Consider the following 56593-nt stretch of genomic DNA (forward strand, 5'->3'; position numbering starts at 1 on the left):
CGGTGAGGTCCTTCCAGGTGCCGGCGACGCCGGGCACCTCGGCCTGGCCGCCCAGCTTGCCCTCGGTACCCACCTCGCGGGCCACCGTGATGACCTGCTGAGCGAAGATCCGCAGGGTGTCGGTGAGCGAGTTGATCGTGTCGGCCAGCTCGGCCACCTCGCCCTTGGCCGACACCGTGATCTTCTGCGACAGGTCGCCGTGCGCGATCGCCGTGGTCACTTCCGAGATCGACCGCACCTGGCTGGTCAGGTTCGAGGCCATGGTGTTGACCGAGTCGGTGAGGTCCCGCCAGGTACCCGCGACGCCGCGGACGTCCGCCTGGCCGCCCAGCTTGCCCTCGGTGCCCACCTCACGGGCGACCCGCGTCACCTCGTCGGCGAACGACGACAACTGGTCGACCATGGTGTTCACGGTGCGGCCGATGCGCAGGAATTCACCCTTTAGGGGCTGTCCCTCCATCTCCAGGGCCATCTTCTGCGACAGGTCGCCCTCGGCCACCGCCACGATCACGCGGGCGATCTCGGTGGTCGGTCGACCCAGGTCGTCGATGAGCGCGTTGACCGCCCGTACCCCGTCGGCCCACTCGCCGTCGAACTGCTCCTCGTCGATCCGCTCGGTCAGCCGGCCCTCCCGGCCGACCACGCGCCGGATGCGCAGCAGCTCCCGGTTGCGGTGCTCCTGGATGTCGATGACCTGGTTAAGTCGGTCACACACCTCGCCCGCCAGGCCGTTTCTGCGCCGCAGGCGAGGCTTGAAGTCACCGGCGCTGACCCGGCCCAGCACCGCTGCCAGCTCCTCCAACAGGGCCGGATCTTCGGGCCGGTCCACAGCGGCAACCCGTGTCTCGTCCACGGTCGTCATAGCGGTCCTCCTGGGGGGTCGATGGAGCCGGCCGCTCTCCAATAGTCGTACGTTCGACGAAGTTGAGCGACCGCCCCGGTTGGATTGTTACCACCGTTCCATGGAGACTGCGAGGTGTGACTGCTCAGGTGGTACGGCGCCTCCGACTTCCCGCCGACCATAGCTCCCCCGGTGCCGCCCGTTCGGCCGTTCGGGCCGTCGTGATCGACGTCGGCCTCACCGGCATCCTGGACGAGGCGCTTCTGTTGACCACCGAGCTCGCCACCAACGCCGTCGTGCACGCCGGTACGCCGCTCGATCTGGAGATCGTCGCCGACCCGGACAGCATCACGGTCACAGTCACCGACTTCCGTAGCGGGCCGATCACGCACAACCGCAAGCAGAAGGCGCCGAACGGCTCCACCCGGCCGATCGAGCAGCTCGAGGAGCGCGGTCGCGGCCTGCTACTGGTCGACCAGCTGGCGACTTTCTGGGGCACTCTCCACTATCCGGATGGAAAGGGCATCTGGTTCCGGCTGAACCGCCCGTCGGCACCCGGCGCCGGGACACCAGCCGTCGCCGAGGCGGGCATGGTCGCGCGGGAACCCGAGCCCTCCGAATTCACGGCTGATCTCGTCGCCGCCGCGACCGCGACGCTGCTCGCGGAGCGGCCGCCCGCACCGGCGACCGGCGACGCGACCATGGTCAGCGCGCAGGCGCTCGAGTCGCTCATCGCCGACGTCCGGTCGGCCCGCGGGCTCACCATCGCCGACCTCGGCGCGCAGCTGCTCGGTCGGCTCTGCGCCGCCATCGGGGCCGAGGGCGGGGTCATCCTCGTGGACCAGGGCGACGGCCAGGGCGCGGTCGTGCTCGCGGGCCACGGCTCCGCGGTACCCAGCCTCGGCGGGGTACGGGTACCGCTGCGGCTGGCCCGGCCGTGGCAGGGCGAGCTGGTGCTGATCGAACCGACCACCGAGTACGTCTCCGCGCTGGTCGAACTGGTCGCGGACCGGCTCTCGCTCACGCTGGAGAACGAGCGGCTGCGCCGTACCGACGCCCAGCGGCGGACGTGGCTGACGTACCTGGCCGAGGTGAGCGAGCTGCTCGCCCAGTCCCTCGACGCCGAGCTGACGCTCGCGCTGATCCCCCGCCTCGTCGTACCGCGGCTGGGCCGGTGGTGCGCCGTCCACGTCGCGGAGAGTGCGGACGGCCTACGGCTGGCGGCGGCGACCCACGTCGACGAGACAGCCAGCCCCGAGCTGCACCAGATGCTCGCCGACGCCGTGCCGCTCCTGCGCGAGGTGCAGTCGGTCGGGGCCGCCGTACCACTGCCGGCCCCGTTCGACGGGTACGCGGTGTCGATGTCCGCCCGCGGCCAGCAGCTGGGGATCCTGTCGGTCGGCCACGATGGTGAGCACCGGTTGGGCTCGGAGGAGCTGGCGGTGATCGAGGACGTGGCCCGCCGGGCCGCGCTGGCCATCGAGAACGCCCGCATCCACGCCGAACGCCGGCGGGTCGCCGAGACGCTGCAGCGCTCGCTGCTCCCACCGAGGCTGCCCGTGGTCGAGGGGATCGACTTCGGGGCGGAGTACGTGCCGACCGGCGAGGGCGTCGACGTCGGCGGCGACTTCTACGACGTCGTCGGACTCGACGACGGCCGCTGGCTGGTCGTGGTCGGCGACGTCTCCGGCAAGGGCGTGCACGCGGCGACCGTCACCGGTCTGGTCCGCGAGGTCACCCGTACCCTGGTCTGCGACGGCAGGCCGATGGAGGAGACGCTCCGGCGGCTCAACGAGACCCTGGTCGAACGGGGCGGCGGCCGCTTCTGCACGCTCGCCCTGGCCGCCGTCACCCCGCGTACCAACGGCCAGCTCGACGTGTCGCTGTACCTGGCCGGGCACGACCGGCCGGTGCTGCTGCACACCGACGGCCGGACCTCGCTGGTCGGCGACTGCGGTACGGCGCTGGGCCTGCTCGACAAGGTGTCCTCACCGCAGACCCAGCTGTCGCTGTCCCCCGGCGAGACGCTCGTCTTCTACACCGACGGGGTGACCGAGCGGCGGCGCGGCAGCGAGCTGTACGGCGTGGAGCGGCTGCGGCTGGAGGCCTCCTCGCTCGCCGGCTTCCCGGCCGACGTGGTGGCCGCGAGGCTGCGCGCCGCCACGCTCAGCTTCTCGCAGGAGCCGCCGCGCGACGACATCGCGATCTTCGCCATCCGCAACGACCCGGCGGACTAGCGTCACGCCACGCGGCTGGCGCGGGACCGCAGCGCCTCCAGCAGCTCGGCTACCTCGGCCGGTGCGGCGCTCAGCTCGTAGGAGCTGAAGAGGTGCAGCGAGTCGCCGGTGTCGATCTCGAGTAGCTGGCTGCGCATGCCCAGGCGGCGCCGCTCGTCCACCCGGATCCGCTCGACGCTCTCCCACGGCAGGTGCCGCCGCCCGGCGAAGCCGCTGGCCACGGTCACCCCGGTCGGGTCGGCGGCCAGCCGTACCGGTACGAGCAGGTCACGCAGCGCGAACCCGCCGAGCGCGGCCGCCGCCACGAGCGCGATCACGAAGCCGGCCGGATCGGACCGGAACACCAGCGCCGCGATCAGGAAGAACGCCGCTGTGGCGGCTTTCAGCACGCCGAGCCCGGGGTTGACCCGCCAACTCAGCTCGTCCGCCGGCTCGGGATGCTCCGCGCCGCCCTCGTCGTCGGGCATCCACGGCGTACGTACGTCCACCGGCCAAGGATGTCACGGGTATGGGCCCGGCCACCGCCCCCGGAGCTATCATCGAAGAACGCTACCGAGGAGTAACAATGCGGGATGCGGTGATCGTCGGGGCGGTTCGCACCCCGGTAGGCCGGCGCAAGGGCGGCCTCTCACACATCCACCCGGTCGACCTCTCCGGGCACGTCCTGTCCGCGCTCGCGGAGCGCACCGGCTTCGATCCGGCTGACGTCGACGACGTGGTCTGGGGCTGCGTGTCCCAGGTCGGCGATCAGTCCTGGAACGTGGGCCGTAGCGCCGTACTCGCGGCCGGCTGGCCGGAGACGGTGCCGGGCACCACGGTCGACCGCCAGTGCGGTTCGAGCCAGCAAGCGGTGCACTTCGCCGCCGGCGCGGTGATCTCCGGTCAGGCCGACCTGGTGGTCGCCGGCGGGGTCGAGTCGATGACGCGGGTACCGATGGGCTCCTCGGTCGTGGGCGGTGTGCCGTTCGGCGAGCGGGTGCGCGCCCGCTACGCCGGGCAGGAGGGGTACGCCGACGGCGAGATCGCCCCGTTCAACCAGGGCGTCGGTGCCGAGATGATCGCCGCCCGCTGGGGCCTGTCACGCCAGCAGCTAGACGAGTTCGCGCTGTCCAGCCACGCCCGCGCGGCCAAGGCCTCCGACGCCGGCGACTTCGCCAAGGAGATCGCCCCGGTCGCCGGCGTCACCGCCGACGAGGGCATCCGCCGCGACACCACGCTTTCGGCGCTCGGCGCGCTGAAGACCCCGTTCAAGGCCGACGGCGTGGTCACCGCCGGCTCGGCGTCGCAGATCTCCGACGGCGCCGCCGCGCTCGCCGTCACCACCAGCGAGTGGGCGGCGGCAGCCGGCCTGGCCCCGCTCGCGCGCATCCACACCGCCGTCGTCGCCGGCGACGACCCGGTCATCATGCTCACCGGACCGATCCCGGCCACCGCGAAGGTCCTCGAGCGCGCCGGGCTCACCATCAACGACATCGGCGCGTACGAGGTGAACGAGGCGTTCGCGCCGGTACCACTGGCGTGGCTGGCCGAGACCGGTGCCGACCCGGCCCGGCTCAACCCGCGAGGCGGCGCGATCGCGCTCGGGCACCCGCTCGGCGGCTCCGGCGCCCGGCTCATGACGACGCTGGTGCACCACATGCGCGACAACGGCATCCGGTACGGCCTGCAGACCATGTGCGAGGGCGGCGGCATGGCCAACGCGACCATCCTCGAGCTTTGGTAAGCGCTCCATGATCACGGAGAGTTCGCGGCGTCCTGGCGCCGCCGCACACTCTCGGTGATCATGGGAGGAGGCGAGCGGGCGGCAGGTACACGTGATACTTGCCGACCGTCCGGGTCGGCGCGTCGGGTACGCCCCGGCGGCGGAGATGGGCCCGCAGTCGCCCGTCCGCGGGCGAATCCGCGACGAACACGAAGGCCGGCCGGTCGGCGGCCGCCACGACCGCCCGGTACGGCCGGTACCGGTCGAACCCCGGCCGGAGGTTGTCCCCGAGGACCGCGCAGGTGATCGTCTCCCCACTGTCGAAATTGATCCGGTTGCAGGTCCAGTAGCCGGCGTACAGGTGGCGGACGCCGGTCTCCCGCAGCGTGTCGACCAGTTGCCGCTGCTCACGGGCGTCGGCGCGAGCGTCCGGGACGGCCGACGCCACCACCATGACCGTCGCCACGACCATGGTCGCCAGCAGCGCGCCGAGGACCCCGGCACCGATCTTCCTCGGCACGCCGCCGCGGCGGACGAGTCTCCACAGTGGCCACAGCATCGCGGGTACCGACACCGGCAGGACGCACAGGTACCGGCCGCTCTCCATCGGCGTCATCCCGGCGGCCGGGCTGCGGGTGTACGCGACGATGCTGAGCAGCGCGCCGAGCGCCAGCGCCAGCCGTACGAGGTGCCGGGCGCGCGCCTCCTCGGTCGTACGCAGCGCGCGTACCGCCAGCACGGCGCTCACCACGAGCAGCGCCAGCAACGCCAGTGCCCAGACCCGTTGCCAGGGGCGGCACACGCCCGGATCGCACACGCCGCTGCTCAGCGGCACTCCCATCAGGACGCCGCCGACCAGGCGCTCGACCAGCGGTACCGGTGGGCCGTCGTTCTGGCTCAGGAAGATGGAGAGCGAGTCCTGCCCGGGCTGGGCGCGGAGGTTGTACGCGAGCAGCGGCGCGGCGCCGACGGCGAGACCGGCGAGCAGGTAGGCGCCCATCCGACCGGCGAGTTCCCGCCCCCGGCAAGCCACCAGGACACCGGCGGCCACCAGCACGTACGGCGCGATGACGAGGTGGTCCCAGAGGCTCAGGCCGGCGACGAGGCCCCAGACTGCGAACCCCACGGCACGGTACCGGCGCCACCCCACCGCCAGCGCGTACGCCAGCAGGATCAGCAGCGCCGCGGCCGGCTTGACCTCCGCGGTCCCGCCGTGCGCGATCAACTGGTCCTTGAGGACGCGGTCCGAGCCCAGCGCAAGTACCCCGATGACCAGCACCGCGAACCAGGCACTGTAGACACTGCTGACCAGCCGGTACATCGCGACCAGGAACCCGACATAGAGCAGGACCAGCGGTAACCGCAGCAGTAGGGTCGACGGGCCGCCGAGGGCCAGCAGCGGCGCCGCCAGGTACGCCTGGATCGTGCCCATGTAGTGCTGGCCGTAGAAGAAGATCGGGAAGTTCTCGCCCGCCGCCACGTGCAGCGCGGCCAGCCCGATGGTGGCCTCGTCGCTGTCCGCGCGCGGATAGTCGGCCGCGATCAGCACCAGGCGGAACAGCGTCCCGAACACGCCGAGCGCGGCGGCGACCAAGGCCGGGCGCAGCGCCCAGCGGTAGCCCCCGGGCCGTGGCGGTACGACGTCGGCGCTCTCGAGCGCGACAGACGCCGGCGCGTTCTGCAACAGCCCGCTACTCCTTTCGGATCCTTCCTTTCGGCCCTTCCTATCGGGCCTGACGGCGCCTGGTAGCAGGGTGGAGCCGACCGAGGCGAAGCATAGTGGCACCGGTGGGGCGCCGTACGCCCTCGGCCGCTCGCCGAAGCTTCCCGAGGCCCGGGCGATATCACCGCATCACGGTGGTCGGAAATGGTTTGTCCGCCCGCATCGCCGCCGTTGACGGTTCGTTTCCCGTGGTATGGAGCCGCACCTGTCAGTCCTCGAACGCTGTGTCGGTCCCGGGGACGCCACCGTGCTGGTCGCGCGGTGCTCCCTCGCCGGCGCGAGCGGCCGGTACATGATCATGTTGACCCGGCGGCGGCTGGCGGTGACGGCGAGGAACTGGCTGACCCGCCGGCTCCGCCTGCACCTCAACCTGGAACTGCGCCATCTCTCCGACGTCAGCTGGGCGCACGAGCCCCGCCTCGGTGGGGTCAGGCTGTCCGTCACGGCGATTGACGGCGTACGCGAGCACTTCCTGATCGACACCACCGACGCCGTCGGTGTCGAACACCTGCTCGCCTCGCTTTTCGCAGACCCTCTTGATCGTCACAACGTCGGGGAAGTTGTGACGATCAAGGCGTCAGGGGCGTAACTCGGCGACGCAGCACTTCACGCTGCCGCCGCCCTTCTTCAGCTCCGACAGTTCCACCGGCACCGGCGTGTACCCGGCCACCCGCAGCTTCGCCGCCAGCGCGCTCGCCTCGCTGTTCAACACGACGTTGCGCCCGTCGCTGACCAGGTTGAGCCCGAACGCGAGCGCGTCCGCCTCGTCGGCGATCACCGCCGAGGGGAAGAGTTGGCGCAGGACCCGCTGCGAGGCGTCGGAGAACGCGCCGGGGTAGTACACGATGTTGTTGTCGTCGAGGGCGGCCAGCGCCACGTCGAGGTGGTAGAAGCGCGGGTCCACCAGGCGCAGCGAGATCGCCGGGCGGCCGAGCACCTCCTGCGCCTCGGCGTGCGCGGCGGGATCGGTGCGGAAGCCGTACCCGGCCAGGATCAGTCCGCCGTAGGCACCGGGCACGTACGCGAAGTCACCCTCGCCCTCGTTGATCTCGACCGGCTCGACGAACCGCCAATCCCCGGTGAGGTAGAACGTCCGGTGCGCCGCGGCCTCCGCGATCCGCTCCGGGTACCGGAACCGGGCGCCGTACACCGTGCCGTCCACCGAGAAGGCGCCGTTGGCCGCGTAGACCATGTCCGGCAGGCCGACCTCCGCCGGCAGGACGTGAACGGCATGGCCCAGCCGCACCAGCGTCTCCCGCAGCAACTGCCACTGCTTGAGGGCGAGTTCCACGTCGACCGGGGCGGACGTGTCCATCCACGGGTTGATGGCGTACTCCACCGCGAAGTGTTCCGGCGGGCACATCAGATACGCCCGGCCGCGCGCCGTCCGCTCCTCAGGGTTCACGATCCCCAAGGGTAGGTACGCTGAAGCGGCGTTAATAGCCGTACTCATTGCGTACCGGGAGCTGTTCGTTGCAGATGGACGCCACCGACCAGCAGATCATTGCGTCATTGACCAACGATGCCCGCGCCTCGTACGCCGACATCGGCGCCAAGGTGTCGCTGTCCGCCCCGGCGGTGAAACGACGCGTCGATCGGCTCCGGGCGGCCGGCGTGATCAGGGGATTCACCGCGGTCATCGACCCGGCGGCGGTGGGCTGGACGACCGAGGCGTTCGTCGAGCTGTTCTGTACCGGCCGCACCACACCTGCCCAGCTCGCCGCCATGGCGCGCAAGGACCCCGCGGTGGTGGGCGCGTACACGGTCTCGGGCGAGGCCGACGCGCTGGTCCACCTGCGCGCCGCCGACATCGCCCACCTGGAACAGGCGCTCGAGCGGCTACGCGCCGAACCGTTCGTGACCTCGACCCGCAGCATGATCGTGCTGTCCCGGCTGATCGACGCGGTCTCGACGTCGTCCCCGCCGGCCGACTGATCGACCGGAGCTCCGGCTACAGGTACATGCCCGTACCGTGGTCCTCCCGACCCTTGATCGCCGGCTTGTCTCCCTCGCCGAAGAAGCGCTTGCCGCCGAACTCGCCGTGCAACCGGTCGTCCAGTTCGTCGGCGAGGCCGGTCATGACCTGTACGGCGAGCATCAGGTGGGTGGGCTGGAAGTCGCGGCCGAAGACCGGTACCGAAGCCCACACGGTGTCGTTGGTGCAGTACAGCCGGCCGATCGGCATCCGGTTGGTCAGCTCGGACAGCTTCACGTAGAGCTGCTCGGTCGGCTCGACCTCGGTGAGGACCGGGGAGAACACGTCGATCAACGGCGGGTTGTCGCGGATCCGCACGAACACCATCGCCGAGCCCGCGCGGATGCCGATGTCACCGTCCGGGTCCACCGACAGCGCGTCCGGCGTGGTCTTGAGCAGCGTCGCCACCACAGCGGCGACCTGGTCGGCGAGCGGCAGCGCGGCCACGTCGTCGGCGAGATGGGCCAGGGCCCGGTCGGCGGCTTCCTCGTCGGTGTCCGCGTCGGCAGCGCCCGCCGCCAGCAGCCGGGCCGCACCCAGCGCCGGGACCTGCACGGATTCGCCCGCGGCGTCGTTGGCCTCGTACGTGAGGAAGGCCGGGTGCGGCGCGCCGTACACGTCGCGCAGCGTCCGGGAAACGATGATCGCCAGGCGGTTGGCGTCGGAGGCGGGCAACCGCAGGCCGAAGAGGTCACCGGAGCCGTCGAGTACGCCCGGCGGTGACCAGCCCAGCGCCACCAGGGCGCCGATCGCGTTGCGGTCGAGCCGGTACCCGTCGGGCAACAGGGCGTTGCTCACCGCGGTCGCGGTCAGCTCGCCGGATTCGCCGACCGTGATCCGGACCTCGTACACCGCGTCGCCCGTGCCCGACGCGGTCGGGTCGAGGGTCACGTCGAGGACGGTGCCGGGAGCCAGCGTCGGGAGGACCGAGGCGACGGTACGCGCGAACTCCTGCCACGCCTCGCGGACCTTGCCCTTCAGGTCGGCTCCGGCCGCGGCGTCGTCCTCGTCGAGCAGGAGCGTTTCCCCGAGCGGCGCCGCCCCGTCCACGGGCTCAGCGGTCATGATCGTCTCCCTCCCACACGCCCACCCTATCGAGTGCGATGAGGGACACTGCCGCTCACTCGTCACCGGCCGGCGACCCACCCGTCGCTCACCCGTCACCGCCTGGCTGCTCGGCCGCACCACCTGACTGCTCGGCCTCCCAGCGGGCGGCGAGTTCGCTGATCGTGGCCGCGGCCGCGACGGGATCGGCGCCCTGCCCCACCGCGAGCCCGAGCAGGTACGCCGAGACCGGCGCCGCCGGCCGGAGCACGCCGTGGGCCACGTCGCGGGCGAGGTCGAGGACGAGCTTGTGCTCCTCGGGGTGGGCCGGCGTCAGCTCCAGCGCGTCGCGTACCCGCGCCGTCCACTCGTCCATCACGCTCATGCCGGCACTCCGCTCCGCTCCGTACCGCCATGGGACTCATCCGCGCTGAGCCCCTCGATTCGCTCGCTCATGCCCGTTCCTCCGCCCATCGGTAGTCGTCCTCGGTGTCGCAGTCGTACCACGGCGGCGGCCGGCCGACCTCGCGACGGTCGACGCCTGCCGGGCGCAGGGCGGACACCAGGGCGCGCATTCGCTGTCCGGCCGGCGGATGCAGCTCGGCCAGCCGGTCCCGAAGGGCACGGGTACGCCACACCCCGCACAGCCACTGCCGGCAGCCCTCGGCGTCGACGAGGACGGCCCCGTCGTGGTCGTCGGTTGTCGCGGCCTGCCGCAGGGCGTCGATGTCGGCGGGCGTGAGGAACGGCAGGTCGGCCGCGAGTACGGCGACAAGCTCGACGTCGCCGGGCAGTGCGGACAGGCCGGCGGCGAGCGCCGCGACCGGGCCGCCACCGGGCGGGGACTCCCGTACCCGCACGACGTCCGTGTCCAGCCCCGGCCTGGCCGGCCCGACGACGATTCGCGGCGACGCGTCGGCCACGGCGTCCAGGACGCGACGCACCATCGGCGCGCCACCGACCGGCAGCGCCGGCTTGTCGCGCCCGCCCATGCGGCGGCCGCCACCGCCAGCCAGCACGATCGCCGCGTAGTCCGCCGTCATCGGTCCAGTCTGCCGGTCCGGCCACGGCGGGTGCGCCCCGGTGTGCGCAGAATGGACGGATGGCACGTCGAAACGTCAGGCACACGGTCACCCGGATCGACACCGCCGGTACCACCCCGACGGTCCGCCGCTCCCCCGACCACGTCGCCGCGGAGGAACCGCTGGAGATCCGGGTCGGACCGGCCGGGCCGGCCAAGCGCAGCCCGCTCGCCGTCACGATGCGCACCCCCGGTGACGACCTCGATCTGGCGATCGGGTTCCTGCTGACCGAGGGGATCATCGGGAGCGCCGAGGATGTGCACACCGCCCAGTTGTGCGCCGGCGACGACACGCCGAACACGTACAACGTCGTCGATGTCGTCCTTGCGCCCGGCGTCGAACCGCCGGAGACGGACCCGACACGGAACTTCTACACCACCTCCTCGTGCGGAATCTGCGGCAAGGCCAGCATCGACGCCGTCCGGACCCGGTCCCGGTTCGACGTCGCGGCCGACCCGACCGTGGTGCCCGCCGCCACCCTCGTCGCACTGCCGGACCGGCTCGCCGCGCGCCAGGTCGGCTTCCAACGCACCGGCGGGCTGCACGCGGCCGGGCTGTTCACCGCCGACGGCGAACTGGTGTGCCTACGCGAGGACGTCGGCCGGCACAACGCGGTGGACAAGGTGATCGGGTGGGCGGTCCGCGAGAAACGGCTGCCGCTGGCCGGGCATGTCCTGCTCGTCAGCGGCCGGGCCAGCTTCGAGCTGACCCAGAAGGCCGCCATGGCCGGCATACCCGTACTGGCCGCCGTCTCCGCGCCGAGCAGCCTGGCCGTCGAGCTCGCCACGGAGGCCGGCCTCGGACTGGTCGGCTTCCTGCGCGGAACCAGCATGAACGTGTACGCAGGGGGCCAGCGGATCGGCACGGACTGACGCTCACCCGGTACGCGTGGACCGTCCCCCGGTACGCCGCCGGCGGCGCTGGCGTGCCGGCCGCTCGTCGAACAGCGACGGCGGAAGCGCCCGGTCCAGCGCCTCCCCGAGCAGCCGCGCCAGCGCGTACCCCTGGTTGCACTCCAGGGCGCGCTGCACCGCTATCCAGGCCAGCGCCCCGTTCCCGGATCGCCACGCCGCGTACCCCAGTAGCGTCGCCGGGGCCGCGACCAGGTCCGCCCGCGCCCGCCGGGTCACGTCGCGCCACAGTTCGAGGTGCGCCGCGAGCCGGTCGCCCGCGACGGTGACCCGGGACCAGCACAGGTCGCGCACGTCGGTGCGCGCCACCAGCAGGCTCAGCGAGGCGACCTCGTCGTCGGTGAGGCGTCCGCCCTCGACGTAGCGACGCACCGCCAGGGTGAGGGCCCGAAGCCCGGCACGTTGGCGGTCGCGGGCCGGGTCGCCCGTCCGGTCCGCGGCCCCGTCGGCCGGCTCGGCCGCCGCGTCCGCGGCGAGCGTCTGCGCGGCCCGCTCCGTCGCCCGGTCCATCGCTTGACGTTCGGCGCCCTCGACCGGCGCGAGGCGCTGCTCCAGAGCGGCCCGGTCGGGCAGGGCGACCCGCCCGGCGTACGTGGCCACGGCGGCCACCTCGGTGCCGGTCACGTCGTACGGCGTGCCGTCGGCGGGGCAGCACCGCACCGAGTCACACAGGTACGACCAGTAGCGCCCCTCCTGCGCGCGCAGGATCTCACCCACCGACACGCCGTACCCCCGCAAGCCGTCGCGCAGCGGGAGCACGGCGCGGGTGACGGCGGCGGCCACGCCGTACCCGATGATCAACGCCACGTCGACACGCTGGCCGGCGAGCACCTCACCGAGCTGATCGGCCAGTGCCAGGACGGCGTCCGGCGGGGCGTCCGGCGGGGGCAGATCGGCGCGGGCGGTGAAGACGACGCGGGCGCCGGTCAGGCCGACGACCACCACGCTGTCCGCGGGGTGGAAGCCGAGGAGGTACGGGACGGCGGCCAACAGGTCCGTCGGCGTGTGCAGGGTGACGCGGGAGGTCGGGAAGCTCATGGTCGCTGAGCCTGCTCCCGCCACAACCGGAGTGACAGCACAAGTTCTCGCCTGTGGACAGACCAGTCCTGCCTGTGGATAACCGTCCGCTGGCGGGCTCAGTACCGGAACTGCACGCCGTGCAGGTCGAGCCCGTCGCGCCACTGGCCGTTGCGCCCGGTGAGGTCGAGGGCGAGCGTGACGGTGGCCGCCGCGTCGAACCCGGCGTGGTACAGGCACCGGATCGCTTCGAGGTTGCGCAGCGCCGGCGAGATCGTCAGCTCCCGCATGCCGCGGCGGCGCGCCTGCTCGGCCACGTACCCCAGTAGCGCCCGGCCGACGCCCTGGCCGCGTCGCTGCGCGGTGACCACGACCGGGTCGACGGAGCCGGCCCGACCCTGCAGGATCAGCCCGACGAAGCCGACGACGCCGTCGTCACCGTGCTGAGCCACCCACATGCCGGACAGGTCCAGGCGGGTGAGGTACTCCTCGAAGCCGGCGCCGCTCGCGGCGTCGGCCGGGCTGGTGGCGGTCCCGAACTCCCCGACTGCCGCCGGTGTCGCCGCGGGTACCGGCGGCGCATCCGGATAGAGCCGGCGGTGTTCGGACGTCAACTCGGCCCACAAGCGCCGGCAGGCACTGTGGTCGGTCGGCCGGTAGCCCCGGATCACCACCGCGGCCGTTCCTCGCGTGGACGGAAGAGTCTGCGTCATTCGCTCATAGTGACCCCATGACCGCGTCGGCGACACCGTTTCCGGGAATGAGATACCCGCTTCTGCCAGCCGGAACGGGCGACAGGTGGCGGAGAGCAGGCCCGCGCCCGGCCGATATCAAGGCCGGGTGCGGGCCACCGCGACGCGGTCAGCGCTCCCCGGGGTGCCCGGCGGGGTACCCGAGCAGCCGGCCCACGCCGCCCAACAGCTCTCCGACGACGGTGAGAACCTTGTCGTCACCACCGGGCCCCGGCGCAGGCGCGGGGCGCGACGGCGCGGACCTGGGCGGAGCCTCCGGCGACCGGCCCGACGGAGCGCCGCCTGACCGATCACCGTCGGAGTCCGACGGGGACCGGCGCCCCGGTACCGGGGCGCACTCCTCCCGGCCGTCGCCGGGAGCGGGAGCCGGCCCCGCGCCCGGGGGCTCCGCCGGCGGAGGCGTGGCGCCCGAACCGGAACCGGAACCCGACTCGGAGCCCGAGCCGGAACGAGAACCGGAGCCGGACCCGCCGAACCGGGCCGACTCCTCACGGGGCGACCGCGGCGTGATCGTGATCGTGTCCTCGGCCGGGGGCAGCGGAGCCGGCGGCGACGCCGCCGTCGGCGGAGACGGGACGGGCGACGCCGCCGGGGGTCGGGGCGACGCCGAGCCGGCGTCGCCCCGGCCCGGTATGACGACCGGGTCGTGCGGTGGCTCCGCGGCGACCGTCGAACGAGAGTCGGCGGTGGTGGTCAGCGACGCCGACCCGGCCAGCACCACGGCGAGCATCGGGACGGAGGCGAGAGTGACCAGAACGGCGACGACCATCGGGTACGGGCGGCCGACACCGGGGAAGCGGTGTCGAGTGATGCGGTGCCGGACTATCGGGCGTGGCTCGGGGGCCGACACGCGGTACTCCTTCGGGAGGGGGTGCACGCCCCGACACACGGGCATGGGGATTTGCCCGAGTAGCCGGGACCGGGCGCCGCGGGGGACGGCGCCATCCTGTCCAACGGTTGTCGCGCGCCGTCGATTCGGTATTCAGTGTGCCGAATTTCCGACCGTGCGGAACCGCACTCTTTGTCCGACTAGCGATCTTGGGCCGGCAAACATCATCCGACCGGACTGTGGTGATGGTCACGACTTCTGCCATGCTGAATGCGACGACACCGGTTCACGCGCGCATACCCTGCGAGCGACGCTCCGGGGTTGTCGCTCCCGGGCGCGGGAAACAGAGATCCCGCTACGCCCGTAGCTGCGCACCGCCCCGACCGGGCCGGCCGCGCCAGCTCGCAACCCGCTGGTCGGCAGGGCCACCCCGCTGCCGACGCGAGACACGACAGGGAGACACGGATGGCTAAGGGCGATACAGCCCCGGCCCGGACCCGGACGACACGCAGGGCGAAGCCCGCGCCCGCGCCCGAGTTCGTGCAGCTACTCACCCCCGAGGGCGAGCGGGTCGACCACCCCTCGTACACGGTCGACTTCACCGACGAGGACTACCGCGGCCTGTACCGGGACCTCGTCACCGTCCGGCGGCTGGACGCCGAGGCGACCGCCCTGCAACGCCAGGGCGAGCTCGGAATCTGGGCCAGCCTGCTGGGCCAGGAAGCGGCTCAGGTCGGCTCCGGCCGGGCACTGCAGCCCCAGGACATGGTGTTCCCGACCTACCGCGAACACGGCGTGCTCTACTGCCGGGGCATCGACCCGATCATGCCGCTGAGCCTGTTCCGCGGCGTCGACCAGGGCGCCTGGGACCCCAACGAGTTCAAGTTCAACATGTACACGATCGTCATCGGCGCCCAGACGCTGCACGCGACCGGGTACGCCATGGGCGTGGCCAAGGACGGCAAGGTCGGTGGCCCGGACGGCGAGGCTGTCGTCGCCTACTTCGGCGACGGCGCGACCAGCCAGGGCGACGTGAACGAGGCGTTCGTCTGGTCCAGCGTGTTCAACGCGCCGATCGTCTTCTTCTGCCAGAACAACCAGTACGCGATCTCCGAGCCGCTGGAGCGCCAGACCCGGGTACCGCTGTTCCAGCGGGCCGCCGGCTTCGGCTTCCCCGGCATCCGGGTGGACGGCAACGACGTGCTCGCGGTGTACGCGGTGACCCGCGACGCGCTCGACAACGCCCGGCAGGGCCAGGGCCCGACGCTGATCGAGGCGTACACGTACCGCATGGGCGCGCACACCACCTCCGACGACCCGACCCGCTACCGCATCGCGAGCGAGGTCGAGGCCTGGCAGGCGAAGGACCCGGTCAAGCGGGTACGTGCCTTCCTGGAGAAGCAGAAGCTGGCCGACGACGCGTTCTTCGACGAGGTGGACGAGGCGGCCCGGGTACAGGCGGTGCACCTGCGCGAGCGGGTGCTCGACATGCCCAACCCGGACCCGCGGACCCTGTTCGACCACGTCTACTCCGAAGGCTCGCCGCTGCTCGACGAAGAGCGCGAGCAGTTCTCGGCTTACCTCGCGTCGTTCGAGGGGAGTGCACACTGATGACCGAGACCCTCACGCTCGGCAAGGCCCTCAACGTCGGCCTGCGGCGCTCCCTCGAAGCCGACGACAAGGTGCTCATCATGGGCGAGGATGTCGGCAAGCTCGGCGGCGTCTTCCGCATCACCGACGGCCTGCAGAAGGACTTCGGCGAGGACCGCGTCATCGACACCCCGCTGGCCGAGTCCGGCATCATCGGTACCGCCGTCGGCCTGGCGATCCGGGGCTACCGGCCGGTCTGCGAGATCCAGTTCGACGGCTTCGTCTACCCGGCGTACGACCAGATCGTGTCCCAGGTGGCGAAGATGACCTACCGGTCGCGCGGCAAGGTCAAGATGCCGATCGTCATCCGGATCCCGTTCGGCGGCGGCATCGGCGCGGTGGAGCACCACTCCGAGTCCCCCGAGGCGTACTTCGCGCACACCGCGGGCCTCAAGGTCGTCTCGTGCTCCAACCCCAACGACGCGTACTGGATGATCCAGCAGGCCGTCGCCTCGGACGACCCGATCGTGTTCCTGGAGCCCAAGCGGCGGTACTGGGAGAAGGGCGAGGTCGACACCGACGCCACCGCACCGTCATTCCCGCTGCACTCCGCGCGGGTGGTGCGCCCCGGTACGGACTGCACCGTCGTCGCGTACGGGCCGATGGTCCGCACCGCGCTGGACGCCGCCACCGCGGTCGACGGCGAGCGCTCCCTCGAGGTGATCGACCTGCGCTCGCTCTCCCCGCTCGACCTCGGACCCGTCTACGAGTCGGTCCGCAGGACCGGCCGGCTGATCGTCGTCCACGAGGCCCCGTCCAACCTGGGTATGGGCGCCGAGGTGGCCGCCCGCGTGACCGAGCACTGCTTCTACTCGCTGGAGGCGCCGGTGCTGCGCGTCACCGGCTTCAACACGCCGTACCCGGCGGCCCGGGTCGAGGAGGAGTACCTGCCCGACCTGGACCGCGTCCTCGACGGCGTCGACCGGACGTTCGGGTGGTGACGCGGGTGTCGCGGATCAAGGAGTTCCCGCTGCCCGACCTGGGTGAGGGCCTCACCGAGGGCGAGATCCTCAAGTGGCTGGTGGCGGTGGGCGACACGATCGAGCTGAACCAGCCGATCGTGGAGGTCGAGACGGCGAAGGCGGCCGTCGAGATCCCGGCGAAGTGGGCGGGCCAGGTCAGCGCCATCTTCCACGCGGAGGGTGAGACTGTCGAGGTCGGCACCGCGATCATCGCGATCGACACCGACCCGGGCGCCGGCCCGGTCAACGGGTCGAACGGCTCGGCCGGGTCCGCGACCGCCACCCCGTCGGCGGCGTCCCTCGCCGCCGTGGAGATCGCACCGGCGGAGGGTGCCGTCGAGCCCGGCCTGATCGGCGGTCCCGCCCCCGGCGGCCGGACCGCGGTACTCGTCGGGTACGGGCCGAAGAACACGGTGGCCCAGCGGCGACCGCGTGCCACCCCGAAGCCGCCCGCGCCGGCACCCGCCGTACCGGTGCAGAAGCCGGTGCAGAAGCCGGTCGAGCAGCCGGTAGTGCCGACCCAGCGGCCGCTGGCCAAGCCGCCGGTACGCAAGCTCGCCAAGGATCTCGGCGTCGACCTGTACGCCCTCACCGGCACCGGGCCGAACGGCTCGATCACCCGGGAGGACGTCCAGCAGGCGACCCAGCGGCCTGAGCCCGCCGTCACCGCGGCGGCCCCGAGCTTCGGTGCGGACCGGGAGCAGCGCATCCCGGTCAAGGGGGTACGCAAGCTGACCGCCGCGAACATGGTGGCGAGCGCGTTCACCGCGCCGCACGTCACCGAGTTCCTGACGGTCGACGTCACCCGCTCGATGAAGGCGCTCGACCGGCTGCGCGAGCTGCCCGACTGGCGGGGCGTACGGGTCTCCCCGCTGCTCCTGGTCGCGAAGGCCGTCCTGGTCGCCATCAAGCGGTACCCGATGGTGAACTCGACCTGGGCCGGCGACGAGATCGTCGTCAAGGAGTACGTCAACCTCGGCATCGCGGCGGCGACCGAGCGTGGCCTGATCGTGCCCAACATCTCCGACGCCGGCCGACTGAGCCTGCGGGAGCTGGCGGACGCCATGGCGGCGCTGGTCACGACCGCCAAGGAGGGGCGTACGTCGCCCGGCGACATGGCGGGCGGCACGTTCACGATCACCAACGTCGGCGTGTTCGGGGTGGACACCGGTACCCCGATCCTGCCGCCCGGTGAGTCGGCGATCCTCGCCTTCGGCGCCGTCCGCGAGATGCCGTGGGTACACAAGGGCAAGGTCAAGGTGCGCCAGGTGACCACGCTCGGCCTGTCGTTCGACCACCGCATCATCGACGGCGAACTCGGCTCGAAATTCCTCCGCGACGTCGGCCTGTTCCTGTCCGACCCCGAGGCGGCGCTGCTCGCCTGGGGCTGAGACACCGCGAAGACGGCCCCCGTACCCGCCGGGTACGGGGGCCGTTTCGTACCCGGCATCCCTTTAGCACCCAAGGTGCAACGCCTCTGTTGCCTAAGAATCGTCGGCTGGTAAGCCAGATCACCTAATAATCTATGGCAGAGGCTGATCATCTGCCGCTTTAATAGAGGTACACAACACGGCACTACCTGGAGCGAATGCCATGAGCACCTTGATGGTCCGGTACCGCGCCCGGCGCGACGCCGCCTGGCGCCGTCAGGCGATCACACGCGCCCTCTCCGAGATTCCGTCGCGCGCGGTCCGCGCCGAGCTGATGGATCTTGCCAACCGCTGACCTTTCCTCCCTCCATCACCGCTGGCCCGGTGGGCATTGCCCACCGGGCCAGCGGCATTTCCGGATGCGGTGGCGGTGCCCTTCCCCCGGCGATGGCGGCTGCCAGGTAGGTTGGGTCTGCCACTCCGGGAATGGCTCGGCGGTCATCGAGCCACCGCCTCCCGCAGGGTGACGAGGTACGCGATGGAGGAGGCACGCATGTCGCACGACGCCAGCCCGCCCGGCCACGAGCCGGCGGAGGGCTATGCGGGTGCGGGCTCACCTTGGGCGTCCGCGCCCGAATCGGGCGAGCCCGGAGCCAACGACGGGGCCGGCGCCGCGCGTGCCCGAGCCTCGGTGCCCCAGGCCAGGGGAAGCGCGTCGGTACAGCCGCCCGCCGGGGCCGGTGAGCCCGAGGGGTGGCAGCCGCAGCAGGACGAGCAGGGCGGCCGCCCGGGCCCGTTCCCGCCCGCTGGACCGTCCCCGCAGGGTTATATGACGCCCCCCGCCGCGGGTGGCGCATCGATACCCCCCAGGACCGCCGGGTCGGCCCAGGTTCCCGGCGCCACGCCGCCCGGACCGACCCAGGTCTCACCGCCTGCCGGGTACGGCCAGGCCCCGCCCCAGCCCGACGGCTTCCCCGGCTACCCCCAGTCGCAGGAGTACGGCGCCCCGCCCCAGGACTACGGCCAACCTCCGCAGGCGTACAACCCGCAGGCCCAGGAGTACGGCCAGCCGCCGCAGGACTACGGGCAGCCGGCCCAGGCCTACAACCCGCAGGCTCACGAGTACGGCCAGCCCTCCGCGCAGGAGTACGGGCAGCCGGCCCAGGCCTACAACCCGCAGGCCCAGGAGTACGGCCAGCCAGCCCAGGCCTACAACCCGCAGGCCCAGGAGTACGGCCAGCCAGCCCAGGCGTACAACCCCGCGGCCGCTCACGAGTACGGGCAGCCCTCCGCGCAGGAGTACGGGCAGCCGGCCCAGGAGTACGGCCAGCCCACCCAGGCGTTCGATCCGACCAGCCACGAGTACGGCCAGCCGGCCCAGGGCTACGGCCAGCCGGCGCAGGCCTACAACCCGCAGGCCCAGGAGTACGGGCAGCCGGCCCAGGAGTACGGCCAGGCCACCCAGGCCTTCAACCCGTCCAGCCCGGCCTACGGTGAGCCGGGCGCCGGCTACCCGGGCCAGGGGCAGCAGTCCGGTTACCCGGCACCTCCGTACGAGTCGCCGACGACGATCTACGGCACCCCCAGCGGCCCGCCGGCCAACGCCTACGGCACCCCCAGCGGCCCGCCGGCCAACGCCTACGGCTCCTCCGGTAGCCCGGGCGCGGGCGGCGGCTACGACCCGCACGGCTACGACCCGCAGGGTGGCTACCCGGGCTCGGACCAGGGGTACGGCGAGCCGCCCTCGTACGGCAACGGCCCGCAGGAGTCGTTCGGCCCGCCCCCCGAGGGCGAGGGCAAGAGCAAGAAGCGCATGCTGCTGATCCTCGCGCTGGTCGCGGTGATCGCCGTCCTGGCGGCCGTCGGAACCGCGATCGTGCTGATGACCCGCGGCTCCACCGCCGACTTCGCGGTGAACGACTGCGTACGGCAGGACGGCAGCAAGGCGGTCAAGGCCTCCTGCACCGACAACGGCGCCTACAAGGTCGTCAACAAGGTCAAGCAGCAGAGCGAGTGCTCCGACCCCAACCAGCCGTACGTGGTGATGTCGAAGAACGGCACGGACGAGGTGCTCTGCCTGCGACCGGCCGACCAGAAGTAGCCATACGACAAGTAGCCATACGACGACAGAGCCCTCCGAGGTCGACCTCGGAGGGCTCTGTCGTTGAGTGAGGCAGAGTGAGCGTGATGCTGGAGTCCTCTCCCGCGTTCCGCGTACGCGCCCAAGTGCTACGCGTCCGGGCTGGTTGACACCGGCGGGAGGACGCTGACCCTCGCCGAGCGCCGGGACAAGACGGTTCTGCTCGACGTCCTAGACGTTCCTCGAACATGCCCTGGACGTTCTCGAACATGTTGCTAGCCCACTCTCCAACGGGCCGTCTAGCGGTGTATCGGCACAAGAACGGCGGCTGACTGAACCGGTTACTTTGAGGGTCCTTTGGGGGTAGTCTTTCTCTGTCACCATCCCCAAAGGAGCCTGCAAAGTGCAGCCGCTGGAACAAGAGCTTCGAGCAATCTTCACCGGCACGGCCGCCCGCAAGCGTGAGTCAAGCACTCTGGACTTCAAGGAGGCCAAGTCCAACCTCAAAGAGGCATGGGCTGATCTGGCGGAGGCAGCCGTCTGCTTCGTCAACGCCGCCGGAGGCACGATCGTCGTTGGGATAGCAGACAACCCTGGCGGCCCTGGCGCTTTTGTCGGCTGTGACCTCGACGCGGACGTTTTACGTCAACGCATCTACCACCTGACGAGCCCGGGACTGCTCGTCGATGTAGCCGAGCAGTCGTACGCGGATACCCGGCTGTTGGTGATCAAAGTTCCCGAAGGCGTTGAAGTTCATTCCACAGTCCGTGGCTACACTTACCAGCGGGTTAACGACGAGTGCCTCCCGATGCGGCCCGCAGAGGTAAGTCGGCTGACCGAAGAACGTCGCGGTATTGACTGGTCAGCTACGTCAAGCCTTCGACCGGTCGATGATGTTGACCCCCTCGCCATTCGGCATTGCCGGCGTCTTCTTCAGACCTCCGGAGACTCAACACGGCAATCCTATGCCCGAATGTCAGACCTGGATCTGCTACGCGCCTTACGAGCTGTCGCCGAAGATGGCAACTTGACTCGTTCCGGCGAGTTGCTGTTATGCCGAAACGCAGCGTCGGCTCCACCGGACGCCGTGGTCTACCAGCATCGTAAGACTCAAGCTGGTGAACCTGACGCGATCCTTCGGCTGGAAACACCACTGGTCCTCGCTTTTGAGGACTTGATCCAGGCTGTTCGTGCGCGACAAGGAATTACCCCGCTCACCCTTCCGGACGGACAGCAACTGCAGATCGAGGACTATCCGATGACGGCGGTCCGAGAAGCGGTAGCCAATGCTCTTATTCATGGCGACTGGCGGGCCCGCACCCCCGTCTCGATCGAACACTCACCGGAGTACCTGAAGGTCACTTCGCCAGGTCCGCTGGTTTCCGGGATTACTATCCACAACATCCTGACTAAGGGATCACGAGCCCGATACCCCGCGCTGACCTCGGCGTTCCGGATCCTGGGACTTGCCGAGGAGGTCGGCCAAGGGGTCGACCGAATGTATCGCGAAATGATCCGTTCAGGTCGCGATACACCAGTGATCGCTGAAGACAAAGACCAAGTAAGCGTATTGTTCCGGGGGCAACCGCCAAACACGCGGATTGCCAAATTTCTTGCCGCCTTGCCGCCCGAGGAACAAAACGACACCGATACGCTACTTATCGTGCTCCTACTATGTCGCAAGAGGACGGTTAACGCGGGAGAGCTGGCTCCGGTAATTCAACGTTCGGAGTCAGAGGCTCAAGCAGTACTCCGGCGACTATCCGGAGAACCTGTGTCAATTCTCGAACCAACGCGAGGTACACAAAGCCGGAGTCGCCCTTCCTATCGCCTCAAAGGTGACGCCATTACCCGCTTGGGCAACGCCGTGGCCTACCACGGCAGAGCCAGCGAAGAAATTGATCGCAAGGTTGTTGACCACGTCCGGGACTACGGCGAGATCAACAACAGAACCGTGCAACGACTATTCGACGTTGATGTGTACGCCGCAAGGGACATGTTGCAGGAGCTGGTTGCGAGGAAAATGATCACGCGGATCTCGGAACAGACGCGTGGGGTCGCGGTTCGTTACGGCCCGGGCACGAAATTTCCCGAAACGAGGAAAACAGCGCCAAAGAAACGGACTCAGCCGCCACAGGAATCGGAAGAGAACCCTCTGTTCTGAAGCTCACTTGCAGACCGGCACACAAGACGGGACGACTTCGACATGACTTCGCTTTCCACACCGACTCCCCGCGTCCGTGCGCCAGAGCTTCGCGGCCGTGCCTGGCTGAACACAGGCGGACAAACTCTGACCCTGGCCGACCTCCGCGGCAAGATCGTCGTCCTCGACTTCTGGCCGTTCATGACGGTCTAACGAACTCGCTACACTCTCGCTCATGACTCTCACTCATGAGCCGCTAGACCCGTCCCGCTGCTGCGCCCTGTACCGGCGTCGCTCGCACAAGAACGCCGAGGGCGACGCCCGCAACGGCCGCTCGCTCGCTGAGCAGGAGACCGAGCTTCGCGACCTCGCCGCCCGCCTCGGCCTCGTCGTCGTCGCCGACTACGTCGAGCGCGAGGGCACCGGCGCCTCGCGGTACTCACTGAAGGCCCGCCCGGAATGGCAGAGGACACTCGCCGACCTCCGCGCAGGCGACCGCTTCCGTACGGTCCTCGTCTGGGCACTCGACCGAGCCGACCGCCGAGGCGCGGTCGAGATCGGAAAGCTGCTCGACGAGCACGCCGACGGGTCGCGCCGGATCGTCGGCTGCGACGGCACCGACACGGGCGACCCCCGGCGTCGACTCGAACTGATCATCCGCGCAGAGCTTGCCCGCGAGGAGGTCGACAACCTCTCGAAGCGTGTCAGCCGCGCGAAGAGGTACCGCCGGGCCGAGGGCGCATGGCTGGGCGGCCCGGCGCCGTTCGGTACGCGAGTCGTCGACGGAAAGCTCGCCCGTGATCCCGAGACGTACCCGATCGCGCGCCGTATCGCCGACGAACTGCTAGGCGGCCGGACGATCTGGGCGACCGTGAAGGGCCTCAACAATGACGGCGTCCCCTCGCCGCGAGGTAAGTCGTGGGGCGTCGGAACGGTCGCGGCCCTCGTCCGCTCGCCCGGCTGGGCGGGTCTTCAAAGCGTCCGGGAGAAGTTGCCCTCGGGTCGCTGGGAGTCGGTTGCCGAGCCGTACCGCGACGAGCGCGGGCAGACGGTGAGTGTCGGCGAGGGGGTGATCACGCCGGGCGAGCGTGCGCGCATCCTGGCAGCGATCGGCGACCGTTCGGCGACCATGGCCGACGGCGGCCGATTCGTCGGGCGGGGCGACCGCCGCTCGTCGACTCTCCTCGGCGACCTGCTGCGCTGCGACTACTGCGACGGCCGGACCGCCCAGAGCGGCGCCGCCGGTCAGAAGGTCTACCGCTGCGGGATCTACGCGAATGGCAAGACTTGCGGAGGCTTCACGGCGCCGCTCGCCGACACCGACGAGGCCGTGTCCCTCGCGTTCCTTCGCCGCCTCGCCGAGCTTCGGCCTGGCGATCCGTTGCTAGAGGCCGTCGCCGACGCCTGGGTCGCCCGGGTCGCTCCCGAAGACCTGGCGGCCCGCGACGCCGCCCAGGATGCCCTAGACGCGGCCCGCGCCGACCTAGCCCGCGTGCGTCGCCTCGTCGCCTCAGGGACGTTCACAGAGGACGACGCGGCCGAGGTCATGCCCGAGCTACGGGCGAAGGTCAAGGCCGCCGAGGACGCCTTGGCGCGTATCCCCGTCCCCGAGGCCGATATCTCGCCCCTGCTCGACCTCGCCCAGTCCGTACCCGCATGGTTTGACCTCCCCGAGGCCGAGCGCCGCGGCCTGCTCTCACTGGCAGTCGCCGAGGTACGGGCGACCCGCGCGCGTGGGCGCGGTCACCGCTTCCAACCCGATGAACGCCTCTTGATCGTCTGGGCAGACGGAACGACCTCTCGGCCCGCGCCGGCCGTGGACGAGACGGTCGCGAAGGTCGCGGCCTACCTCGACGAGAACCCGACGGCCTCGGCGGCCGAGGTCGCTGAGCTAATCGGCAAGTCGAAGCGCACCGCGTACGAGTACCTACGCGCGGCCCACGAGGGCCGCCTCTCGCTCAATCGGTAACGCCGACCACATAGATCGGCCCCGGCGTCATGACTCTCACTCATTCGCCGGGGCCTCGATCAGAGAAGGAGCCTCTGACCGTGCCAACGAATGTACCCGCTCCTGGCCGCCACCTCGGCGTGTCCGACCGGACGGCCCGGCGGTACCTGGCCGCCGCACGTTCGGCCATGGCAGCGAGCGTGTAAACGCCTGCGACGCGGTCGGCCGGTACCGCGCCGACCGGCCCTCGCGCAGAGTCTGGCGCCGCTCTGGGCACCCCGGACGGGCCATGTTTGCCCCTCCGGACGATCGAGACTGTCGCACGTGGCGGATACCGTTCGTAACGGCCAATCGATCAGGACCACAGGACGGGAACGCAGGTCAGATGCGCCGACGCGAGAGCAACCTGATTGACGAGATCGAGCGCGGCGCGCTGGACAGTAACGTGTCACTCGCCGACACGCTTCGGAAATGCATGATCCTCGGGGGACAGGCCAAGTCCGCCGAACTGCGAGCGTGGGCAAGCCGAGAGCTAAGCGGATACGGCCCTGACGATGAATTGCCGGAATGGCGAACGGTTGCTGCCCCGCTGCAGATGGACGGGATGAACCTCCGCTACCGCTGGAAGGGTCAGCAGATCAGCAGATGGGAACTGCCAGACTTCGCACGTGACGCCATCAAGGATGAAGTCCAGTTGCGCGTCGGGGTGGGGCAGCTTGAGGCGATGCTCCGCGGGGCCGACAACGGCGTGGTGCGACTCGGGCTCCCTGGGGGCGCGGAACTCGTGTCGTACATAAACCACGCCAACGGCGACGCGTACCAGACGATCGAGCGTATCTACTGGGGCGTCAGCACGACCGCCATCGATGGTGTGCTCGATCGCATACGTACGGCGCTGACTGAGCTGGTCGCGGAGCTTCGACACGGCATGGCTGACGACGCCTCGGTACCGTCCGAGGAACTGGCTACGCAGGCGTTCCACGTTGCCGTTAGCGGGAAGGGCCACCGGGTGACCGTCACCAATGCTCAGGCCAGCGGCGAGGCGAGGAGCAGTGTCGGCCAGGAAAGCGAGCTGGATTCCCCAGCCTTGAAGCGTTGGGCGAGGATCGGCGGAGCGATCGTTGGGCTTGCCACGATCCTCGCGACCGTCTTCGCAGTGCTTCAGTATCTGGCGACGTAGACACAGCCCATGAAGCGTTCATGGCGCGGCCTCCAGTGCACCGCGCCATGTCAGCGTGATCAGCGACTGCGCCGCATCTGGAACAGTTCCGCCAGCGCCCGAAGGACGGCCGGCAGCTTGTCTGGGGGCACCCTGAACAGTGCGACCAAGGCGACGATGAGCCGGGGTACGGCATAGATCAGTGCGACGACGATTAGCGCCCAGGGTCCGGCGGCAACGAACGGCTCTAACGCAGGCACAGCGAACCAACCCCCTTTGGGGTCAATCTCGCGGCGGCCAAGGCGCGCGAGTCAGGTTCGCCGATCCCGGTCAGGCATGAAGTTCTGTGGTCATGCTAGCGCGGCGTCCCGCGGCTACTCGGTTACGCGCGCCCAGGTTGGCGCGCCGAGTTGCACTTGGTGAACGACGCCAACGTCGGGCAATAGCAGGCGACCCCTCCGGCACCGGGGGCAGGATGCGACGACGGAATGGGCAACGTCCCCCGGGACGCGCGGCAATGGCACAGCGCGCGGGAGGAAGTGTTGCGGGGTGATCGGCCCGTCGTCGCTCTGCTCAGGGTGGTTGGTTGCTCCACGCCCGCCAGCCGCCCACAACCACATCTGCCCGCCATCGCCCGCATACACGACCGCGAGAGTGCTGTAGGGCTGTGAGCAGTCGCAGGTAATCCGTTCCAACTCCCGGTAGTCGCCGGGGTTGGCCTTGATTTCGGCAGCCTGCTGCTCGAAGGAGTCCACCAGCGTGCGCCCTTCATCACAGCGGCGTCTTCCATCGGAAGAGCCGCAACCGGCATGGCGCCAGTCTGACACGCAGGTATGACCACGGGCGGCGTGTCAGCCGCCGGACGAGGGCGGCTGGCGGCCGCCGCAGGGGGGCCACGCCGGGAGCGGCACCGAGGACGGGTCGAGGGCGAGTCCAGATCGGGGGGCACTTTGGTCTGATGATGCGCTCACCTGTCTCCCTATAGGTGCTCTAGTCCGTTCTCGGTCTCTAAAACAGCAATGTATGAGCGGGTGAACGCATCATCCCGCCAAAGTGCCCCCCTTTGATCTTGAAGGCCGCCGAGCGTCGCCTAGCGCCGTCACCGGCCCTCGCCCGGCGCCTGTCGGCCGCGATCTCGGAAGTGAGACGCGGATCAACCGCGCCGCGTGAACACCTCGGCGCCCGCTGGCGCATAGGCCCTTGTGACCACCTCTCGTGCCTCACCATCGGCGCCCGCCGCCGGACCCATCCCCTGAGCAGAAAGGACCGTGCCGTGTCAACTGACGACGGCTCATCATCACGCGCCGCCCGTCTGGCGGCCCTGGCCCGAAACTTCTACGAGACGGGCCCGTTTGTCGACGAGGGTTACTCCCGCCTGCTCGACCGGGAGACGTGCCAGCTCGACGCGGGCCGCGTGGCGGACGTGATCACACCGCTGTTTGAGCAGCGTTACCGGATCGACTACGACGGCGAAGGACGATCAATCGTCATTCGTCAGTGCGAAAACGAGCCTCACCGGGCCGAGCAGGTGCCCCGGCACGAGTTCGTCGCGCTCGTCTGCGAACTGCTGATCGCCCTCCCCGACCCGTCATACCACGCCCGTCCCCGGCTGCACCGCGCGGTGCAAGACACCCGAGCGCTTGCCCGGTACGCAATGCCCCGGCCACCCCGCGAAGGCAACGGCCGCCCGCGCATGCGGCGAGTCAAGTTCGTGACCGACGTCGTCGACAACCTGATCTGCGCCCTTGAAGACCTGCCGGACCTGCCGATGCGTCTGGGTCCGCGCCCGCGTCGGAACCCTGCGCCTAAGCCCGTGCAGGCGCCGAAGCCGGATTCCGCCGCCCTGGAGGCGACCGCCTGCGAATTCCTGACCGCGCTCGCGCCCGTTCGGCACCCGGTACCCGACGTGTGGACGGCGTACAAGGCCGCGATCCCGGAGGCCGAGCGTATTGGCAAGCACCGGTTGCTGGCGCTCGCCCGCGACACCCTCGGAGAACCGCGCAAGGTGCGCGGCGTCCGCTTCTGGCAAGTGCCCGAGCCGGTCGTGCTCGCCGAGGTTGCCGACCGCGTCGCGCGCCTGGCGTGGGAAGAGCAGCGCGCGATCCTGCTTCGCCTCATCGCACAGCCGACCCGTGAAAGGACCGCCGCAGCGTGACAAACACCGAGGGCGACGACTTCGCGCGGGCCATCTTGGACCGCGTCGCCGAGCTGGCCTACGAGGAGCTACGCCCGCACCTCGACCGGTGGGCGCGCGAGCAGCAGGCCGACCGAGGCCGGACACACCTCACTACACCCGCGACCGGCAACGTCGCGTCGCTCCACGCGAGGCGCCGCCGCGCCACGTAGCTCGCCACCTACTCGCAGAGGCCCCGGTACCGCCGCCCACCACGGCACCGGGGCCTCTCGTATACCCGCGCCGCCTGGGAGGTCACGGCGCGGTCGCGCGCCCGGGGGCGGCCTTCCCGGGTCGCGCTCCCCGGCCGTTCCGCCTGTGTCGCTGTCTCCGTCGGCACAGGCGGGGCGGCCCGGGTCGACTCGCCCCTGTTCACGGAAACACGCAGCCCACGGAGAGAACCGATGTCCAACCAGCCCCGCCCGATTCGCCAGACGATCGCCGACGCTGCCCGCGTGTGCATCGTCGACCCCGAGCAGCGTCGCGACACCGAGCGCCTGGCTTGCCTGATCGCTGATCGTGTCCTCGCCTTCCGTGGGGAATGGTCGGCTACGACGCCCGGAATTCTCGACCTGGCTGCCGCCCGCCTGCCGGGCCACCCGGCCGGTACGGGCCTAAGTGCCGCCAAGCGTTCAGTACGCGCGGCTGAGGCCCTTCTTGCGGACTACGGGATCACGGTCCGCGTCAGCCGCCCGAACGGCCAGCCGCGCCGCTGGATCTTCGCCCTGACCAGCATGCCCACTCTCGACACCCCCGCCGCCTGAGCGGCGCCCTATCCAACGGAGACACCGTGACCGACCCAACCGCGCCCGACTTCGATCCCGACGCCGTCGCCAAGCTCGCCCGCGCCGCTGCGAGCGAAAGACGTACGCGAGCGGAGGAGTTCGCTCAGCGCGCCGCCGCTGAGGAAGCCTTCGAGGCCGAGATGGAGAGGCGCGCCGCCGAGGCCCACGCAAAGCGCGAGGCCCGCGTCAAGGCTGCCGCCGACCACCGCGAAGCCGAGGCGCGACGACTCGCCGCGATGTCGGGCGAGGAGATCACCGCGCGCATCCGTCGCCGCTAACCACCGCCACAGACAGGAGATTCACACATGAGCACGCCCGAACTTGACCGCCTCGCCGCTGAATACCGCACCTGGGCGACTCACTGGAGTCGGCCCCAAGTGCAGCGCGCAGACCTGACGATTCCGCCGATGGTTCCGCTCACCCCGGCGCTCGCCGCGCTGCTCGACAAGGTCGCCGCCGCCGAGGCCGCCTACCTGGAAGCCCAGGACGCGCCGGAAGACATCCTCGCCGACGCACGCCGAGCGGACACCGCGTACCGCACCGCCGTGCGCGAGATCGGCGTCGCCGTCGCCGACGGTAAGCCGACGCCGAAGACGCTGCCTAAGCCGGTCGACATGGCCGACGTTGAGACCCGTATGCGTATTGCGATGGCGACCGCCGACACCACCGCCCGACGCCTCAACGCCGTGCAGCGTGAGCTTGCCGCCGCGATTGAAGCCGACAGGCCACGCTGGCGGGAACCAATCCTCACGTGGATGGAGGACACGGCGCATGAACGCGAGCAGGCCCGCCAGCGCGCGCAGGAGCTGAGCGAGCTGGAGGCGATGGCGAACGATGGTCTTCGGCGCGCGAACGACGCGCTCGGCGTCGAGCAGCCGAAGGGGCCGAATCAGTTCGTGATCGGCGCGAGCTACCCAGGCAGCCTCGTCGGCTAAGTACCCGCTCCGGGGGCGATTGACCGGGGTGCCTTCCGCGCGAGGCCGCCCCGGTCGCTCCTCCCCGCCCCTGCTCGCCGGCCGCCGGCCAGCAGACTCCGACCTGATGCTTGACTATTTCGTCCCGGCTGATGCTTCACGGGTGGCTCAGGCCAAAGCCAGCTCACCCGGCCGGGACGGCACACTACCCACATGGCAATAGACCTTGCTTTGTGTCGCCGAGAACGTCCCGGAACCGGTCCACGTCGGGAGACCACGCACGTCATAGCCTCGGTGCATGGCAGCTCCGAGTTCGACAGCTTGTTGGAACTGGTCTGGGTGCAGGGCCGATTGTCGCTGCTAAACCGAGTTGATCCCGTCCGCTCCATCGTGTTGACCTCGACGGACATGCCTCAGCTCGTGGACGAGCTAGAAGCGGCATACGACCTGGCCACCACTGACGCGCAGCGGCAGTACCTCGCCGCGATACGTGCGCTGGCACGGGTGTGTGCCGACGACCGAGGGCTGGAACTGCACTTCGACGGCGACTGAGCGCGAGAGCAGCACCGATAGTCCGCCGCGACGGCCCGGCGGCGGCCGAGGGGGTGGGGAGGGACCCCGCCCCCTGCCGGAGCTTCCCCGAAGCGGCATAGCGTCGCTGTCTCAGTACGGGCATAGAGGTCATACCGGTGAGCGTCAATGCTTCTCGCCGTAGCTCAACAGCAGGACTAGCCTCGGCTCCTGCTAGACCCACGTTTCCGTGTGCCGCTTCGCCTTGCTGGCTTGTTGCGAGAGCCCTCATTCTTTTGCCGGTCTTTGTGCGCCTCAGGCGAGGGCGGCGTGATCCCGGGTCCTTCGACCGCCTCCGGTATGCGTTTTGGGTGGACCTGAATGTACGACTCGCGGCTAGGTCGGTCCGGGAGCCAAGGCCAGGACTCGTCAGTGACCGGGAAGCTCCTTACGCCCGAAGCTGGAAGGCCAAGCTCTGCCCGCATCGTGTTCCGTAGAACTTCGAACATGTCCCGAGCTTGGAACCATCCGGGGTAATAGTCCGTGAAGCTATCCCGCATTTCGATGACCGGAGTAATTTCCATGAGGGCGCCGGACATCCGGTCGGCCAGGTCCGAGACTCCCGGTGTAGCCATAAGCTGCACCTCCAGCAACGCAGGCTGTAGCTCGTCATCCCAGCGACGGTAATACTCGGTCAGTCCATCCCTAATGATCGACTCATCCTCTTCGCTAATTTCCTCCGCGCCGTCGTACGACAGGAATACCGCAATACTGTCGATCTCTCGCAGCATGGCCTGAGCGAGCGTCAGATAGGCCGCGTAGGCATGACGCCGGTCGACCAGCCAACGACGGGAATCCTCGGCGGCCAGGCGTCGCGTTTCGTTGCGTCGGGTGATCCAGCCTGTCAGCAGGACGCCGCCAAGCCCACCGCCAAGCGCGAAGGCCCCGGTCAGAAGAGACGGCAAAAGGTCGGATGCCACGGCCCCACGATACGTAGCCGCATCAATGGCTACGAAGGCCCGAAAACGCCGGATCTGTTCGAAGGGTAAAGATTGGCATGTTGACCACCCGCCCCGCCTACGGAGCCTCCGCGCGCCAGCGCTGCCGTACGCCGCGCGGCCTGGCGCTGCGTACGGTCCCGTTGCGGGTGAAGCTCGACGAGCGCAACCTTCGCCGGGCGTACGCCGAGAGCGGACCGTACGGCCTGGCGCTTCACGTCCGCTGGACGCTGCTCGATCTCGCCAGTCACCGTGCCGTGAACGACGACGTGCCGCGCGTGCTGGTCGCCTGGTACCGGACGGCGGTCGCCGAGGCGACCGCCGACGCCCGCGCCGAGGCCGAAGGTTGGCCGTGCGGCTCGCTCCTGCACCCAGCGACCGCCTGAGACTCCCGCAGAGATGCCGAGCATGTCGGCCCCTGTAGGTCCCACGCGTAGCGCGAAGATCGCTCGCCGGCACTCTCCGGCGGGCATGACGCGCACGATCCGAAGGCCCTCGGCCACTGGCTCATCGCGGGCAGTACGGGGGCCTTTCCGTGTTTAGACGCCTCGTCGGCTGCGACACTCCACCCTTGCCGGTAAGGATCGGATAGGCATCCGTCGCTCTACCATGACCGTGTGACTCTCACTCACCCCACGCTCGCCCGCCCCCGCGCGACTCTCCCAGCTCTCGCCGACCGTAGCGGCCCACTCCCGCGTGTCGGTATGCCCGCGACGATCCACATCGGCGACGACACCTACCCGGCCGTTGTGGTCCGCGCCTCGGCGACGTCGGTAACCGTCCGCCGTGTCGAGGCAATCGACGTCCGTCGCAATCGCGAACACACGGCGATCGTCGGCGTCGGCGACCTGGGGGCGCCAGTCGGCCCACCCGAGGTCTACCGACTCCGAGACGGCCGCTACCGGACGCGCTCAGCCTTCCTGGCCCTCGGCGAGGCCGTCGCTCGTACGCCGCTCCCGGCGCCCCCTCGGGCTGGCTGGGCGCCCCTCGTGAGGCACGATGGCCCTATGTCTCCTCGCGTGCGGGCGCCCGAGCTACGGGGCCGGGCCTGGCTGAACACTGGCGGAAAGGTCCTCACCCTAGCTGACCTAAAAGGTCGTATTACGATCCTGGACTTCTGGACCTTCTGCTGCATCAACTGCCTGCACGTCCTCGACGAGCTGCGCCCGCTCGAGGACAAGTACGCGGACGTGCTCGTCACCATCGGCGTGCACTCACCGAAGTTCGAGCACGAGAAAGACCCCGAGGCCCTCGCGGCGGCCGTCGAGCGGTACGGCGTGAGCCACCCGGTGCTCGACGACCCGACCCTGCGGATGTGGCAGGAGTACGCGGCGAAGGCGTGGCCCACCCTCGTGGTGATCGACCCCGAGGGGTACGTGGTTGCATCGATGGCCGGCGAGGGGCACGCCGAGGGCCTGTCGAGGCTGTTCGACGAGCTGATCGCCGTCCATGAGGCGAAGGGCACGCTGCGCCGGGGTGAGGCTCCGGCGGTACTCGGGAATGAACCAGCCACGGCGCTGCGCTTCCCCGGCAAGGCCACGGTGCTCGACGGTGGAACGTTCCTGGTGGCCGACTCGGCGCAGCACTCCCTCGTCGAGCTGGCGGCCGACGGGCAGACCGAGCTGCGCCGGATCGGCGCGGGTATCCGCGGCCGGGTCGACGGCAAGCCGGCCGGCGCCCAGTTCTCCGAGCCCGGTGGCGTCTGCGTACTCCCGCCCCGGGTGGCCGAGCTGGCCGGTTACGACGTCGTCGTCGCGGACACCGTCAACCACCTGCTGCGCGGCGTCAACGTGGCGACCGGCGAGGTGTCGACGGTGGCCGGTAGCGGTAGGCAGTGGCGCGGCACGGTCGACTTCGACACCCACGACGCGCTCGCCGTCGACCTCTCCTCGCCGTGGGACGTGGCGTACTTCGACGGCAAGGTCGTCGTCGCGATGGCCGGCATCCACCAGCTGTGGTGGTTCGACCCGGTGACCCGTACCGCGGGCATGTACGCCGGCACCACGGTCGAGGCGCTGCGCGACGGGCCGCTGCACGAGGTGTGGATGGCCCAGCCGTCAGGGCTGTCGACATCGCCGGACGGTACAAAGTTGTGGATCGTCGACAGCGAGTCGAGCGCGCTGCGCTGGATCGAGGACGGCGAGCTGCACACCGCCGTCGGGCAGGGCTTGTTCGACTTCGGCCACGTCGACGGGCCGGCCGACGAGGCGCTGATGCAGCACCCGCTCGGCGTGCTCGCGCTCGCCGACGGCAGCGTCCTGGTCGCCGACACCTACAACGGCGCGGTCCGCCGCTACGACCCGGCGACGGGTGACGTGACCACGGTGGCGATCGGCCTGAGCGAACCGAGCGACCTGGTCGCGACGGCAGGCGGGGACGTGTTCGTGGTCGAGTCGGCGGCCCATCGCCTGGTCCGCGTGGACCCGACCGCGGTCGTGGTCCAGGGTGAACGGCACCGGACCGAGCGACCGGTCACCGACCTCGCCCCCGGCGAGCTGATCCTCGATGTGGTGTTCACGCCGGCGCCCCGGCAGAAGCTGGACGACTCGTTCGGGCCGCCCACCCGCCTGGTGGTCTCCGCCTCCCCACCCGACCTGCTGGTGGAGGGGGCCGGCGAGGGCAGCGACCTGCGCCGCCGGCTGGTCCTCTCGGACGCGGTACCCGGCGGCGTGCTCCAGGTGGTCGCGCAGGCCGCCACCTGCGACGCCGACGCCGAGCACGCCGCGTGCCACCTCACCCGCCAGGACTGGGGCGTACCGGTACGCGTCGTCGCGGGCGGCGCGGCCCGGCTGCCGCTGGTACTGCGCGGCCTGGACAACGCCTAGGTCGGTCGGCTGAGCCACCGGTTCCGGCTCAGGAGAGCCGGAACCGGACCCGGTCCCCCGGCCTGGCCTGCGCCAAGAGTGGCAGGTCGGCCTCGTCGACGACCCCGATCACCGGGTACCCGCCGGTGGTCGGGTGGTCGGCGAGGAACACCAGCGGCTGGCCGTTCGCGGGCACCTGTACCGCGCCGAGCACGATGCCCTCGCTCGGCAGCTCATCGGTCACCGCGCGGGTCAGCGGCCGCCCGGTGAGCCGGGCTCCCACCCGGTTGCTGTTCACGTCGACCGTGTACGCCTCCGTGAGCAGCTCGGTCGGGTCGGTGAACCAGTCGTCGCGCGGGCCGAGGCGTACCCGCAGCACGAGGTCGCCGCGCGGCACGGACGTGGGTACGAAGTCCACTCCGGAGGGCTCGCCGGTCGGCTCGCCGAGCGGTAGCTCGTCGCCGTCGCACAGCCGCTTCGGCCCGAGCCCGGAGAGGGTGTCGGTGCTGCGGCTGCCGAGGACCGCCGGCACGTCGACCCCGCCGGCGATCGCGAGGTACGAGCGCACGCCGTGGCGCGCCGGCCCGACCTCGACGGTCGCGCCGTTCGGTACCGCGACCGGGGCACCGAACGGCGCGGGGCGCCCTGCGACGGTCAGCCCGGCGTCGGCCCCGGTCAGCGCGACTGTTGCTGCCCGGGCGACGCTCATCGCGTACCGGCCGGCGGTGATCTCCAGTCCGGCCGTACCGTCGGGGTTGCCGACCAGCCGGTTGGCCAGCCGCAACGCCGGGGCGTCCAGTGCCCCGGAGACCGGTACGCCGAGGTGTGCCCAGCCGGGTCGGCCCAGGTCCTGAACGGTCGTCAGCGGACCGGCCCGCACGACTGTGATCACGAGGTGAACTTAACCCGGGTGCCCGGGGTGAGCAGGGCCGGCGGTCGGGCCGTCACGTCGAACAGGCGCACGTCGGTACGCCCGACCAGCAGCCACCCGCCGGGCGAGGCGGTCGGGTAGATCCCGGCGTAGTTGCCGGCCAGACCGACGGAGCCGGCCGGCACCCTGGTCCGGGGCGTCTCCAGTCGCGGTACGGCCAGTTCGGGCGGCAGGCCGGCGAGGTACGCGAAGCCCGGGGCGAAGCCGCTGAACGCGACCCGGAACTCGGTGGCGCACATCCGCTCGGCGACACCTCTGTCGTCGCATGCCCACCGGTCCGCGACCATGGCCAGGTCCGGCCCGTCGAACGTCACCGGGATCTCGACGAGCGGGCCCGACTCCGGCGCGGCGGTCGTGTCCGGCCGCCACTTGCGCAGCCGGGACATGAGCGCCCCGGGATCGGGTACGCCGTCGACGAGCACGGTACGCGCGCCGGGCACGATGTCGCGGGCGGTCAGCTCACCGGACTCGCGACGCCGCCACAGTTCGGCGTGCCAGGCCAGCGGTTCGTCCACTTCGATCAACAGAGCCCGGGCACCGACCAACCGGATGTTCGCCACGGTGAAATCCTCCGTGGTTCAGCTCACGACGACCAAATAACCTACGGTACCGTAACCTTTGGGAATGACCACGAACACCGCTCCCCGACTCCGGCCGGTCGACATCGGCAAGCCGCGGATGCGCGGTTGGCTGCACGCGTACGCCGCCGGCGTCGCGGTCGTCTGCGGCCTCGTGCTCTGCTCGCTGGCCGCCGTCCGTCCCGGCTGGGCGCCGCTGCTGAGCTGCGTCGTCTACAGCCTCACCGTCGTCGCGCTGTTCACCACCAGCGCCCTGTACCACCGGCGGGTGTGGTCCGAGCGCGGCTACAAGATCATGAGACGCCTCGACCACTCCATGATCTTCGTCTTCATCGCCGGCACGTACACGCCGTTCTGCGTCCTGCTGCTACCGGTGAAGCTGGCGACGATCATCCTCGTGACCGTGTGGGGCGGCGCGGTGGCCGGCGTGACGCTGAAGATGGTGTACCCGCACGCCCGCCGCTGGTTGTCCGCACCGCTGTACCTCGCGCTCGGCTGGGTCGCGCTCGCGGTACTCCCGGACATCCTGCGCCACGGCGGGGTGACCACGCTCGTCCTGCTTGTGGTGGGCGGCGCCGCGTACAGCATCGGCGCGGTCTTCTATGCACTGCGGCGGCCCAACCCGTGGCCGACCGTCTTCGGCCACCACGAGTTCTTCCATGCCTGCACGCTGGTGGCCGCGATCAGCCACCACATCGCGGTCTACTTCGCCCTCTACGCCTGAGTAACGACGTCCCGGAGGTCGTGGCCTCGCGGCTACGACCTCCGGGACGTCGTGATGATCAGAAGCGATCAGTAGCGGGGGCGTTCGGGCCGGCTCTGTGCCCAGCCCTCCTCGTCCACCACCTCGCGCGGCGGCGCCTCGACGATCCGCTCCCGCTCGATGCGCTGACCGGGCGACACCGCGACGACACGACGGCGGCGCGTGTTCCAAATCCACATCGTGGTCAGCAGGCCGGCGAGACCGGCGAGCATGAGCACCCAGCCGATGACGTTCAGATCGAAAGGGCCGACGTTCTGGTCGCGGATCCCGAACGCGACGATCGCGCCCACGGCGATGAGGAAGATGCTCCCACCGATACCCATTGGTAGCCTCCTTTGTCACCGTTTGACCGGCTGTCGTTCGGTGACTCCCACTGGGGACTTACCCAGTGCCGACAACCCTCAATCAGGCAGGCTGTGACGATGACCGATCGAACCTTGGTGCTGTTGAGGCATGCCAAGGCGGCCAATCCCGGTGACGTCGCCGACGCGCAGCGCGCGCTCACCACGCGCGGGCAGGCCGACGCCGCTGCCGCCGGCACGTGGCTGGCCGACAACCAACTGCTGCCCGACCTCGTACTCTCCTCGCCCGCCCGGCGGGCCCGGGAGACCTGGCACGGCGTGGCGCCCGCCCTCGGTGACCAGGCAACCCACACCACGGTCGTCTACGAGCCGACGATCTACAACGCGGCCACCGGGCAGGAGCTGCTGGACCTGGTCGGCACGACCGATCCCGACGTCACGACGCTACTGGTGATCGGGCACAACCCGCCGCTGTCCGCGCTGTCGTCGCTGCTGGACCCGGGCGCGGACGAAGACCTCCGCACGTCCGGAGTGGCCGTCCACCGGGTACCGGACGTATGGGGCGCCCTGGCTGCTGGCGGCGCACCGCGTATGGCGTCGCACACTGCACGCGCCTGAGTACTCCCCCGGAAGGCCCGAAGCCCACGGCTCGGAAACGAACCGACCGGAAACACGAACCGGCCGGTGACGAGCGAACTCGTCACCGGCCGGTCCTCGGGGGGAACTGCGTCAGAAGGCTTCTTCCGCCAGGTCCATGAGGTCGAGCGTGGTGGACTCGACGATCTTGCGGTCGCTGCCCAGGCGCGGCAGCACCTCGCGGGCGAAGAACCGGGCCGCGGCGATCTTGCCCTCGTAGAAGGACTTGTCGCTGACCGAGACGGCCTCGCGGGTGAGCGCGGCCAGGGCCACGGCGGCCTGGCGCTGCAGCAGCCAGCCGACCACGACGTCGCCGAGGGCCAGCAGGACGCGGCGGCTGCTCAGGCCGACCCTGTACAGCTCCCGGGCGTCACCGGCCTGAGCGGCACCCAGCCAGTTCATGTAGACGCCGAGCATGCCCTGCACGTCGTCGAGCGCGGTGGCCAGAGCGGCCCGCTCCTCCTTGAGCTGCCCGTTGCCGCTGTCGGACTGGACGAACTCCTGGATCTCGGACGCGACGGTCATCAGCGCCTTGCCCTGGTCCTTCACGATCTTGCGGAAGACCAGGTCGAGGCTCTGGATCGCGGTCGTGCCCTCGTACAGAGTGTCGATCTTCGCGTCACGCACGTACTGCTCGAGCGGGTAGTCCTGCAGGAAGCCGGAGCCGCCGAACGTCTGCAGCGACTCGTGGCCGAGCAGCTCGTACGCCCGCTCCGAGCCGCAGCCCTTCACCAGCGGCAGGAGCAGGTCGTTGACCCGCTCCGCGTGCCGTACGCCCTTCTCGTCGCCGGCGGCCTCGGCCAGCCGGGACTTGTCCTGCCACGAGGCGGTGTACAGGACCAGGGCGCGCAGGCCCTCCGAGTACGCCTTCTGCAGCGCGAGCGAGCGGCGCACGTCCGGGTGGTGGGTGATCGTCACGCGCGGGGCGGTCTTCGAGTTGTTGAGCAGGTCGGCGCCCTGCACACGGTTCTTGGCGTAGTCGAGCGCGTTCAGGTAACCCGTCGACAGCGTCGCGATCGCCTTGGTGCCGACCATCATCCGGGCGTACTCGATGATCAGGAACATCTGCCGGATGCCGTCGTGCACGTCGCCGAGCAGCCAGCCCTTGGCCGGGACGCCGTGCTCGCCGAAGGTCACCTCGCAGGTGTTGGAGACCTTGATGCCCATCTTGTGCTCGACGTTCGTGACGAAGGCGCCGTTGCGCTCGCCGAGCTCGCCGGTCTCTTCGTCGAAGTGGAACTTCGGCACGACGAACAGCGACAGACCCTTGGTGCCGGGGCCACCCACACCCTCCACGCCGACCGGGCGGGCCAGCACGTAGTGGATGATGTTGTCGCTCAGGTCGTGCTCACCGCTGGTGATGAAGCGCTTGACACCCTCGATGTGGTAGCTGCCGTCCGGCTGCGGGATCGCGCGGGTCCGGCCGGCGCCGACGTCCGAGCCGGCGTCCGGCTCGGTCAGCACCATCGTCGAGCCCCACTGCTTCTCGATGAAGAGCTTGGCCCACTTCTTCTGCTGCTCGGTGCCCTCGCGGTACAGCACGTTCGCGAACGAGGGGCCCGACGCGTACATCCAGATCGGAGCGTTGGCGCCGAGCACCATCTCGGCCAGCGACCACCAGAAGACGCGCGGCGCGTTGGTGCCGCCGAGCTCGGCCGGCAGGTCCAGGCGCCAGAACTCGGAGTCCATGAACGCCTTGTACGACTTCTTGAACGACTCCGGCAGCGGTGCGGTGTGCGTCGTCGGGTCGAAGACGGGCGGGTTGCGGTCGGCGTCGGTGTAGCTGGCGCCGATGTCCTCGCGCGCGAGCCGGTCGACCTCCGCGAGGATGCTGCGTGCGGTGTCGACGTCGAGCTCGGCGTACGGGCCGGTGCCCAGCACCTTGTCGGCGCCGAAGACCTCGAACAGGTTGAACTCGAGGTCCCGCAGGTTGCTCTTGTAGTGACTCATCTCGCTGGCCTCTCCCGTTGCACGCGCGGTGGCGGTCTCGGTCGTGACGATGGTTGCTGGCGCAGGTTACCAGCCAGTAACAGTAACTGTATTACCGGCAAGTAACTAGCGACAAGGCGAGACCGACGGTGACCGCGATCACAGGAATGATCGCGGCCTACCTGGGGAAATACGGCTAAGCCAGTGTGGGGATGAGTCTTTCATCCGAAATGGAATGGCTTTCGCCAAGATCGCAAGTCGACACGCCGGACCACCGTGACCCGCCTCACAGCTATCTCGTTTGCACGTTGACACCGCGGGCGTACCCGTCCGCACCTAGGAGGCTCGTCATGTTCGCCAAGTGGATCGACAGATTCTCCGAGCCCAAGCCACGCCAGTACACCGGCCGCCACCGGGTGGTACGGCACCGGCGGCGCACCTACCGCGCGGCGTCGCCCGCCGCGCCGGCCAGCTGAACGCCGTCAGGTGAGCGCCGGCGAGCTGGCGCCGCCGATCTCCCAACGGGGCACCGCGTCGGTCGCGCCCTGGGTCCCCGCGTACTCCATCAGCACGAGCGCGATGTCGTCGTCGAGCTGACCGCGTACCCACTCGATCAGCGCGCTCTCCAGCGACGCGAGCCCGTCGGCGACCGTGCCGTGTCCGAGTAGCCGCCAGGCCCGCCCGGCGGTGGGGAAGAACTCGCCGTCGCGGCGGGCCTCGGCCAAACCGTCGGTGTAGAACAGCAGCCGGTCACCCGGCTCCAGCCGCTCCACCCTGGGCCGGACCACCGGCATGAAGCCGAGCGGCGGTGCGGACGCGGGCGGGGTCAGCTCGATCACCTCGCCCCGACGCAGCAGCAGCGGCGGCGGGTGACCACAGTTGACGATGGTCAGCGTCCCGCCGCGCTCCTCGACCAGCGCCGCGGTGACGAAGTCCTCGTCACCGACGCTGCGGGCGACAGCCCGGTCGAGGTCGGCGACGACCGCCCGCAGGTCGGCCCGCTCGTACGCGACATGCCGGTACGACCCGAGCACGATGCTGGCCAGGCGTACCGCGTCGAGCCCCTTCCCCCGTACATCGCCGATGATCATGCGTACCCCGTACGGCGTGTCCAGCGCCTCGTACAGGTCTCCGCCGATATCCGCGGCGGCGCTCGCCGAGATGTAGCGCGCGGCGATCGAGAGCTGGCCGAGCTGCGGGCCGAGCGGGCGCAGCACGGCGCCCTGCGCGGCGGTGGCGAGCTTGGACAGCTCCACGAACCGCTCGGCCTGGCGCTGCCGGTAGTTGCCCAGGACCGCGCCGATCCCGGTGGCGAGGGCGATGAGGGCGATGTTGACGAAGCTGGGGAGCAACTGCCCGTGCTTGAGGGCGGTCAGGAACGCGAAGACCGCGCCGATCGCCATCGAGACCGCGCCGACGGCGACGACCTGTCGCCACGGAGCCAGCGCGGCCGTCAGGACCGGCGCGGCGGCGAGTACGCCGATGTGGCGCCCCTGCACACCGCAGGTCAGCTCGACGACGACGACCAACGTGATCAGCGCGAAGGCCGCGCCGAGTCCGGCGCGGCTCTCAGAGATCATCTCGCGGCTCGGCGGGCGTCGACCCGGCTCACGCGGCATTGTCGCCACGGGCATCAGCATGCCATCCGTCGGCGGTGTGACCTGTCAAACATTCGGCTGAAGTAACTGTTGTCGCCGGGGAGAGTAACGGCTTCAGCCCTGCAGAACCTCGTACTTGACCGTCGCGACCCCGGCGCCCGTACTCGAAATGGTGTTGAACGCCGCGGGCGTCAGGTCCAGGCAGCGGCCGGCGATGAACGGACCGCGGTCGTTGATCCGGACCACGACCGACTTGCCGTTCTTGACGTTGGTGACCCGTACCTTCGTGTTGAAGGGCAGCGTCTTGTGGGCGGCGGTGAAGTCGGCCGTGTGGAACGTCTCGCCGTTGGCGGTGCGGTTGCCCTCATCCGTGTAGAACGAGGCCTGGCAGGAGCCGCTGCCGACCACGGCGCCGCCGCCCGCCGGGGGCTTGGGCGCCTTGCTGGCCGTCTTGGACGGCTGGGCGGACGGGGCCGCGGTCGCGGACGGCACCGCGGACGGCGTAGCCGACGGGGTGGCCTCGACCGCCGGGTCCACCCGCTGCTGCCCACGGTCGGCGCGCTGCTGCGTCCGGTCGGACGCGGCGGCCATGAACGCGGCGTCGGCCGGGCGCGGGGACGAGCCCAGTCCGAGCGTCGCGACGGTGGTACCAGCGATCACCGCGGCCACGGCGGTGCCGGCGAGGAGGGGAAGGGGCCTTCCGGACGGTCGCGGAATCCGCCAATTGGCGTGCTTGCCGGGCAAGGTCCTGCCTTCCGGTAGACGACTAGGCCCAGCGACCGTATCGGGGTTCGGCCTCGGACTGTCAAGCTCAAGCAGGTGTTATGGGTTATTTGTTCTACGGTGTCCACCCAAAAAGGGGAGGCTGGACGGCGCGACCAAAGGCAGAATTAAGTATTACCATTCGTGATTTCCTTGTCACACAAAGTTTCAATGCCGTCTGCTGTGGACGGTCTACAGTAGATTTGGCTGCTCCGGGCCGCGTTGATCCAGACGCTCACGGATGTGCGCGAGGGACTTTTGGAAGTACCGGCTATCAGAAGGCCTGGCCAGAAGGTCAGCAAGGGCGAACAGGTCCAGCCCCGCGCTGATCTGGCGCCAGCCCGGGGGCAACTCTCCGCCGCCACGCTCGAACCCGCTGACGAACCCGGCTGCGAACCTCGGCGGGTATCCGGACTCGAAGCGCAGCATGTTCCCCACGTCGAACAGCGGCGTACTGCTGAACGCGAACTCCCAGTCCAGGACGGCGACGACTGCCGTACCGCGGACCATGATGTTCTTCGGGTTGTAGTCGGAGTGCACCAGTTGACGGGCGCCCGCCACGCCCGCCAGCAACGGTTCGTACGCTCCCGCGATGTCCAGCAGGCGGTCCCGCTCGGCGGCGGAGAGCAGGTCACGCGCGTTGCCGTTGGCCAGATTGTCGTCCACAAAGGCCGCCAGCCCGGCGGTCGGCTCCAGGTGGGTGGGGCTCAGGCTCTCGTCGAAGAATCCCGGGTACGCGAACCCGACGCGCCCGATCGCGGCCAGCGCCTCGCCGGCGGCGCGGCCAAGGTCGGCCGCCTCGTGGGCCGGCCGGGTCGTGAGCGCTCGGCTGAGCGGCTCACCCGGTACGAACCGGGACAGCAGGACCGGCTCCCCGGCCTGGCCGCCGTCGGGGTCGGCGTAGACGACCTCAGCGACCGGCACGATCCCGTCCAGCCGGCGCGCCAGCGCCGCCTCGACGGCGCAGCTGTTACGACGCAGGTACCGGCGCAGCACGTACCGCTCGCCGCCGTCGGTGACGAGCAGGACGTTGTCGTTGCTGTACCCGCCGGTGAGCGTCTCGGTACGGGCGATGCGCCGGCCGGGCAGGGCGTGGCGACTCAGCCAGTCGCGGATCGGCCCGTCCAGTTCCAACCGTCCCCCTTCGTGCCTGGCTCCCCCTGCAGGAGTACCAGTACCGGAAGCGGCTGACCAACTCACGGAACTCCGCCGAGATGGCGGCCAGGTTGGCTGCGGCCTACCGGCCTTGGGCCTTCGCAGTAGGCGAGAGATCGGTGCGGTACGTAACGTGACTTGCTGTTCATCACGAAGCGCTCGGGCATGCGGCCGGGACCAATATCAGTGGCGCGCGTGAGCGACAGACGGAATCGTCGGCACCATGACAGATGCCGATATCGGTCCGATGCACGCCGACCTCGACTTCAACAGTCCGCTGTCCGATGCCCGGGTTGAACAGATCCTTACTTCGCTGGAGCCACTGTCCGGTGCTCTGGTCGTTGACCTCGGATGCGGTTGGGCTGGCGGACCGCTCCCCTATGATCGACCAGGTCGCGCTCGTCCACGAGACCTCCTGCGAAAGTGAGCACCTGGTGAAGGCCGACCACTATGACAATTTCGCCGAGAGCTACTCAGCGGAGAACGAGTCCAGCCTCTTCAACGCCTACTACGAGCGGCCCGCGATGATCGATCTTGCCGGGGACGTCAACGGTCGCCGGGTCCTCGATGCCGGGTGTGGCTCCGGGCCGCTGTCGGCTGCGCTGCTCGCGAAAGGGGCGGTCGTCACCGGCTTCGACTCCAGCCCGGCGATGGTCAAGCTGGCGCGGCAGCGGCTGGGTGAGGACGCAGACCTGCGCGTGGCTGACCTTAGCCAGCCACTTCCCTTCGCCGACGGTGCGTTCGATGACGTGGTCGTATCCCTGGTCCTGCATTACCTGCGCGACTGGACGGCACCGCTGGCTGAGTTGCGGCGTGTTCTAAAGCCTGGCGGCCGCCTCATACTGTCGGTGAACCACCCCTCCATGTACAAGTTGAACTACACGAGCGCCGACTACTTCGCCATCACGGAGTATTCCGAGGAGTACACCCTCAGTGATGGCGAGAGCATGGTGCTGACGTTCTGGCATCGGCCGTTGCACGCCATGACGGACGCGTTCAGCAAGGCTGGCTTCCGCCTCTCGGTCATCAGTGAACCCCCCGCATCCCCCGACACGCCGCGCGAACTCTTCCCGCCCCACCTGGGCGACCGGACAACGTTCCTGTGCTTCATCTTTTTCGTTCTCGAAGCAATCTGAGTTCGCGCCCCAATCACCGCCGTCCTGCACCTACGGGCACACGAGGCGCTTGCACATCGCCATGACAGTGCGTGACTTCGGCGGAAGTGCCGCCCAGATGGCCCGCATGGGTCATAGCTCCACCCGAGCCGCGTTGATCTACCAGCACACCGCCCGAGAGCAGGACAGAGAGATCGCGGACGCGCTCAGCAACCGGATCACCCGAGAGCGCGATCGGGCACGCAACGGGCACGCGAAGCGCATGCAGTGACAGACATGCATGAAGGCCCAGGTTCGACGCTGGGTCTGGCCTGGGCCTTCATGTACCGAGCGGGTGACGAGAATCGAACTCGCACTGTCAGCTTGGGAATCTCACATGATCGCGTTTCCCGTGGCCGCCGGACCCGGCCACGACTGCACCGAACGGCCTGGAGTGGCCGTCCATTGCCCGTCGTAATGGCACGCTAATGGCACGCCGAGATCAGGCTGCTGGTCGCTCCCGCTCCCAGGGGTACGGCATCGCGCGTAGCCGCTCGACATGGGCCTGGTGGCGGCGCTGTCGCTCGACGTCGCCAGCCGCACCAGCTTCATCAGCCCACGCCTGCACCTCGGCGATGCGGGCCTCATGCTCGGCCCTCAGCGCCTCCCGGAGCACCTGGATGTGCGGGTCAACGCTCATGGTCAGCCTCCTAGCCGTTCATCGAGCCTACCGAGTTCGTACCGGCTGTCCTCAATCCTCGCCCGATAGAAGACCTGATGATCCTCGTACTGCGCAATGATCGCCCTGTCCCGTTCGATCTGGGCGACCAGGCGCATCCGTTCGAACTCGTCGCGTTCCTTTGCGCTTGTCATCAGTCCTTCCCTGGTTGACTGGCGAACTCGGCCATGACCGCCGATACGAGCGGGCTCATGCTAGTGCTGGCGCTCCCCGTACGGTGGCCCGCGAGATTTGCTGGCGAACGAGGCTGACTAGTGGCAACTGGATCGGCCCGTTGCCGATGAGATGGTCACGATCAAAGCCATTGCGCGGTCGCGGATGATGTTGAGGATGACGAAAACGCGCGCAGAACGCCTGCGGTACACCTGCCGATGTGCTGACTTGCACGCCTTCGGCCGCGGCACGTGGTACCGGATGAGCCTGAACGACCTCGTGGACGTGTCCGCCGGCCACCGCCGATAGCCGCCGGACCGACGCAAGCCGGGGCTTTCGAGTCACCAGGAAACACGAACGCCCGGCCAGACACACATCCTGAGCAGGCGTTTCGTTATGGAGCGGGTGACGAGAATCGAACTCGCACTGTCAGCTTGGGAAGCTGATGTTCTGCCATTGAACTACACCCGCAAGCAGAGCGGCCCCTACTCTAGCCGACCATGCCCGTTCAGTGCACGTCGAACTCGAGCGTCGGCCGCGGATCATGCCAGATCTGGCGGTACGGGGCGCTGAGCTGGCCGGCCGGGCCGGTTGCCTGGGAGTGCCGCACGATCATGGCCACGTCGATGGTGAACTCGAACAGGCGCCAGTCGGCCAGCGGCTCGGCCCGCATCTCGACGGCGTACCGCTCGACCTGAGCGGCGTCGTCGACCGGTCGGGCGAGGCCCGAGAGGTACGCCTCGTCGTCGGTGTCCTCCGGCGGGAACGAGTGGAGCGCGTACCGCCCGTCGCGCTCCAGGTCACGGCGTTTGGGTGAGTCGACGACGAAGCAGAACAGGCCCTCCGGGCTGATGAACGGCGACACCGGATGGACGCGCGGGCCGCCGTCGGGCCGGACGGTCGCGAGATAGCCCAGGCCCGGCCCGTACTGATGGACCAGCGCGTGGACCGACGCGGCGAGCCGCGGCTCGACGGCGGCGAACTCCGACCAGGAAGCCATGCGAACAGTTTATCGAACATATGTTCGAGATCGGTAGCGACGACTCCAACGAGTGAAGATCATCAGCTGTCACACCATGTGGTCTCCGGCCCCTGGTGAGGCAACGAGTTCCTGGACGTTGTGACAATCATGGGAAAGGCCGGACGGTCGCGAAAAGGAATCGGGGTGACGGAACGCCCGCCACCCCGATGTCGAAAGATCCCTGGGTCAGCCGGGCCGGCCCAGACCGGAGACCGGCATCACATCCATGCGGACCATCCGGACCACGTCCCCGGACTGCGGGGCGTGCACGACCCAGCCGTCGCCGACGTACATGCCCATGTGGTGCATGTCGGAGAAGAAGAAGACCAGGTCGCCCGGGCGTAGCTGGTCGCGGGTGACCCGCTTGGTGTTCTGGAACTGGGTGACCGTGTAGTGGTAGAGATTGACCTTGCCCCCGGTCGCCTGAGCCCAGGCCCACTTGGTGATGCCGGAGCAGTCGAAGACGCTGGGGCCCTCGGCTCCGAAGACGTACGGGCGGCCGATCTTGCCGCAGGCGATCTGGGCGGCCTTCGAACCGATGCTGCCGTCGTAGGTCGCCGGGCACGGCGCGGGACGGGTGTTGCCGAGCGGGGCGCTGGTGCCGTAGGCGTCCTGGCGCAGCTTGTTGAACTGCGTGATCTGGTCCTGCAGCCGCTTCTCGTCGGCGGCGAGCTGCGCCTCCTGCGCCGCCAGCTTGGCGACGAGCTCGTCGAGCGGCTTCTTCTGCGCGTCGTACTCGGCCTTGGCCCTGGTCACGTCCGCGATCTGCGCCTGCTCGTTGCGCGCCATGGCGTCGAGGAGGGCGAGCTGGTCCGCCAGGTTGGTCGGCTCGTTGGAGGTGAGGATGGCGTTCAGCGGCGACGCGTTGCCGTTCTTGTACGCCCTGGTGGAGATCGAGCTGATCCGGCTCATTGCGACATCGACCTGGAGCTGGAGCGGCCTGATCTGCTCAGCGAGCTTGTCGGCCTTGGCCTTGTTGTCGGCGAGCTGCACCTTGACGCCGTTGTGCTGTTCGAGGACGGGCTCGAGCTGGTTCCAGGCCGCGTCGATCTGCGCCTCGATGGCCGCGGGGTCCGCCGGGACGGCGTGGGCTGCGGTCGAGAACCCCAGTGCGACGACCAGGCCGGCGCAGACCGCGCCGACGGTACCGAAGAAAGCGCGCGCGGATCTGAGACGCGACCTGGAGGAGGGCCGCATCGTATGCAATTCCACCGGAGTCCGGCTCCTTCTTCCCTGACCGCCTACCGGGTTAGCTGACGGATTCGGGCGGGAAGTGTCGCCCTACCGCTGCGAGCAGCGGATTCACCCCAATGTTGCGTTTGGATCCCCGGCTCATCGACAAAGATAATTAGGCGGTGTCGCGTGGCGTACCCGCTTTGGGCACGGACTCCCACCGACGAGAACTCACGCTATGGGCCACGGAGGATTGTGGCAAGTCCAGATTTCGGCTGTGGACAGGGATGCTCATGTATCCCCTTTAGGGCCGGCTTGACCTGCTGTTTCTTCGCCCCCGACGACCGGCGGCCAATACGGAACGGATCTTCACTATCTACGGATAGTGTTGTGGAGATCCCCACACCGGGCAACCATTGCGCATCGATCTGGCGTGTGTTGTAGCGGGACCCAAATGCGGCGGGCGATTCGGTATTACGCAATTAGGACATCAAATAGGGCCTAATGCGTAACGGACTAACTGCCATCAGTAGTCCCACCGAAACGGAAGAGCGCCGGTAGCGGCTCGCTACCGGCGCCTCCTTGGTGATCTTGAGCACGGGCGGCGTCAGCCCCCGGGTCGGCCGTACCCGGACGCGTTCCTGGCGTAGTAGCCGGTGAGCTGGACCATCCGGACGTAGTCGCCGCTGTGTGGCGCGTGGACCATCCAGCCGCCACCGACATAGATGCCGATGTGGTGCGTGTCGGAGCCGAAGTAGACCAGGTCGCCGGTGCGCAACTGATCCCGGCTGACCGACTTCGACTGCCTCCGCTGGCTGGCCGCCAGATGGTCCATCCGGACACCGGCCGCCTGCCAGGCGACCATCGTGAGGCCGGAGCAGTCATAGGCGTTCGGGCCGGCCGCCGCCCAGACGTACGGCTTGCCGATCAGGCTGCACGCCTTCTGCGCCGCCACACCACCCGGGCCGCCGGTGTACTCCACCGGGCAGGCGACCGGCTTCAGGACACCGGTGGCGCCGCTACTCCCGTACGCCTGCTGCCGCAGCCGTTGCAGTTGGGCGATCTGGTCCTCGATCACCTTCTTCTTCGCCGCGAGGTCGGCGTCCTGCCTGGCCTGCTGGGCGATCAGGTTGTCGAGGGCCCTCTTGTCGCCGGCGAACTTGTCGCGCGCCGCGGTCACGTCGCGGATCTGGTCCTGCTGCGTGCGAGCGATCATGTTCAGCAGCGTCAACTGCTCCACGAGTGACGTCGGCGTACCGCTGGTCAGGACCGCGTTGAGCGCGGATCCACGGCCGCCTTTGTAGACGCCGGAGGCGATGTCCCCGACCCGGGCCATCGCGACGTCCACCTGAAGCTGGAGGGGCATCAGCTGAGTCTGGAGCTTGTCCGCCTTGGCCTTGTTCGCAGCCAGCTGGCCGTGAACCTCGTTGTACTTCTCGATGATGGGCTCGACGGCGCTCCACTTGTCGAGGATCTGGGCCTCGATGTCAGCCGGGGCCGGCGTGGGATCGGCATACGCCGGAGCCACGGTGGCCATGAGTGCCGTAATACCGGCAATGGCCGCGAAGGCGACGGTGTGTAGCGCTGTGAGCACACGTCTGGGTGCCACGGAGTCCGACTCCTTCTTCCCTGACCGCCTACCGGGTTAGCTGTCGGGTTCGGGCGGGAAGCACGCCCTACCGCGGTGGGGGGACCGCGGATTCACCCCGGGAACACGGTTCCCCGGTTCACTTACGCGACTCGACGGTGCCCGGCCGCGGTCGATGGGGGGAAGTCGACCTCGGTACGGCGCGGACGGTACCTGAGAGTAATGAAGGTCATGTAGCGCGGGCAAGGCATTGCCGAGACATATTCATACCGCTAATACCCCGATACCTACAGTGGCTGAATCGCCTACCGCACAAGGCTTTTCGCGGCGTACTCGGGTAACCGGAACCGATGCATTGGGTAACCGTAATCGCTATTTCAGGTAGCCGGGCCGGGCAGCCCCGTCATCGGGGCGTGGACGACAAGTAACCCGATTTCACCCGCCGGGCGCCGGTACGGGCTCGCCCACCACCGCGTTGAGTACGTCGTCGAGGGTCACGATGCCCAGCGGCCGCCGGCCGTCGCTGACGAGCACGATGTGGCGTCGCTCCCGGCGCATCGCCAGCAGAAGCTCGGCGAGGGTCCGGTTCGAGGGCACCACCGCGAGCGGCCGGATCAGCTCCGCCGGTATGGGCGCCCGGCGCTGCGGCCCCACGATGCCGAGCACGTCCTTGACGTGCACGAAGCCCAGGACCCGCCGGGTGGCCCGCTCCACGACCGGGAAGCGGGACCTGCGGGTACGGGTCGCCAGCACCTCGAGCGCGGCCGGGGACACGTCCTCGGCGACCGTCGTGACCCGCGACCACGGCCGCAGCGCGTCGGAGGCGGCGCGTTCGTTCAGCGCGAGCGCGCCGGTGATGCGGGCGTGCTCCTCGGGGTCGAGCAGCCCCTCCGTGCGCGCCTGGCCGACCAGTCCGGCCAGCTCCTCGGCGGTGAACACGGTCTTGACCGCGTCGGTGGCCTCGATGTGCCACAGCCGCAGGATCACCCGGGACGCCCACCGCATCGCCACCAGTAGCGGCTTCGTGGCGACGCAGAACGCGTACATGAGGGGCCCGAGCCACAGCACGGCGCGCTCCGGCCCGGCGAGGGTCAGGTTCTTGGGCACCATCTCGCCGATCACGGTGTGGGCGTACACCACGATGCCGAGGGCGACGACGAACGCCACCGGGTGGGCCAGGTCGTGCAGGCCCACCGCGTCCAGCGGGCCGACGAACAGATGCGCCAGCGCCGGTTCGGCGATGGCGCCCAGCGCCAGTGAGCAGATCGTGATGCCGAGCTGGGAGCCGGCGATCATCAACGGGATCTCGTTCATCGCCCGCAGCGCCAGCCGGGCGGCCCGCGAGGTGGCCGCGAGCGGCTCGATCACCGTCCGCCTGGCCGCGATCAGCGAGAACTCGGCGCCCACGAAGAACGCGTTGCCCAGCAGCAGCAGGACGGTGACAAGGAGCTTAGCCATCGGAGGCCTCCGCCCGTACCACGCGGACCTGCTCGACCCGGCGCCGCTCGACCTCCACGACGGTGAACTCCCACCCGTCCTCGTTGATGCTCTCGCCGACGACGGGGATGTGCCCCAGCCGGGCCATCAGGAAGCCGGCGAGCGTCTCGTACGGGCCTTCGGGGAGCCGGAAACCGGTGCGCTCGACCAGCTCGTCCTCCCGCAGCACCCCGTCGACCAGCCACTCGTGGACGCCGTTGTTGGCGTCGGGCAGGACCAGGTCGTACGTCGTCGCCTCCTCGGGCGGGGCGATGTCGTGCTCGTCGGCGATCTCCCCGACCAGCTCCTCGACCAGGTCCTCCACGGTCACCACGCCGTCGGTGCCGCCGTACTCGTCGACCACGATCGCCATGTCGGTCGCGCTGTTGCGCAGGGCGTGCAGGACGCCGTCGAGATCGAGACTCTCGGGTACGTAGACCGGCTCGCGGGCCACCGCGGCCACCGTCGTGGTCGCCCTCCGCTCCGGGGGTACGCCCAGCGCGTCCTTGACCGTGGCGACCCCGGTGACGGTGTCGAGGGTCTGCTCGTACACCGGGAACCTGCTGTGCCCGGTCTCGCGCGCGGCCGCGAGGAGGTCCGCGATGGTGGCGTCCGCGCGCAGCGCCTCGACGTCGACGCGGGGCGTCATCGCCTCCGCGGCGCGCTTGTCGCCGAAGCGGATCGTGCGGCGCAGCAGGACCGCGGTCTCCGGCGGCAGCGCACCGGCCCGCGCCGAGATGACCGCCAGCAGGCCCAGCTCCTCCGGGGAACGGGCACTGGCCAGCTCCTCCTGTGGCTCGACGCCGAGACGGCGCACGATCCAGTTGGCCGAGCCGTTCAACGCGTGGATCATCCCGGAGAACACCCGGGAGAAGATCCGCAGTGGGCCGGCCGTCTTCCGGGCGATCGGCATCGGCCGGGCCAGCGCGGCGTTCTTGGGCACCAGCTCACCGAAGAGCATGGAGATGAGGGTGGCGACCACGAGGGCGAGCACGTGCGTGATCCCGGTGGTGGCGGTACCGGCCACCGGGTGCACCAGCGGCTCGAACAGGTGGGCCAGGGCCGGCTCCGCCAGGTAACCGGTGAGCAGCGCGGCGATGGTGATCCCGAGCTGCGCGCCGGAGAGCTGGAACGACAGCTCCCGTAGCGCGTCGCGGACGGTACGCGCGGCCCGGTCGCCGGCCGAGGCCGCCCGATCGATCTCCGCCCGGTCGGCAGTGATCAGTGAGAACTCGGCCGCGACGAAACCCGCGTTCGCCGCGGTTAGCAGTATGAACGCCAGTAGTGGCAGCAGTGTTGTCAGCAGGATGCCGTTGATGATCCCCTCACCTCGGCGCCAATTGTTCCATGCGTCCGTACTTGAGGAGGCCGCCCCTCTCGGACGGGCTCCCTGGAAACGACGAAGGGCGCCCCATCGCCGGGGCGCCCTTCGTGTGCTTCCGCTCTACTCCGGCTTCAGCGACCGCAGCAGGACCGTCGCGACGTCGACGACCTCCACGTCGGTGCTCGCCTCACCGGTGGACTTCTTGGCGGTCACGCCGTCGCCGATCATGGTCAGGCAGAACGGGCAGCCGACCGCCACCGTCTGCGCACCCGTCGCGAGCGCCTCCTCCGTGCGCTCGATGTTGATGCGCTTGCCGATGCGCTCCTCCATCCACATCCGGGCGCCGCCGGCGCCGCAGCAGAACGAACGCTCGGCGAACCGCTCCATCTCGGTGACGCCCTTCGACCCGTTGCCGCTCGCGCCGTCGGCCTTGGCGCCGACCGCCGCCTCGAGCACCTCGCGCGGGGGCTCGAACACCCGGTTGTGGCGGCCGAGGTAGCAGGGGTCGTGGTAGGTGACGCCGCCGTCCACCGGCTGCACCGGGGTGAGCTTGCCCGACTCGACCAGGTGGGCCAGCAGTTGGGTGTGGTGTACGACCTCGAAGTCGCCGCCGAGCTGGCCGTACTCGTTGGCCAGGGTGTTGAAGCAGTGCGGGCAGGTGGCGACGATCTTCTTGACGCCGGCCTCGTTCATCGTCTCGACGTTCTGCTGGGCGAGCATCTGGAAGACGAACTCGTTGCCGATACGGCGGGCCGGGTCACCCGTACAGGTCTCGCCGTCGCCGAGGATCGCGAAGCTGACGCCCGCCTCGTTCAGCAGGGTGGCCACCGCGCGGGTGGTCTTCTTCGCGCGGTCCTCGAACGCACCTGCGCAGCCGACCCAGAACAGGTACTCGAAGTCGCCGCCGTCGGCCACCTTCGGCACCTCGAAGCCGAGACCCTTGGTCCAGTCCTCGCGGGTGTTCGGCGCGGCGCCCCACGGGTTGCCCTTGTTCTCCAGGTTGCGCAGCATCACGCCGGCCTCGCTGGGGAAGTTCGACTCGATCAGCACCTGGTACCGGCGCATGTCGACGATGTGGTCGACGTGCTCGATGTCGACCGGGCACTGCTCGACGCAGGCGCCGCAGGTGGTGCACGACCACAGGACGTCCGGGTCGATGATGCCGTTCTCCTCGGCGGTACCGATCAGGGGCCGCCCGGCCTCGGCCAGCGCGAGCACGTCGACGTTGGCGAGCTGCTCCTGAGTGGCCTTCTCCTCGCCGGTCAGGTCCTTGCCGCCGCCGGCCAGCAGGTACGGAGCCTTGGCGTACGCGTGGTCGCGCAGGCTCAGTACGAGCAGCTTCGGCGAGAGCGGCTTACCGGTGTTCCACGCGGGGCACTGCGACTGGCACCGGCCACACTCGGTACAGGTGGTGAAGTCGAGCAGGCCCTTCCAGGTGAACTGCTCCACCTGGGCGACGCCGAACTGGTCCTTCTCCGGGTCGGCCTCTTCGAAGTCGAGCGGCTTGCCCTCGCTCATCATCGGCCGCAGAGCGCCCAGGGCCGGCTGCTCGCTGGCGGTGCGCTTGAAGAAGATGTTGAAGAACGCGGAGAAGCGGTGCCAGGCCACGCCCATCGTGATGTTGAGACCGATGGTGATGGCCCAGGCCATACTGATAAGGATCTTGACCAGCGCGGTGAGGGTGACGGCGGTGTGCGCGCCGTTCACCGACAGCCCGCCGAACAGGTCACCGAGGGCGTGCGAGACCGGCGCGGCCCAGACCGGGTAGGGCAGGTCGCCGGCTGCGGCCTTGAAGCCCCGGATCAGGAAACCGCAGACCAGGACGCCCACAATCGTGTACTCGACGTAGTAGGCCTGCCACATCGTCGAGCCGGTGAAGCGGGAGCGACCCCCGGTGCGCGTCGGCAGGTTGCGCAGCCGGATCCCGATCAGCACCAGGATGCCGATGAAGCCGAGCACGCCGATCCACTCGGTGACGATGCCGTACGGCGTCCAGTGCCCGATGATCGGCAACTCCAGTTCGGGGTTGACGACCTCGAAGTAGGCGCCCATCACCAGGGTCGACAGGATCACGAAGCTGACCATGACGAACCAGTGCGCCGCGCCGACCGCGGTCCACTTGAGCATCCGCGTGTGGCCCAGCGTCTCTTTGAGCATGGTCGCCGTGCGCTCGCCCTTGCGGTCGAACCGCTCCGGGTCGGGCTGGCCGAGCTTGATGACGCGGACCATCTGGCCGACCGTACGAGCCACGAGAACGACGGCAGCGATCGTCACCAAGGCCGCGATGATCGTAGAGACGATCTGTACCGGTCCCATTCGGGAGTCCTCCTGAAATACGTGGTCTCTGAAGCGGAGCCTAGTCGTTCAGTTACCCACTAGTAACATGAGAGGCACCACAGCAGCCATACGAAGTAGACCACCCAGTATGCCCCGAAGAGGCATATGGGTGGTCTGTCCTATTTTTATGCACAGTGTGGACGAGGTTGTGGAGAACTACACGCGTGTAATACGGCTAGCGGCGGTCGGCCGCCATCAGCGCCACTTCGACAGCAGGATCAGCGCACCGATCATCGCACCGAATCCGATGGCGAAGTTCCAGTAACCGATGTTGGCGAGGAACAGCAGCGCCGGGGTGTCGACGAACCCCTGGGTCAGGTAGAACACGACCATCCAGGCGATGCCGAGCACGAGCAGCGCCACCGCGGTGGCCGGCAGCCACACCGGGCTCGGCCGCTTGGACGCAGCCGTGGACTGCGGCTGCAGCTCGGCCGGCGGCGTGTAGACCTTCTTCTTGCGTACGTGGGACTTCGGCACGGCGTTCTCCTGGTAAGGATCGTCTCGGGAACGGTACGTCAGGCGACCATGGCGAGGCGAGCCTCACGACCCTGAATAATGTTCCCCGGTTAGCGTAGTCACGTTGGCACGCCAGCGGGGGAAAGGGGGGACGTGGGCGCTTCGGATGACAACTCGTCCTGGGGACGGGTGCTGCGCCGCGCCGCCGCCGCGCTGCTGCCGCGCCGCGCCGCCGACCGGCGCCGCGGCTGGTCCCTGCTGGTACCCGTCGTCCTGCTCTTCGCCGGGATGCTGTTCACAACCACGGCGACCACGGCCAACGGCACCGACCTGCGCAACGACCGCCGGCCCGAGCTGGCCAACCTGATCAGCGAGCGCAAGCGCGACGTGGCGGCCGCCGAGGCTCAGGCCGGGGACCTGCGACGCCACATCGAGTCGCAGACCGCGGCGCAGGCCGGCTCCGACGCACCCGTGGCCGAACAGCGCTCCCGCGGCCAGGCCCAGTCGGGCCCCGCCGGCCTGGTGGCCGTGCACGGCCCCGGGCTCACCGTGCGGCTCAACGACGCGCCCCGACGACCGGACGGGAGCCGACCTGCCGGTTCGCCGGATGACCTGGTGGTTCATCAACAGGATGTGCAAGCTGTAGTCAATGCCTTGTGGTCCGGCGGCGGCGAGGCTATGTCGATCATGGGGGTACGGGTGATCTCTACCAGCGCGGTACGCTGTGTCGGCAACACCCTGCTTCTGGACGGTCGGGTCTACTCGCCTCCGTTCGTTGTCACGGCCATCGGGGACCCGGTCCTGCTTCAACGCGCGCTGGACGCCTCGCCCGGCGTGCGCGCCTTCCGTAGCGCGGCTACCGACTTCGGCCTCGGATACGAGGTAAAGGTGGAGGGAGACGTCACCGTGCCTGCCTACGAGGGATCGGTCGCGCTGCGATCTGCGCAGCCACCGTCGTGAGGCCACGATGACCAACCATCCGTACTCGCCACATCCTCACCGGCCGCGGCACAGCGCGCCCGACGAGGACGCCGCATCCACGGCCATCCTGCCGCAGCTCGCGGACCACGGCCCGGCGGCGCAGCCAGGCCGCGGGCAGGGCGTACCACGCCAGGCCGTACCGCCCACCGCCGAGCCACCCCGGCAGCCACGCGGCGCCGCCCGCGTGGTCCCGCCGGAAGCCGTCGTGCCCGCCCAGCCCGTACCGCCGGACCGGCTCGCACCGTTGCCGGAGCGCGGCGGGTCACGACCGGCGCGGCGCGCCAGGGCGGCCGACGAGTGGGACCACCGGGAGCTCGACCACCACCGGGAGCCGGAGTCGGGCGGCCAGCGACACAGTCAGATATCCGACCGTCAGCAGCACGGACAGGCACCGGACCGGTGGCACGAACCGCCCGCGCCGGTCGACCCGTGGCAGGAGCGGGCCCCGTATCCCCAACCGGCACCGTACCCCGAGCCGGTGGGGTACCCCCAACCGGCGGCGTACCCCGAGCCGCGGCCCGAGGTGGGTCCGGAAATGCGGCCCGCGAGGCGCTCTGACGGCGGTGACCCCCGCTACGCCGAGCCGGTCGGTCCAGGGATCATCTGGACGGTCGACGCGATGGAGGACGAGCCGACCGTCGTCGGCATCGGGCCCGCAACACCGCGCCGCCGGCCCGACGGTCCGGCTCAGCACGGGGAGGCCGGGCCGAACGGCACCCGGCTGACCGGCGTCCACCAGGGCAACGGGATCGTCAACGGCGTCCGATCGGCCAACGGCACCCCGCCCCCTGGCGCCACGCTGAACGGCGCCCGAGCAGGGGCTGCGCTCAACGGCGCCCGATCGGGCGCCGCGCTCAACGGCGCCCCGGCGTTCACCGGTGCCGTGTCCGGCGTCGGAGCCCTGAGCGAGCCCACGGCGGTCATTCCGAAACTGCACGTTTCCCCCACGGGGGACGGAACTATCCCGGTTATTCCCCCGAAACGCCCATCCTCGGACGACAATGGGGCAGCCGACAGCGCCGGCGAACCCCCCCGCGGGGTGACGGTGGTGCCGTTACGGCCTGTCCGCACCCAGGAGGGCTACCGCAGCGTGTACTCGCACCTCACCCGTCGCAGCGCCGGTTCAGTGATCCGCGACATCGTGCGCAGCGTTGGCGAACTGTGCATCACGCTCGGCATGATCATGCTGCTCTTCGCGGCGTACGAGGTGTGGGGCAAGACGGCCGCCGTCAACGCGCACCAGGACGACCTCAACAGCCAGCTGGCCCAGGACTGGGGCAGCCCGACGCCGGCCGGCCCGAGTCCGAGCGCCAGCGCGGCGGCGAACGTCCTGCCTCCGCCGGACGGGAAGGCCATCGCGCGGATGTACATCCCGCGTATCGGCAAGCAGTGGATCGTGGTGCAGGGCGTGTCGCCGGGGGACATCCGGTTCGCGCCCGGGCACTACCCGAGCAGCGCGATGCCGGGCCAGGTCGGCAACTTCTCGGTGGCCGGCCACCGTACGCCGGCGATCTTCTGGGATCTCGACCAGCTCAAGACCAATGACGAGATCATCCTCGAGACGCGGGACACCTGGTACGTGTACCGCACGAGCGAGTTCCGGATCGTCTCCCCGAACGCGGTGGAGGTCGTCGCGCCGGTGCCGAACCAGCCCGGCAAGAAGCCGACCGACGCGGTACTGACCCTCACCACGTGCAACCCGAAGTTCAACAACTACCAGCGTCTGATCGTCCACGCCGTCCTCGACCCGAGCCAGACGCGCGCCCACGACAAGGGCCGACCGGCCGCGTTGGGAGGCTGACCCCCGTGTACTCGTGGATCTGGCGCCATCTGCCGTTCGGCCTGCCCGGCCGGATCATCGGCTCGCTCGTGCTCGTCGGCGCCGTCGCCGCGCTGCTGTGGTACCAGGTGTTCCCCAACATCGAGCAGTACATGCCGTTCACCGACGGGCAGATAGCCGGTACCGAGGGCGGCGGACCGGGCGCGAA

56 protein-coding genes, 1 tRNA gene and 2 riboswitches (1 of these 59 cut by a window edge) are annotated in these 56593 nt (G+C 69.6%); of the genes, 29 read left to right on the plus strand and 28 right to left on the minus strand.

Annotation, left to right across the window (positions count from 1 at the left end):
• Nucleotides 1-862 (minus strand): HAMP domain-containing protein (locus Pme01_RS08720; RefSeq protein ID WP_203935505.1); only part of this gene is annotated, 862 nt, incomplete at its 3' end.
• A 116-nt stretch (nucleotides 863-978) separates the two neighbouring features.
• Here Pme01_RS08720 and Pme01_RS08725 point away from each other — a divergent pair.
• Entirely contained in the window at nucleotides 979-3078 is a 2100-nt protein-coding gene (locus tag Pme01_RS08725) for a SpoIIE family protein phosphatase (RefSeq protein ID WP_239088096.1), read from the plus strand.
• Between the two features lie 2 nt (nucleotides 3079-3080).
• Here Pme01_RS08725 and Pme01_RS08730 read toward each other — a convergent pair whose 3' ends face one another.
• The gene (locus Pme01_RS08730; RefSeq protein WP_168114049.1) at nucleotides 3081-3545 is read right to left on the minus strand and encodes a PH domain-containing protein; all 465 of its coding nucleotides are present in this window, start codon (nucleotides 3543-3545) and stop codon (nucleotides 3081-3083) included.
• Nucleotides 3546-3643: 98 nt separating this feature from the next.
• On the opposite strand from Pme01_RS08730, the gene Pme01_RS08735 reads away from it, so the two are divergent.
• Entirely contained in the window at nucleotides 3644-4801 is a 1158-nt protein-coding gene (locus Pme01_RS08735; RefSeq protein ID WP_168113561.1) for an acetyl-CoA C-acyltransferase, read from the plus strand.
• 58 nt (nucleotides 4802-4859) lie between these two features.
• Here Pme01_RS08735 and Pme01_RS08740 read toward each other — a convergent pair whose 3' ends face one another.
• Complete coding sequence (locus Pme01_RS08740; RefSeq protein WP_168113562.1) at nucleotides 4860-6464, minus strand: hypothetical protein; 1605 nt, start codon at nucleotides 6462-6464, stop codon at nucleotides 4860-4862.
• Between the two features lie 286 nt (nucleotides 6465-6750).
• Between Pme01_RS08740 and Pme01_RS08745 the strand changes: the two genes are divergently transcribed.
• Complete coding sequence (locus Pme01_RS08745) at nucleotides 6751-7092, plus strand: hypothetical protein (RefSeq protein ID WP_168113563.1); 342 nt, start codon at nucleotides 6751-6753, stop codon at nucleotides 7090-7092.
• On the opposite strand, the gene ddaH is transcribed toward Pme01_RS08745, so the two are convergent.
• Nucleotides 7081-7917, minus strand: a complete 837-nt coding sequence (gene ddaH / locus Pme01_RS08750; RefSeq protein ID WP_338090153.1) for a dimethylargininase — start codon at nucleotides 7915-7917, stop codon at nucleotides 7081-7083. The two genes, Pme01_RS08745 and ddaH, sit on opposite strands and share 12 nt — an antisense overlap.
• A gap of 59 nt (nucleotides 7918-7976) precedes the next feature.
• Between ddaH and Pme01_RS08755 the strand changes: the two genes are divergently transcribed.
• Entirely contained in the window at nucleotides 7977-8438 is a 462-nt protein-coding gene (locus tag Pme01_RS08755) for an Lrp/AsnC family transcriptional regulator (protein ID WP_168113564.1), read from the plus strand.
• Between the two features lie 16 nt (nucleotides 8439-8454).
• On the opposite strand, the gene Pme01_RS08760 is transcribed toward Pme01_RS08755, so the two are convergent.
• The 3 genes from Pme01_RS08760 to mobA form a co-directional block, all read right to left on the minus strand.
• Nucleotides 8455-9543 carry a T3SS (YopN, CesT) and YbjN peptide-binding chaperone 1 gene (locus tag Pme01_RS08760; RefSeq protein ID WP_168113565.1) on the minus strand — a complete coding sequence of 363 codons (1089 nt, stop codon included), beginning with the start codon at nucleotides 9541-9543 and terminating at the stop codon, nucleotides 8455-8457.
• An 88-nt stretch (nucleotides 9544-9631) separates the two neighbouring features.
• Nucleotides 9632-9907, minus strand: a complete 276-nt coding sequence (locus Pme01_RS08765) for a DUF6457 domain-containing protein (protein ID WP_168113566.1) — start codon at nucleotides 9905-9907, stop codon at nucleotides 9632-9634.
• 67 nt (nucleotides 9908-9974) lie between these two features.
• Nucleotides 9975-10565 (minus strand): molybdenum cofactor guanylyltransferase, encoded by a 591-nt coding sequence (gene mobA / locus Pme01_RS08770; protein WP_168113567.1) that lies wholly within the window; start codon nucleotides 10563-10565, stop codon nucleotides 9975-9977.
• A 59-nt stretch (nucleotides 10566-10624) separates the two neighbouring features.
• On the opposite strand from mobA, the gene fdhD reads away from it, so the two are divergent.
• Entirely contained in the window at nucleotides 10625-11476 is an 852-nt protein-coding gene (gene fdhD / locus Pme01_RS08775) for a formate dehydrogenase accessory sulfurtransferase FdhD (RefSeq protein ID WP_168113568.1), read from the plus strand.
• A 3-nt stretch (nucleotides 11477-11479) separates the two neighbouring features.
• Here fdhD and Pme01_RS08780 read toward each other — a convergent pair whose 3' ends face one another.
• The 3 genes from Pme01_RS08780 to Pme01_RS08790 all read right to left on the minus strand — a co-directional run bounded on the left by Pme01_RS08780 (nucleotide 11480) and on the right by Pme01_RS08790 (nucleotide 14134).
• Nucleotides 11480-12553, minus strand: a complete 1074-nt coding sequence (locus Pme01_RS08780; RefSeq protein WP_168113569.1) for a DUF4192 domain-containing protein — start codon at nucleotides 12551-12553, stop codon at nucleotides 11480-11482.
• A gap of 98 nt (nucleotides 12554-12651) precedes the next feature.
• Nucleotides 12652-13245 carry a GNAT family N-acetyltransferase gene (locus Pme01_RS08785; RefSeq protein ID WP_168113570.1) on the minus strand — a complete coding sequence of 198 codons (594 nt, stop codon included), beginning with the start codon at nucleotides 13243-13245 and terminating at the stop codon, nucleotides 12652-12654.
• A 148-nt stretch (nucleotides 13246-13393) separates the two neighbouring features.
• Nucleotides 13394-14134, minus strand: a complete 741-nt coding sequence (locus Pme01_RS08790) for a hypothetical protein (protein WP_168113571.1) — start codon at nucleotides 14132-14134, stop codon at nucleotides 13394-13396.
• Between the two features lie 444 nt (nucleotides 14135-14578).
• Between Pme01_RS08790 and pdhA the strand changes: the two genes are divergently transcribed.
• The 14 genes from pdhA to Pme01_RS08860 all read left to right on the plus strand — a co-directional run bounded on the left by pdhA (nucleotide 14579) and on the right by Pme01_RS08860 (nucleotide 29849).
• Nucleotides 14579-15724, plus strand: coding sequence for a pyruvate dehydrogenase (acetyl-transferring) E1 component subunit alpha (gene pdhA / locus Pme01_RS08795; protein WP_168113572.1), 1146 nt, complete (start codon nucleotides 14579-14581; stop codon nucleotides 15722-15724).
• Nucleotides 15721-16704, plus strand: a complete 984-nt coding sequence (locus Pme01_RS08800) for an alpha-ketoacid dehydrogenase subunit beta (RefSeq protein WP_168114051.1) — start codon at nucleotides 15721-15723, stop codon at nucleotides 16702-16704. The genes pdhA and Pme01_RS08800 overlap by 4 nt, the downstream gene beginning before the upstream one ends.
• Nucleotides 16701-18116 carry a dihydrolipoamide acetyltransferase family protein gene (locus Pme01_RS08805; protein WP_239088098.1) on the plus strand — a complete coding sequence of 472 codons (1416 nt, stop codon included), beginning with the start codon at nucleotides 16701-16703 and terminating at the stop codon, nucleotides 18114-18116. Before Pme01_RS08800 ends, Pme01_RS08805 begins: the two co-directional genes overlap by 4 nt.
• 202 nt (nucleotides 18117-18318) lie before the next feature.
• A complete protein-coding gene (locus Pme01_RS31415) occupies nucleotides 18319-18450 on the plus strand; it encodes a hypothetical protein (protein ID WP_275408507.1) in 132 nt (43 codons plus the stop codon).
• 198 nt (nucleotides 18451-18648) lie between these two features.
• Nucleotides 18649-20196: an LppU/SCO3897 family protein gene (locus Pme01_RS08810; RefSeq protein ID WP_168113573.1), complete on the plus strand. Its 1548-nt coding sequence runs from the start codon at nucleotides 18649-18651 to the stop codon at nucleotides 20194-20196.
• Between the two features lie 382 nt (nucleotides 20197-20578).
• Nucleotides 20579-22339 (plus strand): RNA/DNA-binding domain-containing protein, encoded by a 1761-nt coding sequence (locus Pme01_RS08815; protein ID WP_168113574.1) that lies wholly within the window; start codon nucleotides 20579-20581, stop codon nucleotides 22337-22339.
• Between the two features lie 214 nt (nucleotides 22340-22553).
• Complete coding sequence (locus Pme01_RS08825; RefSeq protein WP_168113575.1) at nucleotides 22554-24287, plus strand: recombinase family protein; 1734 nt, start codon at nucleotides 22554-22556, stop codon at nucleotides 24285-24287.
• Between the two features lie 364 nt (nucleotides 24288-24651).
• Nucleotides 24652-25446 carry an AbiTii domain-containing protein gene (locus Pme01_RS08830; protein WP_168113576.1) on the plus strand — a complete coding sequence of 265 codons (795 nt, stop codon included), beginning with the start codon at nucleotides 24652-24654 and terminating at the stop codon, nucleotides 25444-25446.
• Between the two features lie 1252 nt (nucleotides 25447-26698).
• Nucleotides 26699-27580 carry a hypothetical protein gene (locus tag Pme01_RS08835; RefSeq protein WP_168113577.1) on the plus strand — a complete coding sequence of 294 codons (882 nt, stop codon included), beginning with the start codon at nucleotides 26699-26701 and terminating at the stop codon, nucleotides 27578-27580.
• Entirely contained in the window at nucleotides 27577-27771 is a 195-nt protein-coding gene (locus Pme01_RS08840; protein ID WP_168113578.1) for a hypothetical protein, read from the plus strand. The genes Pme01_RS08835 and Pme01_RS08840 overlap by 4 nt, the downstream gene beginning before the upstream one ends.
• 231 nt (nucleotides 27772-28002) lie before the next feature.
• A complete protein-coding gene (locus Pme01_RS08845; RefSeq protein WP_168113579.1) occupies nucleotides 28003-28362 on the plus strand; it encodes a hypothetical protein in 360 nt (119 codons plus the stop codon).
• A 26-nt stretch (nucleotides 28363-28388) separates the two neighbouring features.
• Nucleotides 28389-28661: a hypothetical protein gene (locus tag Pme01_RS08850; RefSeq protein ID WP_168113580.1), complete on the plus strand. Its 273-nt coding sequence runs from the start codon at nucleotides 28389-28391 to the stop codon at nucleotides 28659-28661.
• A gap of 27 nt (nucleotides 28662-28688) precedes the next feature.
• A complete protein-coding gene (locus Pme01_RS08855; protein ID WP_168113581.1) occupies nucleotides 28689-29318 on the plus strand; it encodes a hypothetical protein in 630 nt (209 codons plus the stop codon).
• A 192-nt stretch (nucleotides 29319-29510) separates the two neighbouring features.
• Nucleotides 29511-29849 (plus strand): hypothetical protein, encoded by a 339-nt coding sequence (locus Pme01_RS08860; protein WP_168113582.1) that lies wholly within the window; start codon nucleotides 29511-29513, stop codon nucleotides 29847-29849.
• Nucleotides 29850-30025: 176 nt separating this feature from the next.
• On the opposite strand, the gene Pme01_RS08865 is transcribed toward Pme01_RS08860, so the two are convergent.
• A complete protein-coding gene (locus Pme01_RS08865; RefSeq protein WP_168113583.1) occupies nucleotides 30026-30787 on the minus strand; it encodes a hypothetical protein in 762 nt (253 codons plus the stop codon).
• 77 nt (nucleotides 30788-30864) lie between these two features.
• On the opposite strand from Pme01_RS08865, the gene Pme01_RS08870 reads away from it, so the two are divergent.
• On the plus strand, nucleotides 30865-31191 hold the full coding sequence (locus Pme01_RS08870) for a hypothetical protein (RefSeq protein ID WP_168113584.1): 327 nt from the start codon (nucleotides 30865-30867) through the stop codon (nucleotides 31189-31191).
• 621 nt (nucleotides 31192-31812) lie between these two features.
• The gene (locus Pme01_RS08875) at nucleotides 31813-33630 is read left to right on the plus strand and encodes an NHL domain-containing thioredoxin family protein (RefSeq protein ID WP_168113585.1); all 1818 of its coding nucleotides are present in this window, start codon (nucleotides 31813-31815) and stop codon (nucleotides 33628-33630) included.
• A gap of 28 nt (nucleotides 33631-33658) precedes the next feature.
• Here the strand turns inward: Pme01_RS08875 and Pme01_RS08880 are convergent, their stop codons facing one another.
• Nucleotides 33659-34501, minus strand: a complete 843-nt coding sequence (locus Pme01_RS08880; protein WP_168113586.1) for a 5-oxoprolinase subunit C family protein — start codon at nucleotides 34499-34501, stop codon at nucleotides 33659-33661.
• Nucleotides 34498-35100, minus strand: a complete 603-nt coding sequence (locus Pme01_RS08885; protein WP_203935506.1) for a 5-oxoprolinase subunit B family protein — start codon at nucleotides 35098-35100, stop codon at nucleotides 34498-34500. Before Pme01_RS08885 ends, Pme01_RS08880 begins: the two co-directional genes overlap by 4 nt.
• Nucleotides 35101-35164: 64 nt before the next feature.
• Here Pme01_RS08885 and trhA point away from each other — a divergent pair, with 64 nt between their 5' ends.
• Complete coding sequence (gene trhA, locus Pme01_RS08890; RefSeq protein WP_168113587.1) at nucleotides 35165-35842, plus strand: PAQR family membrane homeostasis protein TrhA; 678 nt, start codon at nucleotides 35165-35167, stop codon at nucleotides 35840-35842.
• Between the two features lie 68 nt (nucleotides 35843-35910).
• Here the strand turns inward: trhA and Pme01_RS30800 are convergent, their stop codons facing one another.
• Complete coding sequence (locus Pme01_RS30800; protein WP_239088099.1) at nucleotides 35911-36204, minus strand: DUF6458 family protein; 294 nt, start codon at nucleotides 36202-36204, stop codon at nucleotides 35911-35913.
• Between the two features lie 99 nt (nucleotides 36205-36303).
• On the opposite strand from Pme01_RS30800, the gene Pme01_RS08900 reads away from it, so the two are divergent.
• A complete protein-coding gene (locus tag Pme01_RS08900) occupies nucleotides 36304-36801 on the plus strand; it encodes a SixA phosphatase family protein (protein WP_168113588.1) in 498 nt (165 codons plus the stop codon).
• 111 nt (nucleotides 36802-36912) lie between these two features.
• On the opposite strand, the gene Pme01_RS08905 is transcribed toward Pme01_RS08900, so the two are convergent.
• A complete protein-coding gene (locus Pme01_RS08905) occupies nucleotides 36913-38769 on the minus strand; it encodes an acyl-CoA dehydrogenase (protein WP_168113589.1) in 1857 nt (618 codons plus the stop codon).
• Between the two features lie 329 nt (nucleotides 38770-39098).
• On the opposite strand from Pme01_RS08905, the gene Pme01_RS31420 reads away from it, so the two are divergent.
• Entirely contained in the window at nucleotides 39099-39224 is a 126-nt protein-coding gene (locus tag Pme01_RS31420) for a hypothetical protein (protein ID WP_275408508.1), read from the plus strand.
• A 6-nt stretch (nucleotides 39225-39230) separates the two neighbouring features.
• Here Pme01_RS31420 and Pme01_RS08910 read toward each other — a convergent pair whose 3' ends face one another.
• The 3 genes from Pme01_RS08910 to Pme01_RS08920 form a co-directional block, all read right to left on the minus strand.
• A complete protein-coding gene (locus Pme01_RS08910; RefSeq protein ID WP_168113590.1) occupies nucleotides 39231-40388 on the minus strand; it encodes a PP2C family protein-serine/threonine phosphatase in 1158 nt (385 codons plus the stop codon).
• 72 nt (nucleotides 40389-40460) lie between these two features.
• Nucleotides 40461-41006 carry a septal ring lytic transglycosylase RlpA family protein gene (locus tag Pme01_RS31425; protein ID WP_275408509.1) on the minus strand — a complete coding sequence of 182 codons (546 nt, stop codon included), beginning with the start codon at nucleotides 41004-41006 and terminating at the stop codon, nucleotides 40461-40463.
• A 294-nt stretch (nucleotides 41007-41300) separates the two neighbouring features.
• Nucleotides 41301-42242, minus strand: coding sequence for a phosphotransferase family protein (locus Pme01_RS08920; RefSeq protein ID WP_168113591.1), 942 nt, complete (start codon nucleotides 42240-42242; stop codon nucleotides 41301-41303).
• 401 nt (nucleotides 42243-42643) lie between these two features.
• On the opposite strand from Pme01_RS08920, the gene Pme01_RS08925 reads away from it, so the two are divergent.
• Nucleotides 42644-43399, plus strand: coding sequence for a class I SAM-dependent methyltransferase (locus Pme01_RS08925; protein ID WP_168113592.1), 756 nt, complete (start codon nucleotides 42644-42646; stop codon nucleotides 43397-43399).
• Between the two features lie 61 nt (nucleotides 43400-43460).
• Nucleotides 43461-43649, plus strand: coding sequence for a hypothetical protein (locus Pme01_RS08930; RefSeq protein ID WP_168113477.1), 189 nt, complete (start codon nucleotides 43461-43463; stop codon nucleotides 43647-43649).
• 210 nt (nucleotides 43650-43859) lie between these two features.
• Here the strand turns inward: Pme01_RS08930 and Pme01_RS08935 are convergent, their stop codons facing one another.
• The 10 genes from Pme01_RS08935 to Pme01_RS08980 form a co-directional block, all read right to left on the minus strand.
• Nucleotides 43860-44057 carry a hypothetical protein gene (locus tag Pme01_RS08935; protein WP_168113593.1) on the minus strand — a complete coding sequence of 66 codons (198 nt, stop codon included), beginning with the start codon at nucleotides 44055-44057 and terminating at the stop codon, nucleotides 43860-43862.
• 2 nt (nucleotides 44058-44059) lie between these two features.
• On the minus strand, nucleotides 44060-44230 hold the full coding sequence (locus Pme01_RS08940; protein WP_168113594.1) for a hypothetical protein: 171 nt from the start codon (nucleotides 44228-44230) through the stop codon (nucleotides 44060-44062).
• Nucleotides 44231-44646: 416 nt separating this feature from the next.
• Nucleotides 44647-44720 (minus strand) — tRNA-Gly (locus tag Pme01_RS08945).
• 37 nt (nucleotides 44721-44757) lie between these two features.
• Nucleotides 44758-45249: a pyridoxamine 5'-phosphate oxidase family protein gene (locus Pme01_RS08950; RefSeq protein ID WP_168113595.1), complete on the minus strand. Its 492-nt coding sequence runs from the start codon at nucleotides 45247-45249 to the stop codon at nucleotides 44758-44760.
• A gap of 207 nt (nucleotides 45250-45456) precedes the next feature.
• On the minus strand, nucleotides 45457-46482 hold the full coding sequence (locus Pme01_RS08955) for a C40 family peptidase (protein ID WP_168113596.1): 1026 nt from the start codon (nucleotides 46480-46482) through the stop codon (nucleotides 45457-45459).
• Nucleotides 46483-46493: 11 nt separating this feature from the next.
• Nucleotides 46494-46635: riboswitch (cyclic di-AMP (ydaO/yuaA leader) on the minus strand.
• A 415-nt stretch (nucleotides 46636-47050) separates the two neighbouring features.
• Complete coding sequence (locus tag Pme01_RS08960) at nucleotides 47051-47980, minus strand: C40 family peptidase (RefSeq protein ID WP_168113597.1); 930 nt, start codon at nucleotides 47978-47980, stop codon at nucleotides 47051-47053.
• A gap of 82 nt (nucleotides 47981-48062) precedes the next feature.
• Nucleotides 48063-48199: riboswitch (cyclic di-AMP (ydaO/yuaA leader) on the minus strand.
• A gap of 267 nt (nucleotides 48200-48466) precedes the next feature.
• Nucleotides 48467-49489 carry a hemolysin family protein gene (locus Pme01_RS08965; RefSeq protein ID WP_168113598.1) on the minus strand — a complete coding sequence of 341 codons (1023 nt, stop codon included), beginning with the start codon at nucleotides 49487-49489 and terminating at the stop codon, nucleotides 48467-48469.
• Nucleotides 49482-50825, minus strand: a complete 1344-nt coding sequence (locus Pme01_RS08970; RefSeq protein ID WP_239088114.1) for a hemolysin family protein — start codon at nucleotides 50823-50825, stop codon at nucleotides 49482-49484. Before Pme01_RS08970 ends, Pme01_RS08965 begins: the two co-directional genes overlap by 8 nt.
• Nucleotides 50826-50951: 126 nt before the next feature.
• The gene (locus Pme01_RS08975; protein WP_168113599.1) at nucleotides 50952-53147 is read right to left on the minus strand and encodes a (Fe-S)-binding protein; all 2196 of its coding nucleotides are present in this window, start codon (nucleotides 53145-53147) and stop codon (nucleotides 50952-50954) included.
• Between the two features lie 216 nt (nucleotides 53148-53363).
• On the minus strand, nucleotides 53364-53645 hold the full coding sequence (locus Pme01_RS08980) for a cell division protein CrgA (RefSeq protein WP_168113600.1): 282 nt from the start codon (nucleotides 53643-53645) through the stop codon (nucleotides 53364-53366).
• 132 nt (nucleotides 53646-53777) lie between these two features.
• Between Pme01_RS08980 and Pme01_RS08985 the strand changes: the two genes are divergently transcribed.
• The 3 genes in view from Pme01_RS08985 to Pme01_RS08995 are tightly spaced (at most 7 nt apart) and all read left to right on the plus strand, a layout consistent with a single transcriptional unit that may run on beyond the window.
• Entirely contained in the window at nucleotides 53778-54584 is an 807-nt protein-coding gene (locus tag Pme01_RS08985; RefSeq protein WP_168113601.1) for a DUF881 domain-containing protein, read from the plus strand.
• A 7-nt stretch (nucleotides 54585-54591) separates the two neighbouring features.
• The gene (locus Pme01_RS08990; RefSeq protein WP_168113602.1) at nucleotides 54592-56406 is read left to right on the plus strand and encodes a class E sortase; all 1815 of its coding nucleotides are present in this window, start codon (nucleotides 54592-54594) and stop codon (nucleotides 56404-56406) included.
• Between the two features lie 5 nt (nucleotides 56407-56411).
• Nucleotides 56412-56593 carry the 5' portion of a hypothetical protein gene (locus tag Pme01_RS08995; RefSeq protein WP_168113603.1) on the plus strand. Its footprint extends 103 nt past the window's final position, so only the first 182 of its 285 coding nucleotides appear in the window; it begins with the start codon at nucleotides 56412-56414; its stop codon lies beyond the right edge, outside the window.

Origin of the sequence: Planosporangium mesophilum, assembly GCF_016863255.1 — a bacterium.
In the GTDB taxonomy this organism is placed as follows: Bacteria; Actinomycetota; Actinomycetes; order Mycobacteriales; family Micromonosporaceae; genus Planosporangium; species Planosporangium mesophilum.

What these genes read in the sequence shown, in the direction of transcription:
- Pme01_RS08810 (WP_168113573.1), top strand. Translation starts at nt 18,649, where the DNA reads ATGTCGCACGACGCCAGCCCGCCCGGCCACGAGCCGGCGGAGGGCTAT.
- Pme01_RS31420 (WP_275408508.1), top strand. Translation starts at nt 39,099, where the DNA reads ATGTTCGCCAAGTGGATCGACAGATTCTCCGAGCCCAAGCCACGCCAG.
- Pme01_RS08830 (WP_168113576.1), top strand. Translation starts at nt 24,652, where the DNA reads ATGCGCCGACGCGAGAGCAACCTGATTGACGAGATCGAGCGCGGCGCG.
- Pme01_RS08875 (WP_168113585.1), top strand. Translation starts at nt 31,813, where the DNA reads ATGTCTCCTCGCGTGCGGGCGCCCGAGCTACGGGGCCGGGCCTGGCTG.
- Pme01_RS30800 (WP_239088099.1), bottom strand. Translation starts at nt 36,204, where the DNA reads ATGGGTATCGGTGGGAGCATCTTCCTCATCGCCGTGGGCGCGATCGTC.
- Pme01_RS08765 (WP_168113566.1), bottom strand. Translation starts at nt 9,907, where the DNA reads ATGAGCGTGATGGACGAGTGGACGGCGCGGGTACGCGACGCGCTGGAG.
- Pme01_RS08965 (WP_168113598.1), bottom strand. Translation starts at nt 49,489, where the DNA reads ATGGCTAAGCTCCTTGTCACCGTCCTGCTGCTGCTGGGCAACGCGTTC.
- Pme01_RS08860 (WP_168113582.1), top strand. Translation starts at nt 29,511, where the DNA reads ATGGCAATAGACCTTGCTTTGTGTCGCCGAGAACGTCCCGGAACCGGT.
- Pme01_RS08935 (WP_168113593.1), bottom strand. Translation starts at nt 44,057, where the DNA reads ATGAGCGTTGACCCGCACATCCAGGTGCTCCGGGAGGCGCTGAGGGCC.
- Pme01_RS08785 (WP_168113570.1), bottom strand. Translation starts at nt 13,245, where the DNA reads ATGACGCAGACTCTTCCGTCCACGCGAGGAACGGCCGCGGTGGTGATC.
- Pme01_RS08950 (WP_168113595.1), bottom strand. Translation starts at nt 45,249, where the DNA reads ATGGCTTCCTGGTCGGAGTTCGCCGCCGTCGAGCCGCGGCTCGCCGCG.
- Pme01_RS08870 (WP_168113584.1), top strand. Translation starts at nt 30,865, where the DNA reads ATGTTGACCACCCGCCCCGCCTACGGAGCCTCCGCGCGCCAGCGCTGC.
- Pme01_RS08960 (WP_168113597.1), bottom strand. Translation starts at nt 47,980, where the DNA reads ATGGCCACCGTGGCTCCGGCGTATGCCGATCCCACGCCGGCCCCGGCT.
- Pme01_RS31415 (WP_275408507.1), top strand. Translation starts at nt 18,319, where the DNA reads ATGAGCACCTTGATGGTCCGGTACCGCGCCCGGCGCGACGCCGCCTGG.
- Pme01_RS08930 (WP_168113477.1), top strand. Translation starts at nt 43,461, where the DNA reads ATGACAGTGCGTGACTTCGGCGGAAGTGCCGCCCAGATGGCCCGCATG.
- Pme01_RS08940 (WP_168113594.1), bottom strand. Translation starts at nt 44,230, where the DNA reads ATGACAAGCGCAAAGGAACGCGACGAGTTCGAACGGATGCGCCTGGTC.
- mobA (WP_168113567.1), bottom strand. Translation starts at nt 10,565, where the DNA reads ATGACGGCGGACTACGCGGCGATCGTGCTGGCTGGCGGTGGCGGCCGC.
- Pme01_RS08760 (WP_168113565.1), bottom strand. Translation starts at nt 9,543, where the DNA reads ATGACCGCTGAGCCCGTGGACGGGGCGGCGCCGCTCGGGGAAACGCTC.
- Pme01_RS08825 (WP_168113575.1), top strand. Translation starts at nt 22,554, where the DNA reads ATGACTCTCACTCATGAGCCGCTAGACCCGTCCCGCTGCTGCGCCCTG.
- Pme01_RS08975 (WP_168113599.1), bottom strand. Translation starts at nt 53,147, where the DNA reads ATGGGACCGGTACAGATCGTCTCTACGATCATCGCGGCCTTGGTGACG.
- Pme01_RS08900 (WP_168113588.1), top strand. Translation starts at nt 36,304, where the DNA reads ATGACCGATCGAACCTTGGTGCTGTTGAGGCATGCCAAGGCGGCCAAT.
- Pme01_RS08735 (WP_168113561.1), top strand. Translation starts at nt 3,644, where the DNA reads ATGCGGGATGCGGTGATCGTCGGGGCGGTTCGCACCCCGGTAGGCCGG.
- Pme01_RS08910 (WP_168113590.1), bottom strand. Translation starts at nt 40,388, where the DNA reads ATGCTGATGCCCGTGGCGACAATGCCGCGTGAGCCGGGTCGACGCCCG.
- fdhD (WP_168113568.1), top strand. Translation starts at nt 10,625, where the DNA reads ATGGCACGTCGAAACGTCAGGCACACGGTCACCCGGATCGACACCGCC.
- trhA (WP_168113587.1), top strand. Translation starts at nt 35,165, where the DNA reads ATGACCACGAACACCGCTCCCCGACTCCGGCCGGTCGACATCGGCAAG.
- Pme01_RS08730 (WP_168114049.1), bottom strand. Translation starts at nt 3,545, where the DNA reads ATGCCCGACGACGAGGGCGGCGCGGAGCATCCCGAGCCGGCGGACGAG.
- Pme01_RS08845 (WP_168113579.1), top strand. Translation starts at nt 28,003, where the DNA reads ATGTCCAACCAGCCCCGCCCGATTCGCCAGACGATCGCCGACGCTGCC.
- Pme01_RS08780 (WP_168113569.1), bottom strand. Translation starts at nt 12,553, where the DNA reads ATGAGCTTCCCGACCTCCCGCGTCACCCTGCACACGCCGACGGACCTG.
- Pme01_RS08905 (WP_168113589.1), bottom strand. Translation starts at nt 38,769, where the DNA reads ATGAGTCACTACAAGAGCAACCTGCGGGACCTCGAGTTCAACCTGTTC.
- Pme01_RS08990 (WP_168113602.1), top strand. Translation starts at nt 54,592, where the DNA reads ATGACCAACCATCCGTACTCGCCACATCCTCACCGGCCGCGGCACAGC.
- Pme01_RS08925 (WP_168113592.1), top strand. Translation starts at nt 42,644, where the DNA reads ATGATCGACCAGGTCGCGCTCGTCCACGAGACCTCCTGCGAAAGTGAG.
- Pme01_RS08855 (WP_168113581.1), top strand. Translation starts at nt 28,689, where the DNA reads ATGAGCACGCCCGAACTTGACCGCCTCGCCGCTGAATACCGCACCTGG.
- pdhA (WP_168113572.1), top strand. Translation starts at nt 14,579, where the DNA reads ATGGCTAAGGGCGATACAGCCCCGGCCCGGACCCGGACGACACGCAGG.